50 protein-coding genes and 1 tRNA gene (1 of these 51 running past the window's edge) are annotated in these 57,671 nt (G+C 40.2%); 26 read left to right on the forward strand and 25 right to left on the reverse strand.

Annotated elements, in window-relative coordinates:
* A protein-coding gene (locus I5M19_RS00845) for an asparaginase (protein WP_200063085.1) crosses the window boundary here: on the forward strand, nucleotides 1-684 show its 3' portion. The gene continues 336 nt to the left of window position 1, outside the view; 684 of the gene's 1,020 nt are visible here — the last part of the coding sequence; the start codon falls outside the window, past its left edge; it ends in the stop codon at nucleotides 682-684.
* Here I5M19_RS00845 and I5M19_RS00850 read toward each other — a convergent pair.
* On the reverse strand, nucleotides 681-1,391 hold the full coding sequence (locus I5M19_RS00850; protein WP_200063087.1) for a LytR/AlgR family response regulator transcription factor: 711 nt from the start codon (nucleotides 1,389-1,391) through the stop codon (nucleotides 681-683). The two genes, I5M19_RS00845 and I5M19_RS00850, sit on opposite strands and share 4 nt — an antisense overlap.
* Nucleotides 1,388-2,407 (reverse strand): sensor histidine kinase, encoded by a 1,020-nt coding sequence (locus tag I5M19_RS00855; protein WP_200063089.1) that lies wholly within the window; start codon nucleotides 2,405-2,407, stop codon nucleotides 1,388-1,390. Before I5M19_RS00855 ends, I5M19_RS00850 begins: the two co-directional genes overlap by 4 nt.
* 231 nt (nucleotides 2,408-2,638) lie before the next feature.
* Between I5M19_RS00855 and I5M19_RS00860 the strand changes: the two genes are divergently transcribed.
* The 5 genes from I5M19_RS00860 (at nucleotide 2,639) to I5M19_RS00880 (ending at nucleotide 7,668) form a co-directional block, all read left to right on the forward strand.
* Nucleotides 2,639-3,454: a DUF3108 domain-containing protein gene (locus I5M19_RS00860; RefSeq protein ID WP_200063090.1), complete on the forward strand. Its 816-nt coding sequence runs from the start codon at nucleotides 2,639-2,641 to the stop codon at nucleotides 3,452-3,454.
* A 143-nt stretch (nucleotides 3,455-3,597) separates the two neighbouring features.
* Nucleotides 3,598-4,284, forward strand: a complete 687-nt coding sequence (locus I5M19_RS00865) for a DUF6134 family protein (RefSeq protein ID WP_200063091.1) — start codon at nucleotides 3,598-3,600, stop codon at nucleotides 4,282-4,284.
* Nucleotides 4,285-4,301: 17 nt separating this feature from the next.
* On the forward strand, nucleotides 4,302-4,922 hold the full coding sequence (locus tag I5M19_RS00870) for an RNA polymerase sigma-70 factor (RefSeq protein ID WP_235985734.1): 621 nt from the start codon (nucleotides 4,302-4,304) through the stop codon (nucleotides 4,920-4,922).
* A 2-nt stretch (nucleotides 4,923-4,924) separates the two neighbouring features.
* Complete coding sequence (locus tag I5M19_RS00875; protein WP_200063092.1) at nucleotides 4,925-5,911, forward strand: FecR domain-containing protein; 987 nt, start codon at nucleotides 4,925-4,927, stop codon at nucleotides 5,909-5,911.
* Between the two features lie 20 nt (nucleotides 5,912-5,931).
* Nucleotides 5,932-7,668, forward strand: coding sequence for an STN and carboxypeptidase regulatory-like domain-containing protein (locus tag I5M19_RS00880; RefSeq protein ID WP_200063094.1), 1,737 nt, complete (start codon nucleotides 5,932-5,934; stop codon nucleotides 7,666-7,668).
* A 17-nt stretch (nucleotides 7,669-7,685) separates the two neighbouring features.
* Here the strand turns inward: I5M19_RS00880 and I5M19_RS00885 are convergent, their stop codons facing one another.
* The 9 genes from I5M19_RS00885 to I5M19_RS00925 form a co-directional block, all read right to left on the reverse strand.
* Nucleotides 7,686-7,967: a hypothetical protein gene (locus tag I5M19_RS00885; protein WP_200063096.1), complete on the reverse strand. Its 282-nt coding sequence runs from the start codon at nucleotides 7,965-7,967 to the stop codon at nucleotides 7,686-7,688.
* Nucleotides 7,933-8,760 carry an SDR family NAD(P)-dependent oxidoreductase gene (locus tag I5M19_RS00890; RefSeq protein WP_200063098.1) on the reverse strand — a complete coding sequence of 276 codons (828 nt, stop codon included), beginning with the start codon at nucleotides 8,758-8,760 and terminating at the stop codon, nucleotides 7,933-7,935. The genes I5M19_RS00885 and I5M19_RS00890 overlap by 35 nt, the downstream gene beginning before the upstream one ends.
* The gene (locus I5M19_RS00895) at nucleotides 8,757-9,743 is read right to left on the reverse strand and encodes an NAD-dependent epimerase/dehydratase family protein (RefSeq protein ID WP_200063099.1); all 987 of its coding nucleotides are present in this window, start codon (nucleotides 9,741-9,743) and stop codon (nucleotides 8,757-8,759) included. Before I5M19_RS00895 ends, I5M19_RS00890 begins: the two co-directional genes overlap by 4 nt.
* A gap of 93 nt (nucleotides 9,744-9,836) precedes the next feature.
* Entirely contained in the window at nucleotides 9,837-11,864 is a 2,028-nt protein-coding gene (locus I5M19_RS00900) for a beta-L-arabinofuranosidase domain-containing protein (protein WP_200063101.1), read from the reverse strand.
* A 68-nt stretch (nucleotides 11,865-11,932) separates the two neighbouring features.
* A complete protein-coding gene (locus I5M19_RS00905) occupies nucleotides 11,933-12,496 on the reverse strand; it encodes a cysteine hydrolase family protein (RefSeq protein ID WP_200063103.1) in 564 nt (187 codons plus the stop codon).
* A gap of 110 nt (nucleotides 12,497-12,606) precedes the next feature.
* On the reverse strand, nucleotides 12,607-12,975 hold the full coding sequence (locus I5M19_RS00910) for a VOC family protein (protein WP_200063105.1): 369 nt from the start codon (nucleotides 12,973-12,975) through the stop codon (nucleotides 12,607-12,609).
* Between the two features lie 100 nt (nucleotides 12,976-13,075).
* Nucleotides 13,076-13,642 carry a dual specificity protein phosphatase family protein gene (locus I5M19_RS00915; RefSeq protein ID WP_235985735.1) on the reverse strand — a complete coding sequence of 189 codons (567 nt, stop codon included), beginning with the start codon at nucleotides 13,640-13,642 and terminating at the stop codon, nucleotides 13,076-13,078.
* Nucleotides 13,614-14,501 carry a diacylglycerol/lipid kinase family protein gene (locus I5M19_RS00920; protein ID WP_200063107.1) on the reverse strand — a complete coding sequence of 296 codons (888 nt, stop codon included), beginning with the start codon at nucleotides 14,499-14,501 and terminating at the stop codon, nucleotides 13,614-13,616. The genes I5M19_RS00915 and I5M19_RS00920 overlap by 29 nt, the downstream gene beginning before the upstream one ends.
* Nucleotides 14,502-14,653: 152 nt before the next feature.
* A complete protein-coding gene (locus I5M19_RS00925) occupies nucleotides 14,654-14,863 on the reverse strand; it encodes a hypothetical protein (protein WP_200063109.1) in 210 nt (69 codons plus the stop codon).
* Nucleotides 14,864-15,143: 280 nt separating this feature from the next.
* Between I5M19_RS00925 and I5M19_RS00930 the strand changes: the two genes are divergently transcribed.
* Entirely contained in the window at nucleotides 15,144-16,184 is a 1,041-nt protein-coding gene (locus tag I5M19_RS00930; protein WP_200063111.1) for an AI-2E family transporter, read from the forward strand.
* Nucleotides 16,185-16,268: 84 nt separating this feature from the next.
* Here I5M19_RS00930 and I5M19_RS00935 read toward each other — a convergent pair whose 3' ends face one another.
* The 3 genes from I5M19_RS00935 to I5M19_RS00945 form a co-directional block, all read right to left on the reverse strand.
* Nucleotides 16,269-16,700 (reverse strand): hypothetical protein, encoded by a 432-nt coding sequence (locus I5M19_RS00935; RefSeq protein ID WP_200063114.1) that lies wholly within the window; start codon nucleotides 16,698-16,700, stop codon nucleotides 16,269-16,271.
* A 72-nt stretch (nucleotides 16,701-16,772) separates the two neighbouring features.
* Nucleotides 16,773-17,612 (reverse strand): helix-turn-helix domain-containing protein, encoded by an 840-nt coding sequence (locus I5M19_RS00940; RefSeq protein ID WP_200063116.1) that lies wholly within the window; start codon nucleotides 17,610-17,612, stop codon nucleotides 16,773-16,775.
* A 598-nt stretch (nucleotides 17,613-18,210) separates the two neighbouring features.
* A tRNA-Ser gene (locus I5M19_RS00945) sits at nucleotides 18,211-18,298 on the reverse strand.
* 270 nt (nucleotides 18,299-18,568) lie between these two features.
* On the opposite strand from I5M19_RS00945, the gene I5M19_RS00950 reads away from it, so the two are divergent.
* Together I5M19_RS00950 and cdaA are read left to right on the forward strand one after the other, a co-directional pair.
* Nucleotides 18,569-19,540, forward strand: a complete 972-nt coding sequence (locus tag I5M19_RS00950; protein WP_200063118.1) for a polyprenyl synthetase family protein — start codon at nucleotides 18,569-18,571, stop codon at nucleotides 19,538-19,540.
* A 67-nt stretch (nucleotides 19,541-19,607) separates the two neighbouring features.
* Nucleotides 19,608-20,399, forward strand: coding sequence for a diadenylate cyclase CdaA (cdaA, locus tag I5M19_RS00955; RefSeq protein ID WP_200063120.1), 792 nt, complete (start codon nucleotides 19,608-19,610; stop codon nucleotides 20,397-20,399).
* 2 nt (nucleotides 20,400-20,401) lie between these two features.
* Here cdaA and I5M19_RS00960 read toward each other — a convergent pair whose 3' ends face one another.
* Entirely contained in the window at nucleotides 20,402-20,773 is a 372-nt protein-coding gene (locus tag I5M19_RS00960; RefSeq protein ID WP_200063122.1) for a hypothetical protein, read from the reverse strand.
* A gap of 145 nt (nucleotides 20,774-20,918) precedes the next feature.
* Complete coding sequence (locus I5M19_RS00965) at nucleotides 20,919-23,399, reverse strand: M1 family metallopeptidase (protein ID WP_200063124.1); 2,481 nt, start codon at nucleotides 23,397-23,399, stop codon at nucleotides 20,919-20,921.
* Between the two features lie 178 nt (nucleotides 23,400-23,577).
* Between I5M19_RS00965 and I5M19_RS00970 the strand changes: the two genes are divergently transcribed.
* Nucleotides 23,578-24,903 (forward strand): Gfo/Idh/MocA family protein, encoded by a 1,326-nt coding sequence (locus I5M19_RS00970; RefSeq protein ID WP_200063126.1) that lies wholly within the window; start codon nucleotides 23,578-23,580, stop codon nucleotides 24,901-24,903.
* Between the two features lie 19 nt (nucleotides 24,904-24,922).
* Nucleotides 24,923-26,302, forward strand: a complete 1,380-nt coding sequence (locus I5M19_RS00975) for a 3-keto-disaccharide hydrolase (protein WP_200063128.1) — start codon at nucleotides 24,923-24,925, stop codon at nucleotides 26,300-26,302.
* 54 nt (nucleotides 26,303-26,356) lie between these two features.
* Here the strand turns inward: I5M19_RS00975 and I5M19_RS00980 are convergent, their stop codons facing one another.
* Nucleotides 26,357-27,178, reverse strand: a complete 822-nt coding sequence (locus tag I5M19_RS00980; protein ID WP_200063130.1) for a hypothetical protein — start codon at nucleotides 27,176-27,178, stop codon at nucleotides 26,357-26,359.
* A gap of 445 nt (nucleotides 27,179-27,623) precedes the next feature.
* Between I5M19_RS00980 and I5M19_RS00985 the strand changes: the two genes are divergently transcribed.
* Entirely contained in the window at nucleotides 27,624-30,023 is a 2,400-nt protein-coding gene (locus tag I5M19_RS00985; protein WP_200063132.1) for an ABC transporter permease, read from the forward strand.
* A gap of 51 nt (nucleotides 30,024-30,074) precedes the next feature.
* Nucleotides 30,075-32,504: an ABC transporter permease gene (locus I5M19_RS00990; RefSeq protein ID WP_200063134.1), complete on the forward strand. Its 2,430-nt coding sequence runs from the start codon at nucleotides 30,075-30,077 to the stop codon at nucleotides 32,502-32,504.
* 78 nt (nucleotides 32,505-32,582) lie between these two features.
* On the opposite strand, the gene I5M19_RS00995 is transcribed toward I5M19_RS00990, so the two are convergent.
* Complete coding sequence (locus tag I5M19_RS00995; RefSeq protein ID WP_200063137.1) at nucleotides 32,583-32,993, reverse strand: BrxA/BrxB family bacilliredoxin; 411 nt, start codon at nucleotides 32,991-32,993, stop codon at nucleotides 32,583-32,585.
* Nucleotides 32,994-33,199: 206 nt separating this feature from the next.
* Between I5M19_RS00995 and I5M19_RS01000 the strand changes: the two genes are divergently transcribed.
* Nucleotides 33,200-34,048, forward strand: coding sequence for a M23 family metallopeptidase (locus I5M19_RS01000; protein WP_200063139.1), 849 nt, complete (start codon nucleotides 33,200-33,202; stop codon nucleotides 34,046-34,048).
* A 155-nt stretch (nucleotides 34,049-34,203) separates the two neighbouring features.
* Complete coding sequence (gene ahcY / locus I5M19_RS01005; RefSeq protein WP_200063141.1) at nucleotides 34,204-35,520, forward strand: adenosylhomocysteinase; 1,317 nt, start codon at nucleotides 34,204-34,206, stop codon at nucleotides 35,518-35,520.
* Between the two features lie 86 nt (nucleotides 35,521-35,606).
* On the opposite strand, the gene I5M19_RS01010 is transcribed toward ahcY, so the two are convergent.
* Nucleotides 35,607-36,008 carry a DUF5655 domain-containing protein gene (locus I5M19_RS01010; protein ID WP_200063143.1) on the reverse strand — a complete coding sequence of 134 codons (402 nt, stop codon included), beginning with the start codon at nucleotides 36,006-36,008 and terminating at the stop codon, nucleotides 35,607-35,609.
* Between the two features lie 69 nt (nucleotides 36,009-36,077).
* A complete protein-coding gene (locus I5M19_RS01015; RefSeq protein WP_200063145.1) occupies nucleotides 36,078-39,749 on the reverse strand; it encodes a gliding motility-associated C-terminal domain-containing protein in 3,672 nt (1,223 codons plus the stop codon).
* A 196-nt stretch (nucleotides 39,750-39,945) separates the two neighbouring features.
* Between I5M19_RS01015 and I5M19_RS01020 the strand changes: the two genes are divergently transcribed.
* Both I5M19_RS01020 and I5M19_RS01025 read left to right on the forward strand, forming a co-directional pair.
* Complete coding sequence (locus I5M19_RS01020) at nucleotides 39,946-40,161, forward strand: hypothetical protein (protein ID WP_200063147.1); 216 nt, start codon at nucleotides 39,946-39,948, stop codon at nucleotides 40,159-40,161.
* 110 nt (nucleotides 40,162-40,271) lie between these two features.
* The gene (locus tag I5M19_RS01025; protein ID WP_200063149.1) at nucleotides 40,272-40,994 is read left to right on the forward strand and encodes a pyridoxine 5'-phosphate synthase; all 723 of its coding nucleotides are present in this window, start codon (nucleotides 40,272-40,274) and stop codon (nucleotides 40,992-40,994) included.
* Here I5M19_RS01025 and I5M19_RS01030 read toward each other — a convergent pair.
* The gene (locus I5M19_RS01030) at nucleotides 40,984-43,146 is read right to left on the reverse strand and encodes a gliding motility-associated C-terminal domain-containing protein (protein WP_200063151.1); all 2,163 of its coding nucleotides are present in this window, start codon (nucleotides 43,144-43,146) and stop codon (nucleotides 40,984-40,986) included. The genes I5M19_RS01025 and I5M19_RS01030 overlap by 11 nt on opposite strands.
* Nucleotides 43,147-43,273: 127 nt before the next feature.
* On the opposite strand from I5M19_RS01030, the gene gcvP reads away from it, so the two are divergent.
* From gcvP to I5M19_RS01045, 3 genes are all read left to right on the forward strand, one after another.
* Nucleotides 43,274-46,183 (forward strand): aminomethyl-transferring glycine dehydrogenase, encoded by a 2,910-nt coding sequence (gcvP, locus tag I5M19_RS01035; RefSeq protein ID WP_200063153.1) that lies wholly within the window; start codon nucleotides 43,274-43,276, stop codon nucleotides 46,181-46,183.
* Between the two features lie 90 nt (nucleotides 46,184-46,273).
* The gene (locus tag I5M19_RS01040; protein WP_200063155.1) at nucleotides 46,274-46,585 is read left to right on the forward strand and encodes an antibiotic biosynthesis monooxygenase family protein; all 312 of its coding nucleotides are present in this window, start codon (nucleotides 46,274-46,276) and stop codon (nucleotides 46,583-46,585) included.
* A gap of 83 nt (nucleotides 46,586-46,668) precedes the next feature.
* Nucleotides 46,669-47,085 carry a response regulator gene (locus tag I5M19_RS01045; RefSeq protein WP_200063157.1) on the forward strand — a complete coding sequence of 139 codons (417 nt, stop codon included), beginning with the start codon at nucleotides 46,669-46,671 and terminating at the stop codon, nucleotides 47,083-47,085.
* Here the strand turns inward: I5M19_RS01045 and I5M19_RS01050 are convergent.
* Nucleotides 47,082-47,852, reverse strand: a complete 771-nt coding sequence (locus I5M19_RS01050; protein WP_200063159.1) for an MBL fold metallo-hydrolase — start codon at nucleotides 47,850-47,852, stop codon at nucleotides 47,082-47,084. The genes I5M19_RS01045 and I5M19_RS01050 overlap by 4 nt on opposite strands.
* A gap of 108 nt (nucleotides 47,853-47,960) precedes the next feature.
* Nucleotides 47,961-48,440 carry a nucleotidyltransferase family protein gene (locus I5M19_RS01055; RefSeq protein ID WP_200063161.1) on the reverse strand — a complete coding sequence of 160 codons (480 nt, stop codon included), beginning with the start codon at nucleotides 48,438-48,440 and terminating at the stop codon, nucleotides 47,961-47,963.
* A gap of 143 nt (nucleotides 48,441-48,583) precedes the next feature.
* Here I5M19_RS01055 and I5M19_RS01060 point away from each other — a divergent pair, with 143 nt between their 5' ends.
* From I5M19_RS01060 to I5M19_RS01075, 4 genes are all read left to right on the forward strand, one after another.
* Nucleotides 48,584-48,961, forward strand: coding sequence for a BlaI/MecI/CopY family transcriptional regulator (locus tag I5M19_RS01060; RefSeq protein WP_200063163.1), 378 nt, complete (start codon nucleotides 48,584-48,586; stop codon nucleotides 48,959-48,961).
* 12 nt (nucleotides 48,962-48,973) lie between these two features.
* Entirely contained in the window at nucleotides 48,974-51,007 is a 2,034-nt protein-coding gene (locus tag I5M19_RS01065; RefSeq protein ID WP_200063165.1) for a M56 family metallopeptidase, read from the forward strand.
* 73 nt (nucleotides 51,008-51,080) lie between these two features.
* Nucleotides 51,081-52,736, forward strand: coding sequence for a DNA repair protein RecN (gene recN, locus I5M19_RS01070; protein ID WP_200063167.1), 1,656 nt, complete (start codon nucleotides 51,081-51,083; stop codon nucleotides 52,734-52,736).
* A 106-nt stretch (nucleotides 52,737-52,842) separates the two neighbouring features.
* Nucleotides 52,843-53,655, forward strand: coding sequence for an enoyl-ACP reductase FabI (locus tag I5M19_RS01075; RefSeq protein WP_200063169.1), 813 nt, complete (start codon nucleotides 52,843-52,845; stop codon nucleotides 53,653-53,655).
* A gap of 61 nt (nucleotides 53,656-53,716) precedes the next feature.
* On the opposite strand, the gene I5M19_RS01080 is transcribed toward I5M19_RS01075, so the two are convergent.
* Nucleotides 53,717-54,115 (reverse strand): hypothetical protein, encoded by a 399-nt coding sequence (locus tag I5M19_RS01080; RefSeq protein ID WP_200063171.1) that lies wholly within the window; start codon nucleotides 54,113-54,115, stop codon nucleotides 53,717-53,719.
* A gap of 129 nt (nucleotides 54,116-54,244) precedes the next feature.
* On the opposite strand from I5M19_RS01080, the gene I5M19_RS01085 reads away from it, so the two are divergent.
* A complete protein-coding gene (locus I5M19_RS01085) occupies nucleotides 54,245-55,354 on the forward strand; it encodes a carboxypeptidase-like regulatory domain-containing protein (RefSeq protein ID WP_200063173.1) in 1,110 nt (369 codons plus the stop codon).
* Between the two features lie 15 nt (nucleotides 55,355-55,369).
* Entirely contained in the window at nucleotides 55,370-56,485 is a 1,116-nt protein-coding gene (locus tag I5M19_RS01090; protein ID WP_200063175.1) for a carboxypeptidase-like regulatory domain-containing protein, read from the forward strand.
* Between the two features lie 12 nt (nucleotides 56,486-56,497).
* On the opposite strand, the gene I5M19_RS01095 is transcribed toward I5M19_RS01090, so the two are convergent.
* A complete protein-coding gene (locus I5M19_RS01095; protein ID WP_200063177.1) occupies nucleotides 56,498-57,094 on the reverse strand; it encodes a hypothetical protein in 597 nt (198 codons plus the stop codon).
* Nucleotides 57,095-57,671: the final 577 nt, after the last annotated feature.

Consider the following 57,671-nt stretch of genomic DNA (forward strand, 5'->3'; position numbering starts at 1 on the left):
GGTTCCCAATTGCCAATAAGCGCTGTACGTACAGATGCAAAGGAAAATCTGATGACAGCCATTGAAATAGCCAAGGCTAAAAAGAACGGTCACTCCCGCGTACCGGAGGTTTGTATCTATTTTGATTATAAGCTATTCAGGGGCAACCGCGCGTTTAAGTATAATTCATCCAAATTTGAAGCCTTCCGTTCGCCTAACTACCCTATTTTAGCAGAATCCGGGGTACATTTGCGTTTTAGTGCTAATGATATAAGGCAACCCGGCGAAGGGCCGCTTAAAGTGCATAATAATTTAGTGAGCGATGTAGCTGTGTTAAAATTATATCCGGGCATAAGCGCTAAGGTGGTAGAAACCATACTTTCGGCAGATGTACGTGGCATTGTAATGGAAACATTTGGGGCCGGAAACACCACTACCGATAGTTGGTTTATTGACTTGCTTAAGAACGCTATTGATAACGGAAAGGTTATACTGGATATATCACAATGTAAAGTGGGCACAGTGGAACTTGGCCGTTACGATACCAGCAAACAGTTAAAGGATATAGGCGTAGCCAACGGATATGATATGACCTATGAAGCTGCTGTAACCAAAATGATGTACCTGTTGGGCGAGATAGCCGACCCTAAAGAGGTTAAGGAATGCCTGGAGCAGGACCTGCGCGGCGAGCTTTCGGAATCTTAAAATATTCGCTGTCGTATCAATTGCATAAAGCCTTCCCGGAATTTTTCGCTGACGGGTATTTGCTTATTGCCGATATAGATATGGTTATCCTGAAATTTCCGGAGCAATTTGGTGTTAACAATGTACGAGTTATGTACCCGCACAAACGGGGGAGATAGCTGTTCATCAATATCTTTTAACCGGCGATATAGCAATATTTCTTCGTTAGCAGTTACCAGTCTTACATATTCCTTTTCACCCTCGAAATATAAAACTTCCTCCAATAGTACCTTTCGTAGTGTTTTACCCGATTTTACAAAAAAGTAGTTCGATTCATCCGGTTCTCCAGTTTTTTGAACAAGCGGAATTTTTTCAAAAGCGGCTTCTATTTTTTTTACCGATGCTAAAAAACGTTTGAGTGTAATTGGTTTAAGCAGGTAATCAATAGTTTGGTAGGTATAACTTTCAGCCGCATATTCGGCATATGCTGTTGTAAAAACTATGCGCGTTTCAGTGGGGAGCAAGCCTGCCAGTTCCATACCACTTAGCTGAGGCATGTTAATATCCAGGAATATAAGATCGGCCTGTTGCTTTTTAAAAAATGCAATCGCCTCAAGCGCATTATAACATTTTCCCACAAGCTGCCATCCTGTGGTTTGCCCAATAAGCACTTCCAATAAGTTTACCGCGTTTGGCTCATCATCAACTATTATGCACTTTAAATTCATATCATCGGAATATTTAAATATGCGGAAAAAATGCTGCGGGTGCTTTCTGTAATCAGTTCAAAATCTTTTTGGTATAATAATTCGAGCCGTCGGCGTAGATTCTCAATCCCAAACCCATTGAATGAATTATCCTTCTGCTTTTGAGGCAGGGTGTTCGTAGTGCTAAATATTAAACGATCATCTTTAATAAGTAAACTTATTTCAACCTTATTGGTACTGCTGGTTTTATCAATGCCATGTTTAAAAATATTTTCAACAAAAGTCATTAACAGCATAGGCGGAATACTTAAGGCTGCGTCGCAGTTTTTTGTAAAGCTGATTTCTATATCATACTTTATACGGATCTTCTCCAGTGCAATATAATTTTCAATAAATTGAATTTCGGTTGACAGGGATGTTTTTTGTTTCGGACTTTCATCAACAAAGTACCGCATAATGTCGGCTAAACGCTCAATAAGTCCGGCAGTTCGTGGCGCCTCCACGTAGGCTTCGTAATAAATATTATTAAGTGTATTAAACAAAAAATGAGGTTGCACCTGCGATTTTAGCAGATTAAGCTCGGCTTGAGTTTTTTGTGCGGCCATATCTTCCGCCTGTTGTTTTAAACTGAAATAAGCTATGGCAATACGAAAGATAAAACTCAGCAAAAATACCATTACCCCGCCTATTACAAAGCTGCTTACAGCTTTCCAATTCATTGGCTCGGGGTTTTTAGCAAATAAGGCGTTATAAATATTAAGCGTAATAACGGTTCTTATTAAGCCTACCGCAAACAGGAACAGAATAATCGCCAATACATATAGCGTTATTTTGCCTTTTTGATACAGCCGGGGGAACAGCCACGAAATATTACCATAAATAATTGCCGCGTAAAACGATGTGCTTAATATGGCGTAAACTATAGCTTGCGCAAAACCATCCATTGGCACCAGTGAAAGCATCACTACTAAAAACACGAATACCCAAACCAGCCATTGTAACTGTGTTATGGTTGGCTTGTCCTTAAACAATTGCATAGTTAAAATTACAAAGGATTTTTATAGTTAGCCTATTATTTAAACAGCACCCCGCAAATTTTCAATCGATACCGTTTTTTTCAATGGATGGGTTAAACATCTGTTAAAAGTGTACGCGTTTAAAAATTACCAGTGTTTATTAAATACTAATTACCAAGGATTGAAATGAATTTGAGCAGGACACTACACATTGCAGTTTTACGATAATTAATAACGTAATCTATTTAAATCATGAAAGCATCTTCACTCTTCATTAAAATTTTATATGTCACATTAACCGTGCTGTTCTTTTCCGGAAAGCCGCAAGTTGCCGCTGCGCAAACTGATACCATACGGATGGGCGATAAACGTTTTAATACTTCATCTTTAAAGCCGGGCTTAAGGCAATATCTGGTTTATTTCCAAAGTTCAAAAAAACCAAAGAGTTTGGTTTTTTGGTTATGGCTGCGTAATACGCAGATACAAACCAAAAACGGACAAAAAGTATTTGTAACTACCCAAAACTGGTATGGAAGCGATACTACAAGTTACCGTACGGTATATTCTATAAACAGATTAAAAGATTTTGCTCCTGTTTATCATTCAGAAACGGTGGCGGGTAAAAAGCGCTCATATAATTGGTCTGCCAGTAAAATTACCGGTGCCGACAGCGTGGTGCAAAATACCGTAAAAGATTTTTCGCTTGACTTTGCTGCACCAAACTTTAACTGGAACCTTGATATAGAAACTTTCGAGATGTTGCCGCTGGCCGCTGGGAAAATATTCGCCATTAATTTTTATGATGCCGGTTATGGTAAGCCTCAATATACTATTTATAAGGTAATTGGCAGCGAGGTGATAAGTACACTGGATAACCAACAGGTAGATTGCTGGAAACTATTTACCGAAAGCGAACATAATGGCGCACACTATACCGAAACTTTTTGGATAAGTAAAAAGGGCCATGAATTTTTAAAAGAAGAAGATAGCTTTGGTGGCGGCTATCGTTATAAAGTTAAACTACCCGGAGCAGCAGTAAATATTGTGAACCGTTTTGCTGAAAAATAAAGCAGGCTATATTTGATACTGAAAGCGATGACGTAAGCCATCGCTTTTTTTATATTTAGGGATAAAATTAAATTTTTTGAAATGGCATAGGGGTAAAACTGGCTGATGTTGTATTAAGGGGGTAAAACAAACATATACCTACCATGATACCAGCATTAATAATTTGGCTCTTTAAAAAATATGCAACACCGCTGCTCAACCGCCGCAGGCAAAATAAAAAATACACCAGCTTAAGATCAGTAAAAACAGTAACTGCTGTAATGTTAATGATGTTAACTTTAAGTTTACCGTTGTTCGCACAGGAGCAGACGGTGAAATATAATGTATTGAAAGGTAATAAAGTGGTGGGCTGTCTGGACCTTTATAAAAAGAGGAACGGCAACAACCTTTATCTTAAAATGATATCGGAAGTAAAAGTTAAATTTATATTCAGCATAAATGTTTTTTGTAATGAGGAATCATTGTTTCAGGACGGAAAACTGATGAGTTCGCATGTTTTACGCAAAGTGAACGGTAAAGAAAAAGCCAACCGCCAAACACTGGCTGCCGATGAAGGGTATAAAACTATAGCCGAAGGCAAAAGCGGCATTTTAAACGCAACTACCATTAACAATAATCTGATGTTATTGTATTGTTGTGAGCCTAAGGATAATGCTCAGGTATATTCTGATAACTTTCAGCAATTTTTAAGAGTGAAGCAAACCGGGGATCACGTTTACCGTATTGATCTGCCAGATGGTAATTACAATTATTATTCGTACACTAACGGAATTTGTAGTAAAGTTGACATTCATCATTCATTATATACTATCCAAATAAAACTGGTATAAAGCAGGTAAATATGGATATGACCATGAAAGCGGCTATATTTAACGCATATTTTCACCCTTTTAAAGTGGAATACAGCGATAGCACGGTCATCAATTTACTGAGGCAGGGAAGTGAGAAGGCGTTTGAAAAGGTATTTAAAGATCACTTTAAAAATCTGCATGCCTATGCCTTTACCTTTTTAAAAAATGATGAGTTGGCGGAAGAGGTAGTTCAGAATATTTTTTGCCGCGTATGGGAAAAACGCGAGCAGCTTAAACCCGATGGTTCATTAAAGGCATACTTGTACCGTGCTGTGCATAATGAATGTTTAAACTATCTTAAACAACAAAAAGTAAAGGCAACGTTCCAGGTGTATTATGCCGATCAAATGGAGCAAATGGAAGACCATTCTTCAAAAAATGTACTGGCAGGAGAATTAGAGCAGCATATTCAAAAGGCATTAAATGAGTTGCCGCAGCAGTGCCGTATAATTTTTCAGCTAAGCAGATTTGAACAGCTAAAATATCAACAAATTGCCGACCAGATGGGGCTTTCAGTGAAAACAATTGAAAACCAAATGGGAAAGGCCTTAAAACTGATGCGTATAAAATTGGCCGAATTTTTAATCATTCTGTTATTTATATTGATTAACCGGTAAACATGAGTAACAATAATATCCATATAACTGATGATGTGCTGGTAAAATACCTCGTGGGCGAAGCTACGCCCGAAGAGACCCGTGCAATTTTGGAATGGATAAGTACCGGCGATGCCAATAACAAGCATTACGAACAACTAAAGGCGATATGGGATCAAAGTTTGCTGGTAGCCGGCAACAGTACCGTTAACGAGGATGCTGCTTTTTTAAGGTTAAAAAGTCGCATTAACAAAGAGCAGTCGGTTGATGCCGGTAATAATAAAAAAATAAGGCCGATAAGATGGCTTGCAGTAGCAGCTTCTGTCTTGTTAATTTGTACTATTGGTTACTTCGCTGTTAATTACATTATTGGCAGCCGCGTAATGGCCTTAGTGAAGTTGCAAAGCAATAACCGGGTGCTTATTGATACGCTCCCTGATGGCTCTGTTATCACACTGAATGCTTTATCGAAACTCACCTATCCCGAAAAATTCAGTGGGGATATACGCTCAGTAAGTTTAGAGGGAGAGGCATTTTTTAAAGTAGCTCCCGATAAAGCTAAACCCTTTATTATTAAGGTTAATGATGTAACGGTTAAAGTGGTGGGTACGTCTTTTAACATAAAAAGCAGAAATGGGAAAACCGAAGTAGTTGTGGAGACGGGCATTGTAAATGTGAGGAAGGCAGATAACAGCTTAACCTTAAAGCCCGGTGAAAAAACGGAGGTCGCGAATAATAAGGACGCTTTAGTAAAGGAAACTGTGAACGGTAAATTATACAGCTATTATATTAACCATGAACTAATTTGCGATAATACGCCTTTGTATGAACTGGTGCAGGCGCTTAACCAGATATATCATGTTAACATAGTGATAGAAAATAAAGCCTTGATCAATTTGCCCATTACTACAGTTTTTAAAGATCAATCGCCAGATGAAATATTTAAAGTGATATCGGCCACATTTAATATTACTGTTCAGCACAGGGATGGCACCATTATTTTAAAGTAATAAAGCTTAATATCTAATTAATGTATCGTATTATACGCCTATGTGTTATTGGGATTGTTTTGTTATTCTCTGTGGAGATACAAACCGCCTTTGCTCAATCTATATTAACCCGTAACATCTCCATCCACGTTAAAAACATGCCCTTGGGGGTGGTGCTGAAAACGATGGAAGAAAAGGGGAAGTTCTATTTTTCATACAATAGCAACATCTTGAAAACGGATAGCCTAATTAGTGTTGATGCCGATAATCTTACCATACGGGATGTATTGAACCAGATGCTGCGTAGTCGTTTTGAATATAAAGAGACAAAAGATTATGTTATTTTACGATACGCACCGTTAAAACTATCATTAATTACAGAAAAGGCCATAACCGAAAATAACGAATATGTGATCACCGGATTTATAACGGATGAGCAAAACGGAAGAAAACTGCCTAATGCCAGTGTTTACGAAAAGAATTTACTGCAATCCACATTAACTAACGCTGATGGCTATTTTGAATTACGGCTCAAAAACGAAGGTGTGCAGGTGCATCTCACTATTAGTAAAGAGTTTTATAAGGATACCACCATTATTTTTTTGAACGATGTTAAAATAAATCGTCAGGTTAACCGCAGTGCTTTTTATTATGCGGTGAACAATGATTTTGAAGGGATAGAGACGACGTCGTTAGGTAAACTGTTTATCAGCACCCGGCAGCGGATACAATCGATGAATTTAAGTGGAATGATCGCCAATGCGCCGTTCCAGGCATCGGCAATTCCTAATGTAAGCACTCATGGTGAACTAAGCGGACAAATAGTGAACAAGGTATCGTTAAACGCCGTTGGCGGTTATAATGCCGGAGTTGACGGGGCCGAGCTTGGCATTATTTTTAACCTGGATAAAGGTAATGTACAGCATTTTCAACTTGCTGGCGCGTTTAACATTGTTGGAGGTACGGTTAACGGTGTGCAGATCGGAGGTTTATATAACAATGTTTTAGGTAATTTTAATGGGGTGCAATTTGCATTGCTGCATAACAGCATAAAGCACGATCTTAATGGTGTTCAATTCAGTTTATATAATCATGTGCGTGGCAGTCTATCTGGTATGCAGATCGGGCCGGTTGGTAATATCGCTAACGGTAATGTGAATGGAATACAACTTGCCGCTTTAGGGAATGTTGCCGGAGCTAAATTTTCCGGGATACAAATTGGAGGCGTTTTTAATTACGCCAGAAATTTGCGGGGCTTACAGATAGGACTGGTGAATATTGCAGATACCTCTTCGGGCTTTAGTATCGGGTTGATAAATATAGTACGGCACGGATATCATAAACTCACCTTATCCGCCAATGAAACGCTGAATGCAAATATTGCCGTAAAATCAGGCAGCGAAAACTTATATACCATTTATACCGCCGGAGCGCGGTTAAACAATAATAGTAAAATATATGGATTTGGCCTGGGTTTTGGAAACCTGATGCATTTGAGTAAGAGCTTTGCATTTAATCCGGAATTGAGCAGCAGGTATTTATATGAAGGAAGTTGGGACTATGCCAATTTTTTGAATCGTTTGGATGCTAATATCAACATTAAACTGAGCAGGTGGATTTCAATAACCGGTGGACCAGCATTAAATGTTTTTTATTCAAACCAGCAAACCTCTGTAAACGGATATGCCCTTGCACAGAACCTTCATCATAATTTACCATCCGATAACCGGAAACTTAACTGGTGGATAGGGTGGAACCTTGGTATCAATTTCTTTTGAAATCGTAATACAGATAATTAATCATACAACTCCAGGTCGCTGTATCGGATAATGTTGTGGCTAAGTAAAACTTTTAGTAAAGTGTCGGTACTGTAATCGTCCGCAAGGTCAAGGCAGGTGTAGCGATTGTTGGTTTTTACACGGCAAGCTTCAAAATCAAACTCAAATACCAAACCGCTTAATCTTCCGGATATCACTGTGATTGTTTCGCTGTTAATTATCTTGAAAGTGTTGCTGGTGCTTTCAAAAAAACGGCACAGGTTTTTAATATGCCGGTACGCTATCAATGATCTTATCATTACTTTTTAGTATTTCTTTTAGTCTGTTCTTTATAATTAAGTTTTTCACAAAGCCCGGTAAGATACTGTTTAGTACAACCATTAGCCTGTTAATAACGCCGGGTATAATTTCTTTTTTGCCTTTCAGCATACCGTCAATGGCAATTTTTGCCACATCTTCCGCTTCAAATATGGTAGCTTTTGATATTCCCCTTAACCTATTGTTGAGTACCAGCAATTCGGGTTTCGTATTAATTCCTCCGGGGCTCAATAAGCTTATTTTTATATTCGAATCCGAAAGTTCCAGTTGAAGGCACTGTGTAAAATAGCGGATAAATGATTTGGTAGCACCGTAAACCTGTTTTTTAGGTACTACGAACAACCCGCCAAGACTGCCTACATTTAACAAATATGATGTAATGGCAGGGTTTGCCTGATCTAAAAACAACCTGGTTAATAAAACAGGAGTAATTACATTTAGTTCTATTTGTTTTTTATAAAAGCTCACGCTTTTATCCTCAAACCACGACCAGTTGCCTAATCCTGCATTATTGATCAATATATGTGCGGTAATATGCTGCTTCTTAAGAAAGGTAAATATATCTGTATACGTTTCACTATAAGTGAGATCTTTTTCCAGGGAACTTACTTTAACATCAAAGTTTTTTCGGATATAGGTTGCCAATGCTTCCAAACTGGAACCGGGCAGTGCAATCAGTACCAGGTCAATATCCCTACGTGCCAGTTCTACGGCGAATGATTTACCCAAACCTTCACTGGCACCAGTAACAATTGCGGTTAGTTTAGGTATCATGCAATGGCTTTTAAATAATTAACGGTTCGTTTCATTCCCTCGGTAAACGGTGTTATTTGATAACCCAATTGCTTAATAGCTTTTTGACTGCTGTAACGCTGGTCAAACTTCAAACGGTCGGCAAATTCGGGTAAAAAAAATGGGGGTAATCCGGTTATTTTGGTTTTTACCCGTTCTAACTGGCTGTAAAATTTTATCAACTTTTGCGGTATCCGTATCATCCTGTGCTGTGTTCCTGATGTTACATACAGTGTAGAAAAAAACTCGTTAAAGCTAATGTCTTCTCCGCCTAATATATAACGGTTTCCCGGAATGCCTTTATCCATTGCCGCAATATGTCCGTTAACAACATCATGCAGATAAGCGTAATTAGCCACCTGCACGCCCGTACCCGGAATTACGCGCCATTTGCCTTTTAAATAGCCGTACACCATTTTACCAACTGTGTTGCTGTCGGTAACGGGGCCTTCACCAAATACACGTGAGGGATTGACTATTACCACATTCATCCCCTGGTTAACGTATTGCTGTACCTGCAGTTCTGCCAGGTGTTTGGTACGCTCATAAGCTATAGGGAAACCAACAATACGGGGTTCATCTTCACTTACAGGATGTTTTGTGCTTGGTCCCCAAACACCGCAGGTTGATGTATATACGGTTTTGTTTATTCCGGCTAATCCGGCAGCTTCAAGCACGTTGCGTGTACCGGTCACATTAGTTTGCAGAAAATCGTCCGGGTTGCGGCACCACATTTTGGCCATTGCTGCTGTATGGTATACCTGTGAGCACCCCTGCAAGGCGTTGCGGATGCTTTTAATATCAAGTATATCACCTTTTACAGGCTCAATGTTTTTATGTTTTATAAGGTAAGGATGTGCCGTATTGCGGCACAGCGCTTTTACGTCATACCCCATATTGGCAAGCGAAAGCGTAAGCTGCCTGCCAATAAACCCGGTTGAGCCTGTAACTAATATCTTTGTCATGCTGGTAATACAACAAAGCCGGATTTTACCCCTACGTCATTAAAATATTTTTTTGCATATTTTTATTACGTAGGGGTAGTTTATGCAGTGCTTTTACCGGCCTACTACCGGAAACTGTGAAATGCGTAATTGAGTGCATCCATAGGGTATCAAAATTATATCCTCGTCCGGTTGTTTGGGTATCCCCTCATTATAAATAATGCTATATGGAATAGGTCCCGCCATGTCGTTATATAAAGTCCACGTGGGGATGCGCCTTGCTTTTGTTTTAATAATTAGGGGAGCGGAGTTAAGTGTCCAGGGGTAAGCAGACATTGCAGACGCTTTTTCCACCTTGTATTCTTCGTTTAACTTATCGTTTCGGATGTCTATCAATCCGTAATTCCATGGCGTTGTTGGGGTAACCTCATAATAGGTTTTGCCATATATAAGCGGATCTTTTTCATTGTCCACTTTTTTAATGTTCTCTCCTATTTTTAAAGCATAGGTAATAGGGCCACGTTCAACCGATACTGAATTCTCATACCAGGTGTTTTTAAATACATGCATAGGTAATTCCAGTTCAACCACGTCGCCCGATGTCCATTCGCGGTCTATCTTCACAATGTTGTTTCCTTCAGATTGCTCTAAAGTTTTTCCGTTTATCTTTACAGTGGCTTTGGTACACCATGCAGGTACGCGTAACTCTAACGGAAAGATAATTTTTTTAGGAGTGCTTAGTGTGAACTTTATAGTTTCGCTGAAAGGATAGTTGGTTTCTTCTTTAATAGTAACAGACTGTTTATCGGCTACAAGCGCGGTTACTGTACTGGGCGAGTATACTAATGAGGCTAATCCTTTGTCGGGTGTAGCGTACCAAAGGTTTTGAGTGAATTTTGGCCACCCCTGGTGCATGTTTGAAGTACAGCAAGCATAGCCCGTAAGCAGGCCGTAACAAACATCGGTTCCGCTATGATTAACGTCAAAATTTCGCCCGTGGCGGGTAAGCATCACCTGGTTGGCCTGTTGAAAATACTGGCGGTTGTTAAACGTTTCATCAATTTGTGAGGTTAAAGTATTAAAAGCTATTTTTTCCAGGTGATCTGCATAGCTTACGCCACCGGTAATTTCCAGCGTTTTCTCCAGCGAGTACATTAATTCTACGGCGCTGCACAATTCCGATCCCTGGGTAGGATTGTTGCCATGCAAGGCCTCATCGCCACCGTACATACCATTGGCGGTTTCATCGTATTGGCGCAGATCGGCGTATGCTTTTTCGATAGCGTCTGTATATTTCTTATCCGGATGTTGCTGATAGTATATCGCCGGCTCTTTTATCCCTTGTGCCAGATTCACACCGTGAATGCTCCCCATTTTTGCCAGCATATCTGTATTTAAAAATGCATTGGTGTAATTAAAGGTTTGCTGATGTATAAGGTCGGCAAGGTCTAATAAGAATTTATCTCCGGTAATATTATATAACCAGTACACCACCATTAAATTATCGCCGCCGCGGTATCGTGCCCAAAACGACCAATGATCCAGCGGGTGGGCGGGCAGCTCTTTAAGCTGATACTTAAAATAATTGGTGAATAGCTTTATTACCCTTTTATCGCCTGTGGCCGAGTAATATTGTTTCAAAACCTTCAGCATTACCATTTTTGGCCACCAGTCGTGGCTATTGTCCCGTTGTATGCCGGCCTCCGGCGGGTAATCTTTTGCCGGGCCAAAGTAACCGTCGGGCTGCTGGCTGTTTAACGTCCACTCTATCCAGGGTTTAACCTTTGCAATAAGTTCCTTATCGTGTAAAATATAAGCCAGGGGTACTAAACCATCCAGCCAATATGGCCCGCGTTCCCACTGATCACCGTCGCCACCTAACCAGCCATTGCGTTCACCCATAACCAGTGGATATAATTTATCCAGATTGCCCGTTGCTCCATTTTTTTGACGGATAAGCATTTCCCGCAGCCAGCCCCCGGGTTTTATGGCGCCTAAGGGTAACTCAATATAAGGGTTGGTGCGTAAAGGGGCACGATTTTGTACATAGTTGATAGTGTTAGCAGTGTTTACCTGCGCCATGCCATTATCACTAAGCACAGTAAGTATTAGTATAACCGGAAAAAGCTTAAAAAATTTCATTAGCTGCAATTTAGTAGATTCAGGCTTTAATTTACAAAAGCTTTAAAAACAGGGCGGAAGATCATCTGCTATTTTACCCAATCAGCCACGTTAATAACCTCGGCCTGGCGAGGGAAAATTTTATGCATAAGCATCTCATGTACCTCATTATCACGGTCGGCACAACAATCAGCTAACACAGTGATGCTATAATCTTTATCTGCCGCTTCACGAACGGTAGATAATACTACACCGCTTGTAATAATGCCACTTAATACAAGTTGCTGAATGCCATTGGCTCTTAAAATTACTTCGAGGTCGCTCCCGGTAAATGCGCTGAAACGGCGTTTGGTAATAGTTATTTCTCCTGAAGCGGGTGCTATAGACGGCTCTATTTTTACAAAATCTTCGGGATTTACTGATGAAAAACGCTCTTTACTTGCCGCAAAACTTTTATTATATATACTTATTTCAGGTAAACCGGAACGAAAACCTACTACAACATAAATTACAGGAATGCCTTTTTTTCGGGCATAAGCAATTGCGTGAGCAACGTTATCCAGCATAGGTTGGGCATTTGGCAGGTTTTGTAATAACGCAACCTGCATTTCCATTATTAATAAAGCAGTATTAGTATTTTCAGCGACAGCCATAATGATATATTCCGATATACCCAAATTAAGTACATTATGTACGCAATGCCAATTATGAATTAGAAAAGGGATATTTTTATGACACGTGGTAGCACAATATAATTGAAGGGCTATTTTTTAACAAACTCTCCAAAGTGCCACAATATACCAGACGGATCATGCAGGAAACACTCTCTTCCCCAATCGTAATGACAAACCGGAGTTAATTTTGCTCCTTTATATTTTGCCGGCAGATTTAAGGCAACAAGTTCGTCCCAATAACGTTCCACATCGTCCACCTCTAAAAATATCATGCTGTTATCTATCCAGTCTTTAACGTAAGCATCCTGCAGGTAAAACCCCAGATCCTCAGTTTTAAAATACGACATGTTGTGGCTCAGAATACTTTCGGTAAAGCCTAGGTCTTTGTAGAAACTGCGTGAGGTATTAAAATCTTTTGCGCCTATAAATGGCCGTATAGATGTGGCTTTATGTTTCATGACGGATGTTTTTGTAACAAATTAAAATATCTGGATGATCTAAATTTAATGCAATGGGCTAACAAAAGAGTATCGCTTTTTTTTCATAAGCTATACGGGATTAGGATTTATTCTCATTATAATATTCTTCCAGTTCTTTAAGCCGTTGAATTTGCCCGGGACGAGGGTTTATAAATGTACGCACTTTTTTTACCAGGGCAAAGGCATCTTCAAAGGTTAGTCCTGTTTTAATAAGGTAGGCAATAGCCATTGTAGGGCCACGCCCTAATCCCTGGCGGCAGTGTACATAAACCTTTCCGCCATGTTTTATTTCATCATCTATGAATTGAGCACCCCTGATGAGGTCATCCATTAACGGTGGGGTATTGTCAACAGTAGGGATATGTAAATATTTGATACCCTCGTATGCCGCTTCGTTGTATACAGAATGTATGCGCATATTAACAATGGCTGTAATGCCTATTTTCTTTAATTTTCGCAATCCTATCAGACTGTACTGGCTGCCCAGGAACAGTTCAGCAGTGAGCTGGCTTCTTTTGATATTGGGCAGGCCGTATAAATAACGGTGCAGAATATCTATCATTTTTGCTATAAAAATGACGACGATAAGCCAGATGCTTTTTGTTTTTTCAAACATATCAGGCACGTTCAGCAGGCACCAGTACATTTAATGCCAGCGGTATAATGTTAATTTCAACTTTGCTTGCTGTTTCTTTACAATCATCAAGTATGTAAGATGTAGGGCTTTTCATGATGACGGTTGCGGTTTTACATCGCCAGTGCTTTAAAACGTCAGATTCCGTTTGAAAAAGCGTAGTACCTGTGATCTTTAACATGGATAGCAAACCGGCATCCTTTAAAAGCAATACATCCAGTAAACCGTCAGTAATGCTTATCCCGGGGAACAAATCAAAATCGCCTATGCCTGTATTTCCGGCGTTAGTAATTGTAAGCGCAACACCCTCTTCTTCAAATTCTTTTCCGTCTATAATTAACCTGTAAGTTTCAAGTTTGGCATTTGCAATGGTTTTAACTACAGTTACCCCATAAGCCATTTGTCCCATCTTGTTTTTTAACTGTTCATCCGCCTCCAATATCATATCCGCCATAATGCCGAAATTAATACGTAGCAGAAACGGGGAGCCATTAGCTTCGCCAGTGTCCATCTTAATGAGTTTGGCATTTTTATCAGTAATAACTCTAAGGGCTTCTTCAGAATCCTGTGGTATACCCAATTCTTTTGACATTACGTTAGCTGTACCACCAGGGATAATGGCCATGGGAGTTTTAGTGCCTTTTAATGCCCGGGCTACTTGTGTAATGCTACCGTCGCCGCCGTAAACTACTATGAGGTCGGTTTTGTCAATTAGTTTTTCAGCAGTATCAAACGCGTCATTTTCTTCACGGGTAACAGTTACCTCCCATTTTACTGAGCTATCTTTAAAGGCCTTTTGTATAAAAGATAAGATAGGTTCTTCTTTACCGGAGGCGGGGTTAATAATAAAATGGATGTGTTTAAATGGCATGTATTGCGCGTGTTAAAGTTTGACGTGTGGGTATAGTGATGCGTAACTTATTAAAGCCGCTCATTGTATGAATGCTGTTTTAAATTAAATTGTTTTTGAGTAAATTAAAAGAAGCCGCGCTACGTCGGCTTCCTTTAACCTAAGGGATGAAATTATTCATCATCAGAATCTTCTGTGTATTCAGTTTCAGAATCATCGACACTGTCTGTATCGTAATCTTCACTGAAGTCATCATCAAGAACTCCGTCTTCACTTGGATCCTCGGTTTCTTCTGACAAGTCTTCTGACTCATCAGGATCGGGCAGATTGAATAATGTCATGGTTTTTAAATTAGAAAACCAATAGAGCAATGGCGATGCCATTTGTGGTTTTTTAATATTATGCTTTTGTGAAATTGTGATTAATTCAATGGCGCTTTCTCAGTTTTTATAAAACATAGTGCAAGAAATAATTGTTTCAAATATATAATTGACGCCAGGACAGCTATTTCCAGGGTTGATAAGAGGGCAATCATAATTCATTAACTTTAAAGGGTCGTTGGCATATCCGGGAGGAAGTACACTGCTTCTGTAGGATAATAGTGACTTGTATATAATTGCCTGTAAAACAGAAATACATTCCAAGCACAAACTTAAATTTTATATGGCAGAACCCAACGACGATAATAAAGATAATAAGTCCGCTTTTACTTCTAAGGTATGGATGGTTGGTGGGATATTGTCGCTGATCATTATCATCCTACTATTATTCAAAACGCTGTTTAGTGTAGTGCTGCTAACATTAGCCGGAATACTGATGGCTATTTATTTTCATGGTTTGGCCGGACTATTGCACCGATGGCTGCATTTGCCTTATAAAGTTTCCGTCCTCCTTTCGGTATTGCTGAATTTTATCTTGCTTGCTGGTTTTTTTTGGTTTGTAGGCGCGCGATTACAGGATCAGGTAACACAACTATCTGAAACGCTGCCGCGAACTATCAGCCACGCGAAAGACTGGCTAAAGCAATATCCGGCGGGTGATAAAGTGGCGGAATATTTGAACTCTTCGGGGGATACGGGCAAATCGGTTTCCATATTAAAAAAGTTTTTCTCATCCTCATTTGGTATCTTAAGTGATGTTTATATCATTTTATTATTGGGATTGTTTTTTACTGCCAGCCCCAAAGTTTATAAAAAAGGGGTGATACGGCTTTTACCGCCGCAGGCTAAAGAAAAAGGAGACCAAATAATGGATAAGATGCACCGGGTGCTAAAGGACTGGATAAAGGGTCAGCTTTTTGGCTTTATGTTTATTGCCGTACTTACCGCCATCGGGTTATGGATAATGGGGATGCCGCTAATCCTGACGCTTGCACTGATAGCCGGACTAATGAATTTTATCCCCAATTTTGGTCCTATTATAGCCTTGGTGCCGGCACTTCTTCTGGCACTTATGCAGGGTACCGATACTGCATTATTGGTGTTTGGTTTATATACCGGCATACAAGTAGTGCAAAGTGCAGTTACCCAACCCCTTATTCAAAAGAAAATGGTAAGCATGCCGCCCGCTCTGGTTATATTCGGCCAGGTAGCCATGGGGCTACTTAGCGGTTTTTGGGGCGTTTTGCTGGCAACACCGGTTATAGCCGTATTAATGACCCTGGTTGATCAACTATATATAAAACAGCAGCACGATGATCATTAATAATACAATCAGGCAGCATGGCAGGTCAATCGGCAGCCGTCAACAGAAAATGGAGATACTCAATAATAAACTTAAACGTCTTCATCAGTTACCAACCGGACCAGGTGTTGTTTGGTAAAGTTTGAAAGTGAAAAGGATATTTACTGCAGCCAGGATCAAAACCGTCACAGGAATAACCGGCGGTTTGATGCCCAGGGGCAACACATTAGCCGGCACGTTGGGCTGAAGATGAACATAGATAGCCGTGATCATTGTGAAAACCACCAGAACTGACCCGGCGATAATGAAAGCGAGAAATCGTCTATAAAAAATTTTGCTTTTAATAATTAATGCGCCAAGTAATATCAGGCCCGTTGTAATTTCTGTGCCTACGCCAAAAGGAAACATAAAATCTCCCAGGCCACTATTGATGAGTTGAATATGGAACCAACTGCCAAATGGATCCACCAATTTTAAAGCGCCGAACGCGAATATAAAGCTGCCTAATAGTAAGCTTCTTATTTTTAAGGATTTCATGATGATTGTTTTTTTAACAAAACTACATGCTATCATGAGCAGGGGTTTGACTGGCCGGTTCAATTGTTTGACTTACCGGTTCAATGATCTAAAATCTGAGGGAGAAGATTTATATTTTTGTTTAAAAGACCTTGAAAAATGAGCGATGTCTTTGAACCCAACCTTATAGCAAATCTCACTGACAGATAATTCAGTTTTTAAAAGCAATTTTTTGGACTCTTCGAGTCTTTTGTCCTTTAAATAGTTGGAGGGCGTATCCCGAAATTGTTTTTTAAATTCCCTTTTGAAGGTTGAAAGACTCAAACCGGACAGGCTCGCCAGTTCGCTGATAGAAAGATCTGAATGTAAATGGTTTTCCACTACTTCCGAGAGCGTCACGTGGCGGGGAGAATAGAGGCTGGAGAACAAAGTGGAGACCGTACCTGCATTACTGGTCTGCATTAATAATAAAACTATTTCTTTCATTTTTAGCAATAGTAATTCAGGGTTCATGAGTTCCCGATGATCAAAGTACAGGGCCAGGCTTTCGATGAAATGAGTGATCAAAAAAGATCCTTTTATCTCCACAGTGTCTCTTTTTTCCTGGTTTGATTTGATGGTAGCGGGGAAATCACTTTTATAAAGTTCCTTTAAGATACCCGGATAAAGATGAACCGCATAAACTTCGGAAGGTTCACCCGCCAGATTCCCGATAAAATCCGCGAAATATGTTCCGCATTTCAACAAGACTGTATTATCTGAAGTTAAGTCAAGTTTTGCTGTAGCGGACCAAATAACTGTATCGGTGTTTTTAAAGTGGAGAAAACAGGCGTTATCCTGAAAAATAGTCGAAAAACGATGAGGTGGCTGAATCAGCAATTTTTCAATGACACATTGATCTTTGTAGTTGAAAGTTTCCCGTTTTAGTAGCATTGCCAGAGTTTACTTATGCGAAGCTATTTCCTGATATGTATCAAAAGTGGATAACTGATTTTTGCCAGCGTACACGGGATTTAATTTCCATGTCTATAGATATTTCCGGTCTTCATCGTGCTTGTCAAAAGCTATTTTTATCAATTTCAGAGCTCTCCCTAACAGGAGTAAAAGTAAAAAGAATACTCCGCAAATCTGAGTTCTGCCTCTGTTTCATTTTAATAATCAAACAAATTAAATATATTGATTACGAACAATCTTATTAAAGTTCGCCAAATATTAACAGTAGAATTGTGATTACATTTCCTCATCGTTTCCGCTCAAAATGGATACTGCGGAGCTTTTCTAACATAAGGCTGATTTTAAAGTTAAACAAAATACCTTTATCCGAATCCTCACACCAGATGTCCGCGCCTTAAATAACCTGTATGTCAATTTATTAAGTGACTTCATTGTGTGATTTTTGAATTTAAAATCACACATGGAATCAAGCAATAGAGTTATGCGTTTTTATGCGATTTTTGGTAGGGTAGAAAATAGAAAAAGCCCTTTAAAATACAATTAAAGGGCTTTTTGACACTTTTGTTAACGTTATCAGCGGAGAGGGAGGGATTCGAACCCTCGATACACTTTTGGCGTATACACACTTTCCAGGCGTGCTCTTTCGACCACTCAGACACCTCTCCGTATTTTGAGCATGCAAAGGTAAAATAATAACGTTTATGCGCAACAAAAAAACGGGGTCTGTAAAAAACAGGCCCCGTCTCAAAACGAAAACTTTAACTCACAAATCAAAACTTCTGTATTCTATTAACTAACTATACATATGAGCACAAAAAGCAGTTATGGTTTAATGTAATTTAAAAAATAACCTATAGGGGCAGATTTATATTTTTACCTTATGTTTGCTGCAAATTGCCTCACCGGCTATATGTTACATAAAGCATGTTTATTTAATGCTAAACATCAACGAGATTAAAAAACCCATAGCTGCTGAAATTGATGTTTTTGAAGAGAAATTCAAAACATCAATGCAAAGTGCTGTGCCCTTGCTTGATCGTATTACCCATTATATAGTAAAGCGTAAGGGTAAGCAAATACGGCCCATGTTCGTGTTCTTTTCTGCCAGTATATGCGGGGGTATTAATGAAAGCACGCATCGCGGTGCGGCTTTGGTGGAGTTGCTGCACACGGCCACACTGGTGCATGATGATGTGGTGGATAACTCCTACCAGCGCCGGGGGTTTTTCTCCATCAACGCTTTATGGAAAAATAAAATAGCCGTACTGGTGGGCGATTACCTGTTATCAAAAGGGTTGTTGCTTTCTATAGATAACGGGGATTTTAAATTGCTTAAGATCGTATCTGAGGCGGTAAAGCAGATGAGCGAAGGCGAACTGTTGCAGATAGAAAAGGTGCGGAGAATGGATATCAGCGAGGATGTTTATTACGAAGTGATACGCCAAAAAACCGCGTCACTTATTGCATCATGCTGTGCCTGTGGAGCGGCGTCTGCCGGTGCGGACGATGCAACTATTGAAAAAATGCGGCTTTTTGGAGAAAAAATAGGCATCGCTTTCCAGATTAAGGATGATATGTTTGATTTTGGCACCGACGATGTAGGCAAACCTTTAGGCATTGATATAAAAGAGAAAAAGGTTACTCTGCCGCTTATATACGCGCTCAATAACAGTCAATCTGCTGAACGGAAAAGGATGATCAATCTGGTAAAAAATCATAATGATGATCCTAAGAAAATAGCGGAGATCATCGCTTTTGTAAAGGAAAAGGGCGGACTACAATACGCAGGTACGCAAATGAAAAAATATCAGGAGGAGGCTTTTGAAATTTTAAACACCTTCCCTGCCGGTGATGCCCGAACAGGATTAGAGCAGCTGGTCCGTTTTACTACCGAGCGTAATAAATAGATTTTAATTCTGCTAATACTTACCTCCTGTGAATATGATGTTAGCGGAAACTTATTAACTTCGTAACATGCAATTTTTTGATCTGAGCTTCCTGAAATTCAGCTTTTTTGATGTACTGGATATCATACTGGTAGCTTTTATCATATATCAGTTGTATAATCTTATACGTGGCACTATAGCAGCTAACATATTTATTGGCCTTATCACCATTTATTTATTGTACATGGTAGTAAAGGCGCTGCAAATGAGGCTGCTTACCGGTATATTGGATAAGTTTGTTGATGTGGGTATTATTGCCATTATTGTGGTTTTTCAGCAGGAGGTAAGGCGGTTTTTGTTGCTGGTAGGTAAAAACGCATCCCTGCAGCGCAATAAGGCCTGGTGGAAATACTTTTTTGGTAAAGATGAAGCGGAGAAAAACAACTATGCACGTATAAAACCTATAATTGATGCATGTAAGGTGATGAAACAAACCCGTACCGGGGCACTTATTGTATTTGCCAAATATTACGACGAACAATTTTATCAGAACAGTTGCGAGGTAATGGAGGCCAAGATATCCAAACGTTTATTGGAGAGTATTTTTCAGAAGAACAGTCCGCTGCATGACGGTGCTGTGGTTATAGCCGAAAATAAAATAAAATCGGCCAGTTGTATACTGCCCGTAACCGAAAAGGCCGACCTTCCCGCACAGTTCGGATTGCGCCATCGGGCGGGTATAGGGGTTACCGAAGCCAATGATGCCACCGCCATTATCGTATCTGAAGAGACAGGAGAGATATCCTACGCCAAGCAGGGCCGTGTAAAAATGAACATCAGTTTTGCTGAACTGGAAAAACTGCTAAATAAAGATTTTTAACCTTACGGATTAACTGTTGTAATGATCTTCTTTTTATCCAAAGGCATGCCTGCTATCGGCATTTTAGAATTGCCCTGTAATTTAATCACCGGCATACGGTCGTAACCTTCCAATACCGCTATAGGCATGGTATGCGCTTTCGCTTCAGATACTTCTGCCACTGTATGAAGTTGATTCAAATTTTTCAGATCGGTTAAACTACCCAGCTTAGGAGATTTAAGATAATCCTGTATAGATGGAGCTATCAGCATGGTATCTACCTTTAGCGAATAGGGTTTCTGCAATAAACTATTGTTAGGTGATGTAAGTTTATTTTGAGCCATTAATTCGCCCGATACAGCGAGCAATACGATCATAAAAAGATACTTTTTCATAAGCAACAGGTTTATAGGCTAAGTTAAATGTTTCATAATTAACATGCTACTTAAAAAGTGTTAAATTTTAGCATGGAATATTTATAAACAAACAAAGCCGCCCGGAATTTCAGGCGGCTTTGTTATAATATATATTACCCGAGGCTTACTTAAGCGCCTCTATCGCTTTGTCAACTTGTGCAGCCGACTCTGTATCGTTCAATTTAGCACGCTCGTTTTTAATGCCGGTAAGTATTTGTATTACTTGCGGTGCAACACCATATTGCTTGTATTTTACACCAAAGTCACCTATGAGCTTAATGCCTTGCTGAGCATATTCCGGATTTTTAACCCGGCCTGTAAAGTCAGCAAATTTTTTCATCAGGTTAAATTGCGTTTGCGGCGCTCCGTTTTTAAATTCATCGTAAACGTACGGCCATTGCGCATCGGTACCATTGGTAGCATATACATTTAGTATAGCTTGCGCCAGATCACCCTCTGCATCTTTTTCATAATTTTTAGCCAGGGTCATAGCTTGTTGAGGCTCTATCATGCCTATAGCATTTATTGCAGCACCTTCAATAGCGTATGACGGGTTCTCTAATGCCTGTTTAAACAAGTTCATATTGCCTGATGCCTTAAGTTTGCCTAAAGCAGTAATTGCAGCTGCCCTTACCAAATTGTTATCATCGGTTTGCGCCAAAGTTACCAGTACAGGTAAAGCAGCGTTATGGATATCATCATTAGTAAGGTTAAGTGCTTTAATAGCCCTTATACGCAGGCCATAGTACTTATCCTTTAAGGCGGCAATGATAACTTTTTGCCCGCCCTTATCGCCCTGGTTTTTAGCAGCGAAGTCTATAGCCTCCAAACGATCTAAATACAACGGTGCGTTAAAGTATTGGAATACATATTCGGCAAGTGTTTTAGTCTCATTTCTTTTAGCTACCAATATTTTATCGCCGTCAACATTAACCAGGTCGGGTTTTGAGGCAACCGCGAAAGTTAAAGTATCGGTTTTATCCTTCATCCAGATATTGTGGCGGGTTTTTTTACCACCTGCGTATATATCAATAGCCATTGGTAAAATAAAGGCATCCCCGTCTTGTGATTGTTCCAGATAAACGGTTTGCGTTTTAGTGGCATCATCCCATTTATAGCTGATGTTTAATACAGGATTACCTGCACCATAATACCATTGATTAAAGAACCAGTTAAGGTCACGGCCACTGGCTTCTTCCATTGCTAAACGCAATTGTTGTGCTTCGCCGTTTTTAAAGGCATTGGTGGTAAGGTAAATGTTCAGGCCTTTATAAAATGCGGCATTACCTAAAAAGTTGCGCAGCATATACAATATGCAACCACCTTTTTGGTAGGTAACCTGGTCAAACATATCTTCTTTATCCGCATAATGAAAACGCACCAGATCTTTTGTCTTAAGGTTAGGATTACTCAGGTAAGCCATTCTGTCGCCGTAGATGTGCTCATCCCCGGCATCCTTGCCATATTTATGCTCTGCCCAAAGGCTTTCGCTGAAATCAGCGAATGATTCATTTACAGTTAGGTTGCTCCAGCTTTCGGTAGTTACATAGTCGCCAAACCACTGGTGAAACAGTTCGTGTACAATGGTGCTTCTGCCGGCATCGTAATAGCGGTCGGCCAGTTCGCGTTTTGTTCCCTGTACATATTCGCCGTGCAGGGTAGCTGTGGTATTTTCCATAGCGCCGCTCACATAATCGCGTACTACAATCTGCGCGTATTTGTTCCACGGATAATCAACACCTAATGTCTTAGAGTAAAACTCCATTACCTCCGGTGTAAAGCCGAATATATCTTTAGCATATGGCGCATATTTAGGCTCCAGGTAATAGTCTACCGGCTTATCGCGCCACTTGTCATGATAAATTTTAAAATCGCCTACAGCCATCATAAACAGGTAAGGCGAATGTGGCAGTTCCATTTTCCAGGTATCGGTACGGGTGCCATCCTTATTAACTTTTTGAGATGCCAGACGACCGTTAGAAAGGGTAACATATTTAGCTGGAACCGTCATGCTGATCTCGTCAGTGGTTTTCTGATTCGGCTTATCAATTGTAGGGAACCAGCATGATGAGCTTTCGGTTTCGCCCTGTGTCCATATCTGGGTTGGTTTATCTTTTTCTGTGCCATCAGGGTTAATAAAATATAAACCTTTGGCATCATTAATAGCTGCGCTGCCTTTTACGTGTAACTCGTTAGGTTTAGCAGTGTAATCAATATAAATAGTATATTTTTCGTTGTTCTGATAAACCTTATCCAGTTGTATGGCTACGGTTAGGCTATCATCATAAGTATATTTAAGCGGGATGTTTTTGCCATTTTTAACCACGGCTATTGTCTTAAGATCCATGCCTTTGGCATCGAGCCTTAATGAATCGGTTGGGTAAAAATGTGGTTTAAGTGTAACCCATTCTTTTCCGTACATGTACCGTTTTTTGTAGTCGAAACGTACATCAAGTTTGGTATGTACCAGGTCATTGATCTTGGTTGGGGTAGCCCTGTAAATTTTTAAAGCAGGGTCCTGCGGCTTTGCTGTTTGCGCTATAGCGGTATTTAATGAACAGGCAATAATGCTGCCTGCCAGTAACACAGCGTAAATTTTTTTCATACAGTTAATTAGTTTGATTGATATGCGTGCATAATAAAAGCTAAATTATTAGTTTTTATTCGGATTTAAGACGATTTTTCTGCCTTTATGTTACACTGCTTTATTTATTAAATACTAAATTAGCATAACCAATTGTAGCTGTACTTGCAGCGCCTTTTTATTAAAACCAGTCTTTATTATGCAAAGAAGAAGATTTATCCGGGATGTGGCTTTAACAGGCAGTAGTTTTTTAGTTGGTCCGTCGCTTATGGCAGCGGGTGTCTACAAAGGCTCGCCTAATAAAAAAGTAGTAATAGGTGTAATGGGAGTTAATGGCCGCGGCTCATTCCTGGCCCAAAAGCTGGCAGCAATTCCCGATACTGAAATTGCTTATATCTGCGATGTGGACAGTATTGCCATGGCAAAATGTATAGCCGAAGTAGAAAAAATAACAGGGAAAAAGCCAAAAGGAATAACTGACATAAGACAATTGCTGGATAAAAAGGACTTTGATGCGCTGGTTATAGCAGCGCCGGATCATTGGCACGCCCCGGCAACTATTTTAGCCTGCCAGGCGGGAAAGCATGTGTATGTGGAGAAACCCTGTAGCCATAACCCCGAGGAAGGCGAAATGGCTATTGCAGCCGCAAAAAAATATGGCCGGCTGGTGCAAATGGGCAGCCAGCGACGCTCTTTTAATAACGTACAAAAGATGGTACAGGAACTGCACGACGGCGTTATTGGCAGGGCGTATTTCGCAAGGGGCTGGTACGCTAATCACCGGCCGTCAATTGGTATTGGTAAAGTAGTGCCCGTACCCGCTAATCTGAATTATGAATTATGGCAGGGTTATGCGCCAAGGATGCCCTATAAGGATAACCTGATCCATTATAACTGGCATTGGTTCTGGAACTGGGGAACAGGTGAGGCACTAAATAACGGTACGCACGAAATTGATGTAATGCGCTGGGGCTTGGGTGCTGATTTCCCGGAAAAAGTGACCTCATCCGGCGGACGTTTTGCTTTTAAGGATGATTGGCAAACTCCCGATACACAAACCATTCTGGTAAATTTCCCGAATGATACGGCTATTGCCTGGGAAGGGCGCAGTTGTAATGGTTTTAACTCCGAAGGAGTGGGCAGAGGAGTAATATTTTACGGGGATAACGGTACCATATATTATGGAGGCGGAAATGGCTATATAGTATATGATGCGGATAATAAATTGGTGAAGGAAATAAAGGATGAAACACCTATTGATGCAACCAATACCGTAAGCCCTACAGAATTGCTGGACAGGGTACATCTGCAGAACTTTATAAATGCCATACAGGGATCGGAAAAGCTTACCCAGCAGATAGAAAGCGGACATAAATCGACACTTATACCGCAATTGGGCAATATTGCACAGCGTGTAGGCAGGGTGTTGAACTGTAACCCGGCAAACGGGCATATATTAAATGATACCGAAGCCAATAAATTATGGACCAGGGAATATGAACCCGGATGGAACCTAAAAGTATAATAGCAGCTCTTAAATTATTATGAAAGTAAATTTTAAAAGTTTATTACTGCTGGTAGCAGTTGTTTTAATAACTGAAAGTACATCAGCCCAAACCAAAGCAGGTTACACCAATTTGTTTGACGGTAAAACGCTTAACGGCTGGAAAAGACTTGCCGGAAAGGCAGAATACACCACCGCCAACGGGGTAATAACCGGTACGGCAGTACTTAATTCGGGGAATACATTTTTAGTTACCGAAAAGGAATACGGCGATTTTATATTGGAACTGGATGCTAAGACCGAAAGTGACCTTACTAACTCCGGCATACAGGTACGCAGCCATTATGATCCTGCCGGACATGCGGGTAAGGGTTTGGTGTACGGCCGCCAGTGCGAAATTGACCCCAGCGACCGTAAATGGACAGGTGGTATTTATGATGAAGGCAGGCGCGATTGGTTGTATCCGTTGGAACTGAATGCTAAAGCAAAAAGCGCCTGGAAGAACGGCCGGTATAACCATATTAAAATTGAATGTATAGGCAATACAACCAAAACCTGGATAAACGGAGTAGCTGCCGCTTTTGTAGTGGATACTATTGATAATAGCGGTTTTATTGGTTTACAGGTACATGGTATTGACAAACCCGAACAAGCGGGTAAAAAGGTGTTTTTTAAAAATATACAGATAAAAACCACTAACCTTAAACCACAGCCTTTCCCCGGAAATATATATGTGGTGAATTTACAGCCTAACAGTCTTTCGGCTTATGAGAAACAGGACGGTTGGAAATTATTATTTGATGGTAAAACCTCCTCTGGCTGGCGAAGTGCTAATACCATGAGTTTTCCTGAAAAAGGATGGGAAGTAAAGGACGGAATGATAAGCGTACTGGGTGCCAATGGCGGCGAAGCTGCTAACGGGGGCGATATAATTACTACCGATGAATACAGCGCTTTTGACCTGTCGTTCGATTTTAAGATGTCGAGAGGTGCAAATAGCGGGGTGAAATATTTTGTAACCCTGTCTGAAAAAACAACAGGCTCAGCCATTGGGCTGGAGTACCAGGTGCTGGATGATGCCGTACACCCTGATGCTAAACTTGGGCGTGATGGCGACCGTACGCTGGCCTCGTTATATGACCTGATACCTGCAGATAAACAAGCCCGGTTTGTGCATCCTATAGGCGCATGGAATACCGGCCGCATAGTGGTGTATCCTAATAACCATGTAGAGCATTACCTCAATGGCATTAAGGTGCTGGAGTATGACCGAGGCTCGCCGGAGTACCGTAAACTGGTAGCCATCAGCAAATATAAAGTATGGAAAAGCTTTGGCGAAGCTAAAAAGGGACATATTCTTTTACAGGATCATGGCTTTGATGTAAGCTACCGTAATATTAAAATAAGACCGTTAAATTAAATAGGTCAGGGTTTAGCCCTGACCTATTTAATTTAAGCTGATAAATTTTGTTGGTTACCACGATATAGTAGGGCCGCTGAAATCAAAATAAGTATTTGTATCAGTATAAACTCTTATTGTAACGTTAGGTGTACCTCCGAAATGTTGTTGATATGTGCCCGAAAATACTGCCACAGGGTCTGCATTGGCATCGTAAACTTCTGTAATTATACCATCGTGTCCCGCAACATCGTATAAGGCATGAGTTACCGGATCTTCAATACGACCCAATATTGTAGGCATATCTCTAGGCGGAGTATAAGTGATATAATTAAAATCAGCATCTCTTATTACTAAAGTTGATGCAACACCATGATCACGAACAACAACTCCCTTAAAAATGCCAACGGTACCATATGAAGGATTTATATAGTCGTCTATATATGGCATAGTATAGGTGGTATTTGTTGTTGGGTCTGTATCGTCGTTTATATAATGTGCCCATGCAGTATGAAAACTACTTAGGTCATCAAAATAATTCATTGAAGAGGTTCCCTCAAGGTAACTGTAAGGTATCGAAACAAACGGACCGGAACCAATTCCGACAGAGTTAACCGCTTCTCCATCTACGTAAGATCCGGAATGGAAGAAAACGTTTCCCAGATCAACATCTCCGAAACCAAAGTGCGCAACATACCGCCCGTTCTCTAAATAAACAATAGTAGATGGTCCGGGGTCAACATCGTTAATTCTTAAGTTACTAACATGGCTTGTGTCTGTTCCGGAACTTTCAATTGTTTTTTTTGCGGATGAATCAACTCTCCTTACGCTTTCTTTTTTACAGGCTGCAAATAAGATTAGTGCTAATCCTGTAATTAATGTAAACCTTTTTTTCATATTAATTTGCTTTTTTAATTATTTAAAATGAATATAGGTTAATTTTTAACTAATAAAAAATTTTATTCGTCTTTTTGGGAAAATATTTCGATAAAATTTAGCAATTAAATGATAAGCCTGCTATCTTAAAACGGAACAGCGAAACATTTTACAAATCAATTGTTTTTGATTATTGATTATCAAAGGTTATTATGAGGCCGGATATTCGTTTCTATACCGCTACATTCGCCAGTTAGTGTTTTAAAAATTCCCATTAGATAACCCCGCTTAAAAAATGTATTGTCAACGTACACGTCACCGTTCGTTTACGGACGGTATATTTCGTTATTTATTAAGTAAAATCCTATTTATCAGTATCTTATAAAAGTGGCACGTATATTATTAAAGAATATATAGCAAGCTTGCTTGCTATATAACCGCGCGTTATAATTATTTAATGCATTATATGATAAAAAACTATTTAAAAACAGCATGGCGCAATATTGTTGCCAACAAACTTTTTACCTCGCTTAATATTGCCGGGCTCGCCATAGGCATGTGTGTTTGTATTACTTTGTTTGCCGGTATTGCTTATGAACTAAGTTTTGACCGGATGTATGCCAACTCCAAAGACATTTACCGGGTAAACATGCAAACCTCTGCCGATTATAATTACAAAGTATGGGCACAATTACCTAATTCGGTAGGCCCTGCGCTACAGCAAAATATTCCCCAGATAAAATCTGCAACCCGGCTGATAAAACATGATTTTGGTGCCAAAGTATCTTTAAAAACTGATGATAAGAACTTCACCGAAAAGGGATTGTATTTAGCAGATTCAACCGTATTTGCGATGTTCGATTTTCGTTTTACAGAAGGAAATGCACGCACCGCATTTGCACAGCCTAAGTCAATTGTAATTTCCCAATCTGCAAAAGAAAGATTGTATGGCAAAGCACCCGCTTTTGGAAAGCTGATCTATGTAAATAACCGTGACACGTTGCATGTATCAGGCGTATATGCTGATCTGCCGGTTAACAGTACCATTGATTGCGACATGATCTACAATATTATGGATACCTGGTATGGTCAGGATGTTTACTGGAGCAATGCGAGTTATGAAACGTATTGCCAGTTACAGCCTGACGCTAATGTTCAGCAAGTACAGCAACAGGCAACTGCACTTATTGACAAGTATGTAGACAAAGAGAATAAATTCTTTACCAAATTTATTTTTCAACCGCTGGATGCGATACACCTTTATTCCGCCGATATCAGGGAGGGTTATTCTTCCAGGATCGGAAATATCAGCACGGTGAACGCTTTAGCGTTTTTATCAGTTTTAGTGCTGATTATAGCCTGTATCAACTATATGAATTTGGCTACTGCACGTTCCCAAAAGCGTGCAAAAAGTGTTGGTGTAAATAAAGTATTAGGTGCTAACAGTCGTCATCTGCTTTTGCTCTTTTATACCGAAACGGCGTTATTATCGCTCATTGCCATTGTGGTGGGCTGCATACTTGCTTTTGCTGCAGGGCCGCTTTTTCAAACCGTTACCGGAATTGAACTCAGTCCTTCCGCATTTTTTACCACACCCATCTTAATGGGTTTGTTGGCAACATGGCTTTTTGTGACCATTATAGCCGGGAGCTACCCTGCGTTTTCCATGTCAAGTATTTCACCACTTGTTTTAATGAACAAACTGAAATTGAAACATTCCGTTGCGGATCTCATCCGGCGATCGTTAGTGGTGTTTCAATTTTCTGCGTCAGTTATCCTTATTGTTGCCGTTATTGTCGTTTTACAACAGCTCAACTATATCAGCAATAAAGATTTAGGATATAATCCCAACGGCGTGGTGTCTGTTAATATTAAATCGGCACAAAACAAACAACAGGTCGCCGCATTTAAGAACGATCTGCGAAATATGCCCGATGTGGAAAGCTTTTCGGGCGTACAGTCTATCCCCGGTGATGGCGAGAGTGGCAAGAGTGTGAGAAAATCGCCGGCAGCTAAAGACAGAATGCCTGTAAAAACCTGTAATACCGATGGCTCCATTGTAAAGACCATGCAGCTTAAACTGCTGGCAGGACGCACATTACCCGCTGCAATTGCCGAAGGCGATACTACTTGTTATGTATTGTTAAACGAGGCGGTGGTAAAATACTTAGGCTTTCAATCGCCGCGAGATGCTGTGGGACAATTTATCTCCACGGAGATGTCCGACAGAACTGTTATCAGCGGAGTGGTAAGGGATTTTAATTACCAATCATTAAAAAATGAAATAGGTGGTTATGTGTATTATGAAATGAATAAAAGGTCGGAACCGATAAGGACCTTGTTGGTGAGATACCATACCCAAAACACCTCCGGTTTTATGCGTAAGATGCAGAACGTATTTAAGGCCGATATGCCTAATTCGAGTTTTGATTATGAGTTTCTGGATAGCCATATCCAAAACCTGTACACTGCCGAACAGCATACCGCAAGCACGGTAACAGTATTTTCGCTTTTAGCCATATTTGTGGCTTGCCTTGGCTTGTTTGGCCTGGCCGCTTTTATAGCAGAACAGCGTACCAAGGAGATAGGTATAAGAAAGGTATTGGGAGCCAGTGTAACCGGGATTACCAGTTTATTAACCGGTGATTTTTTGAAACTGGTAATTATCTCTATCCTGATCGCCTCACCTATTGCCTGGTATATGCTGAATAAGTGGCTCATGGCATTTACCTACCGTATTCAGATCAGTGCATGGGCTTTTGTAATTGCAGGTTTTACTGCCATTGCGTTTGCATTGCTTACCGTTAGCTCGCATGCCATAAAAGCAGCGGTGGCTAACCCGGTAAAGAGTTTAAGAAGCGAATAGATTTTGGCAGATACTAATTAGCACAGAGTATAAAAATAAAATTCAGATAAAATGATAAAGAGTTATTTAAAAACAGCGTGGCGTTTTTTGCTGAAGAACAAAACCTTCAGTTTTATAAACATAGTGGGGCTGGCAACAGGCACTTTGTGCTGCCTGTATATGCTTTTGTATGTGCAGGATCAGTACAGTTATGATAAGCAGCATAAGGATGCCGCAGATATTTATCGGGTAAACACCGCCCTTGTACTTACGGGCGATGTTCACAAAATGTCTACCGCCTCACCACCGATAGCGCCTGCAATAAAGGCGGAGTTCCCTGAGGTTTTGCAGTATACCCGCGTCATCTCTACTGAACTGCTCGGCGCAAAAAGGCACCTGTTGCGCTACAAGGAAAAATCGTTCTATGAGAAAGACGCCATGTACGTGGATTCCACATTCTTTGATATCCTTACCTATCATTTCGTAAAGGGTAACCCCGCAAGTGTGCTGGCCGAGCCTTACAGTATAGTGCTGTTAAAACCGGTAGCTGAGAAGCTGTTTGGCAACGAGGATCCCATTAATAAATTAATTGAGATCAATGACTCCTGGGGTAAATATGATTTCAAAGTAACAGGAGTAGTAGACGAAAGCCTGGGCAAATCATATATCAAGGCCAATATGTTTATTACCATGAATAGTGGGGGCATGGGTAGTTACGTTCGCCAGGATAATACCTGGTCGGGTGATAATTTTACCACATCGTTTATAAAAGTTCGCCCCGGTACTGATGCGGCCGCTTTAGAGAAAAAGTTTCCAGCATTTTTAAATTCACATGGAGGCGATCAGTTCAAAAACATAGGTATGCAGAAAACGCTGTTATTACAGCATGTAACCAGTTTGCATACCACACCGGGTTATGATGTAGAGTTCACTAAATCAGTTAATCCATCCTTCCTTTATATACTGATCATTATAGCTGTGCTGATACAGGTTATCGCCTGCATTAATTTCATGAATTTATCTACCGCGCGTGCATCTAAACGTGCCAAGGAGGTTGGCGTGCGCAAGGTGATAGGTGCAGGCAAAGGCGATCTGATAAAGCAGTTTTTGGGCGAGTCCTTTTTGTTATCGTTCATCGGGGTAAGTGTGGCCCTGCCATTACTTCTATTGGCAATGCCTTATCTTAACCAACTTACCAATACGCAGATACAACTGGCCTTTTTTAGTGATTACCGGCTATGGGTAATGCTTTTTAGCCTTATGATAGTTACAGGTGTGGTTGCGGGCAGCTATCCGGCATTTTATTTGTCGGCATTCCAGGCTATAAAGGTTATTAAAGGTAATTTTACCAGCCAGGTATCTGCAGCTGGCATACGTCGCTCCCTGGTAGTTTTTCAGTTTGTTTTATCCGTAGTACTTATCTCGGGTATTATTGTCATCTACAGTCAACTCAATTACATTAAAAATAAGGACCTCGGGTTTAGTACTGATCAAAAGCTGGTATTTAACTTTTATACCGGGGACGCGCAAAGCAAGATGGATCCGTTTGCCAATGATCTGCGTCAGTTGGCCGAAGTGAAAAATGTTACTAAAGCGGATAATTACCTGAGTCAGTTTATCCTGCACGATCATGGTGTATATCCGGAAGGGGGCAATATGAGTGCCGCTATTGACGCGCAAAACATAGCCTGCGATAAATACTTCGTTAAGGCAAATGGTATAAAAATTATCAGCGGCCGCGATTTTAATGACAGCGACTCCGGTAAGGTGCTGATAAACCAAACCCTGCTCAAAAGGCTGGGGTTAAATATGAACAATGCCATAGGTGCCAGGCTTTACAGTCAATATGGCACCGATCCGGCGAGTTATGTAACCGTAGCCGGAGTAATGAAGGATTTTAACTATAACTCATTACATAATGATGTAAGGCCATTTATGCTGGTGTATGGCCCTAACCATGATGATCTTACAGCAATGACAGTAGCTGTTAACAGTAAAAATTATAAGCAACTGTTAAGCAAAATGCAGGCGATATGGCAGAAGGACCTGCCCGGCGAGCCATTTGAATACACATTTATGGATGATGAGGTGCAGAAGCAATACCAAACAGAGATCACTTTATCGCAGATCATTAATTCATTTACGCTTATCGCTATAATAATTTCATGCCTTGGCTTGTTTGGTTTGGCTGCCTTTAGCGCCGAGCAGCGAAATAAGGAAATAGGTATTCGTAAGGTTTTAGGAGCCAGTACAGGGGGTATTGTGCAGCTGTTGTCAAAAGATTTTTTGAAGCTGGTATTAATAGCCATTTTAATTGCTACACCAATTGCCTGGTGGGGCATGAGTAAATGGTTGCAGGATTTTGCCTATAAAATTACCATAAGCTGGTGGATGTTTGCGCTGGCCGGGGTATTAGCTATAATGATTGCACTGGTTACAGTGAGTAGCCAGGCTATAAAGGCCGCATTAACCAATCCTGTTAAGAGTTTAAAAGCGGAATAGTCATAGCAGGAATTAAATATAAAAAAAGCTGAAAGGGTCATCCTTTCAGCTTTTTTTGCTTTTTAAGCCTCCGGCTAATTAGCAATATTGTTCAAATGCGCCAATAAGGTTGTCGGCGATCATCTGTGCCGGGCGGCCTTCTATCTGGTGACGCTCTATAATGTGAACCAGTTTGCCATCTTTAAACAATGCCATTGATGGTGATGACGGCGGATAAGGCAGCATTAAATTACGTGCAGCATCAACCGCTTCTTTTTCCATACCGGCAAAAACTGTAACCAGTTTATCCGGATGTTTTTCATTTTGTGAAGCGATCTTCGCTGCCGGGCGCGCATTTGCTGCCGCGCAACCGCAAACGGAATTAACCATTACAAATACGGTGCCTTCGCTTTTTATAGCCTTCTGTACCGACTCCGCATCTTTCAATTCTTCAAAACCAACTTTGGTAAGGTCTTCCCTCATCGGGGCTACTAAATATTCAGGATACATATCTTCTTTACTTTAATTATTTACAAAAATATTAAATCATTCAATAAAATGTAAGATAAGGCAGAATATTACCAATATATTGACGTTAGGGTTATATTCAGATTAAAAAGTGATATAAAATATAAATTTTTTATATTGCATCGTTGGTAACAACAACCCCCTTAATTAATTAAACTATAGAGAAATTTTAAGCCCAAAATCAGGTCATGAACCTTTTTACACGTAATAATGATGCCCGGCAACGGGTTGTACAGGTAAAAGCAAAACATTTTAATAATTTAAGATTAGGCATAGCCGCGGTACTGGTAATAGTAATGATACTGATGTCAGTAATTATTCGTCTTAACAGCGAAGCTGTAAAAACGAGCCAGGAAAACAGCAGGCTGCAATCACAACTGGCACTTCTGCAAAGCCAGGTGAATAAAGAGTCAGAACAGTCTGACCTGCTAACCGCTCAAAAAATGGGCGAAAAGGAAAAAGCGGTTGGGTATATTGAAAGTATAGAATCAAAGCTAAAAAGAATAAATACTTACCTGAGCAAGCGTGGCCTGCGCAGTATCACTTTTCAGAAAATAAGCTTAACTACTCCTAAAAGCGAATCGACCCTTTACGGAGAATTTGATAAATATCTGGACAGGCTGGTTAACAATATCGCTTACATGCCAATGGGCTATCCTCGGTTAAGTTCATTTACTTCATTTTTTGGTTATCGTGGCAATCCGTTTGATTTTGGCGGCAAGGAGTTTCATCCGGGTATTGATTTTAAAGGCCACCGGGGCGATCCGGTAAAATGCACCGCAAGTGGCAGGGTGGTATTTGCAGGCCGCGCCGGGGGATATGGCAACTGTATACGTATTAAACATGCCAACAACCTGGAAACCGTGTACGGGCATCTTTCAAAAATTGGTGTAAAAGTAGGGCAGCGTGTTACCGTGGGTGATGTTATTGGTAAGGTAGGCTCAACCGGCCGCTCAACCGGTCCGCATCTGCATTACGAGATACGTAAGAACGGACGCCCGGTTAACCCTAAACATTATCTGAGTTTGAATATGTAAGTTTTTCTATCAGGCTAAAATATTAAAGAGCGATGGACTAATATCTATCGCTCTTTCTGTTTGAAGAAAAAATCAATCATCACAACTGCGTAATCAAATAACTCGTATTTCATTAAAATATTTATATTCACTATTTTTGTAAAAAAATCAATAATATGTCAACAGTAGAAACTGCATACGTTAAGAACAAAGTGAAAGACATTTCACTGGCCGCCTGGGGCCGCAAGGAAATTGAACTGGCCGAGGCCGAGATGCCCGGTTTAATGGCGCTGCGTAAAGAGTACGGCCCTTCAAAAATATTAAAGGGTGCCCGTATTGCAGGTTGCTTACACATGACTATCCAAACAGCGGTTTTAATAGAAACTTTGATAGAACTGGGTGCTGAAGTTACCTGGTCATCATGTAATATATTCTCTACACAGGATCACGCCGCAGCAGCAATTGCAGATGCAGGCATATCGGTGTACGCCTGGAAAGGCATGAACGAAAAGGAATTTGACTGGTGTATTGAACAAACCTTATTTTTTGGCGAAGACCGCAAACCATTGAACATGATTTTAGACGATGGCGGCGATTTGACCAATATGGTTTTTGATAAATACCCTGAACTGATTGCCGGCATTAATGGTTTATCAGAAGAAACCACCACCGGTGTACATCGCTTATATGAGCGTATGAAAGCCGGAACATTACCAATGCCTGCCATTAACGTTAACGACTCAGTTACCAAATCGAAATTTGATAATAAATATGGCTGCCGCGAATCGTTAGTGGATGCTATCCGTCGTGCTACTGATGTAATGATGGCCGGTAAGGTAGCCGTTGTTTGCGGTTATGGTGATGTGGGTAAAGGTTCTGCCGATAGCTTACGTAACGCGGGTGTTCGTGTTATTGTAACCGAGATCGATCCGATTTGTGCTTTACAGGCCGCTATGGAAGGTTTCGAAGTTAAAAAGTTAACTACCGCTATTAAAGAAGCTGATATTGTGGTTACCGCAACTGGTAATAAAAATATAGTGCGTGAGCAACACTTCCGTGCGTTAAAGGATAAGGCCATAGTTTGTAACATCGGCCACTTTGATAACGAGATTGACATGGCCTGGTTAAACGGTGCCTACGGTAGCACTAAAAATGAGATTAAACCACAGGTTGATAAATACACCGTTGACGGTAAGGATATTATCATTTTAGCCGAGGGCCGTTTGGTTAACTTAGGTTGCGCTACAGGCCACCCAAGCTTTGTAATGAGTAACTCATTCACCAACCAAACCTTAGCTCAAATTGAGCTTTGGACCAATGACGATGCTTACGAAAATAAAGTGTATACACTACCTAAACACCTGGATGAAAAAGTTGCCCGTTTACATTTGGAAAAAATTGGTGTTGAACTGGAAGTTTTAGATCAGGATCAGGCGGAGTATATCGGCGTAACTGTTGAAGGGCCGTTTAAGCCTGAATACTACCGTTATTAAGGGATTAAAGACTTTTTAGAGTCAGGAATCAGGATGAATAAAGGGATGTGGTTTGAGCCATGTCCCTTTGTTGTATAATCACTATCTTACAGCAACTCATACGATTCCCTTATCCAGCTAAATAATTGGGGACGCAGTTCGCTTACATCACTTAAACGGATATTGTGCTGAAAACGTCCTGCCGTAGCTATGCTTTTATGTATAACAGGGTTTTCTATTTTTTGCGCGGAGTAAAACTTCAGGTCGAGCACTTTTTGCATCGGGCGGATAACAAAAAACGTTTGCCGGTGTACAAACGTGATACAATTAGGGGTAGTGCCCACCAGCACCTCGGGCCAGTCGGCAACCTCGGCCAGTAATTTATCAAACAATAAAATTAGTTCAGCAGATTTGCCTTTAAACAGATCATCCAAACTTATTTTGGCACAGTAATGCCTTTGACTCTCGCTGATCAGTTCCCGTTCGCATTTAGGGCATGTCCAGGACATAGTTGTTTATTGTACTATAAAAATAAATGATCTGACATTACTGTGCAATTATTATACCTGCCATTATATTTAGCGTAATAAGGTTAAATGCCCCGAAATAATGCTGCATTTTTTAATATTGATAATATAATAATACACCCCTGCGGGTAATGGTTTGCCGTATAGCGTTCCGTCGAAAGGGGTGGCATATCCTTTAGATTGAAATACCAATTGCCCGTTATGATTGTATATGCTTACTGTTCCGGTGCTGTAGTTTTCAAATCCTTTTATCATCCAGTAATCGTTTACACCATCGCCGTTAGGAGTAAAGGTGTTGGTGATATTGTTAACAAAAGCACCTACTGATACCTTCACTTCGGTTCTTGCACTTTCGCAGCTCCCGTAAGTTAGCGTTACATAATAACGGCGGCTATCTGTCACGTTAATATTAAAGGTGCCGCCGCGAACTTCAGCAATTGGTTGTGTGCTGGTTTCGGTATCATACAAACGGTATAACGCTGTTGGGTACGGATCGTTCACCTTAATCATTGCTTCACCTTTATTGCACAGGTCGATGTCATTAACTGAAGGAGTTGGCGGGACAAGATGAATATCTTCGATAATGTATTTTAGCTCCGCCAGATCGCAGCCGCCGTCAGTAATGCGCAATAGATACTTACCGGGAGATAAATTGTCGATATAGGGTTGCGAACCGATAGTGTTTCCGGCCTCATCTAACCACTGGTAAGTATAGGTTAACGAACCTCCCGTAACGGTAGTTGCCGATACGCTTCCGGTGCCTATGCCACATTCTATATTGGCAGCAATACCCGGTTGTACCACTTTAAATTCCGGGTACGCTTCTATGGTGTAATCCTGATAGAAATTTTCGCAGCCATATTGGTCGGTCAGGAATAATTTATAGGTACCGGCAGGTAAAAATTGCACGGTTTTATCAAAGCCTACGGTTATACCCGAAGTATTAACCCAACGGTAGGCAGCAGGCTGCGAAGGCGCATTATCGGTATTAAGGGTAATGGTACCGGTACCGAATGCCGCGCATGAAGGCGTTTTGGTGTAAGCAAATACAGGAAAACTAATGGGTGGCAGTAATTCTATGGTAAAAGTATAAGTCCGGCTGCAGGAAGCACTGCTGATGGTAAGTTGGTAATTCCCTGCCGATACCTCTTTGAGATCGAGGGAGGTACTTATGATGGTGTTACTTCCGTCATCCCTCCTCCACGCAAAACTGGTGGCCCCTGTAGCCTTTAATCCGGTAATAGATCCGTTATCACCACCGCAGGTAGCCGACTGTACATTAATAGTTGAATTATCTAATGATAATACCCCATTAACGCTATTTATAGTGATGGTAGTAGTTGATATGGGTACGCACAGCCCGCCACTCACCGTCAATATGTACTTACCCGGCGGTGCACCTGTAAGATCGACATTAGTGCCAACCTGTATGTTTTGCTCGTTTGTCCAGCTATAAGTTAAATTACTGCCATTAACCTGTATGTTTTTTATAGATCCGTCGAAATTGTAGCAAGTAGCATCTTGTACAATCATGTTATCGGTATTGATGGCTACATCATTTACAGCGGGAATTTCTATCGCAGTTGAAAATACCGGACTGCACTGGCTGTCATCAATAACCTTTAGGGTGTAAATGCCTGGCGGCTGATCGGTAAGATCGGCAGTAGTGGCCACCTCTTGCTGCTGCTGATTTTGCCAGCTGTATTTTACATTGGTACCTGATACGATGATGCCGGTAATAGCTCCCTTGCTTTCGTAACATTTGGAAGAGGTAATTATTTGATTGGACTGATCAAGAGAAGGGCCGGTGTTGTTGTTAATAATTACCGGGCCATATTTGCTTTCGCAACCGTCTGCTGTTATTGCATAAAAGGTATATTCTCCCGCAGCGAGGTTTTCAATATCAAGTGTATGGCTAACCAGTTTATTGTCTTTATCATACCAGTTGTATGTAAGGGTTTTATGATCTGTTGTGTAAGCATACAACCCTTTAATTGCACCGTCTTGTTTGTCACATGAGGTGTTGTAGGTTGTCATGAAAGCATCAATTATTTGGGGTTTTAGGTCTTCTATGGTAATATAGTCCGATTCTACAGTACAATACTTTCCTGCAATTAACTTATACCTTCCGGGCGGGGCATTTACCAATTGCAACTCCGTTGACATAACTTTCCCTTTATCATCAACCCATTTAAAAGTGTCTGTATTTTTGACAGTAACGCCGGTTATCATTCCGCTTTGTCCGCAATCAGCGTTGGTTACCTGTAATTTTGAAATATTAATTTCAGGCTTTGTAAAATTTGATGATATATTGCCTGCATGTGCATTTGCCAGAATGCTACCTGTAGGAGCTGTGCTAAAAGTATATTTCCAATTGCCCGCTGCATCGGCAGTAGTTGATCCTATATAAGTTTGAGGGGAACAATTTACACAATCATCACTTGTAAAAACATCAACTAATGCATTTGCACTGGTAGTGCCAGATATGTATTCGCCTGTATTTGCTGTTATTGAAATTTGCGGTAATGTAAGATTGTTTATATATTCTTTATAGTTGATGCACTTAAAGGAGTTTCTTATGAGCTTTATATTGGGGGTGTTATTTGCAACTACGCCAACGTCTGAATAAGCAAAAATATTACCTGATGCCGGGTTAACGTCGCCAATTGTTACTGTTGCTGCAACCTGATCAAGTCTTATCCCTGTTCCTTCGCCCGGATGTGCTTTTTTTAAATTTAACGGTAATGTGGCAGACCGGTCTGTGCCAAACCAATTATGGTTAATGGTAAGGTTACCGCCAAAGCTTGCAAAAGCCATACCTCCTAATCCTTCGCCATAGTGTGAAATTAAATTGTCAGAAACGGTTATATCTACATTTTGCGGCTGTGGTTTAAAGCTATCAGCAAAAATCGATAAATATGTGCCGCTGCCGGAGTGCCAGGTAGAAACCCCATCAACACCTACCGCAAAGTTATTATACTTAATGTTAACGATGCTGGCTGTGCTTGCGGATGACAGCGTAATATATAAACCCGAAAAAGAAGTATTGCCCGCATTTTCGTCGCCAATGGTAACATTTATTACATCATCTAATGTTATGAAACCACTGCAAACAGGATCTAACGTAGAACTTACAGGGTTTAATCCGAAAATATTATTGGCTATATAAATATCCTGATCTGAAGTTAGTAAAATGGCATTATATTTATACCCATTTATCACATTTCCTTTGTTTTGGCTGCCAAATACAATGTTTTGGGAGTTTTTAATGTTTATAGCAGTTTTTTCCGCGCCATCCGGATCAGAAATGCAGGGATTAGAAGTGTCCCACAAAAATAAACCGTAAAATTCTATCTGGTCAATATTATCACCTGCAAACACAGTAAGCGCATTTGTGCTTCTGAAAGTTTTTATAGTTATTTTAGCATTGCTTATCCCTATTTTATTGCCGGGTTGTGTGCTGCCATCAATAACCAGGTTAGAAGAAAGTTTTGGAAGATCAGTTAATATAACAATAGTCCTGCCCGTTTCACTCACATCGGGCAGGTTAAATTTTATAAAATCTTTCTCAGCAGTGCCGTTAGCAGCTGCTAAAGTTAAAGCCTCGCGTAAAGTGCCCGGGCCGCTGTCGGCATTGCTGGTTACCACAAAATCTTCAGCACATATACGAAAAGACAGCAAAGAAAGAAGAAAAAAAAAGAATAAGGTTAATCTGCCGGTCATCGTAAAAATTGCAGTAGCCAAAATACAAAACCATTGCTGCAATTAGCAAAAGGATGTGGTAATTAATTTAAAATAAGTTTAAAATACACAATGCTTGGCATGGTAGATGTGGTTATATAGCTAAACAAATTCTTTAATAAATAAGGATAGGCGGAAAGCCTTAAACAGAGTAGAAATTAAACTTAAAACAGAGAAGATGAGATCCGAAAAAATCAGTGCAGGAGATTTTAAAGAAGACAACAACGAAACATCAGTAGCAAACTCTGCTCATGCCAGCGGTTTAGGTGGCGCTTTGGCAGTTGAAAATTTATTTAGTCAGGCTAAATTTAATAATCTTTACAAAAAGTCAAATATTACAGGTAAAAGTATGCCCAACAAACTTGCGCAAATAAGTAGCAGTATATTTAACTGATACTTTAAAAAGCAAAAAAGCGGTCTGTAAAAAACAGTCTTTCTTTATAAAAGTTCCGCTTGTTAAAATGGAATAATGATATTTACACTTTTAATATTCCTTTGTAGCTTATGACACGCTTATCCGTAAACATTAATAAAATAGCCACACTGCGTAACTCACGAGGTGGCAATAATCCCGATCTGATTCAGGTAGCGAAGGATTGTGAACGTTTTGGGGCGCAGGGTATAACCGTACACCCACGGCCGGACGAGAGGCATATCAGGTATGATGATGTATTCGAATTAAAAAAAGTTGTTACTACAGAATTTAATATAGAGGGGAATTGCCAGGAGCAAAAATTTATTGATCTGGTATTGGCCAATAAACCCGAACAGGTTACTTTGGTTCCGGATGCTTTAGGACAAATAACATCAAATCATGGCTGGGATACCATAACCAACCAGCGTTACCTGCACGATATGATAAAGGTTTTTAAAGATGCAGGTATACGGGTATCTATATTTGTTGACCCGGTTATTGAAATGGTAGAGGCCGCTGCCACCACCGGAACCGACCGTATTGAGTTATATACCGAAGCTTATGCCACGCATTTTCATCAAGGGAATGAACTGGCAATTGCACCTTACATTAAAGCAGCAGAAACTGCCGCCAAACTTGGATTGGGCATTAACGCAGGTCACGATCTTGACTTGCAAAACCTGCAATATTTTGCTCAAAAAATTCCCGCGCTTGCAGAGGTAAGCATTGGCCATGCCTTAATAAGCGATGCGTTGTATTACGGGCTGGAGAACACTATACAAATGTACCTGCAGCAACTGACTAACGTATAATAGTGAGATTTCCCGAAATATTACAGGTATCGCTTAGGCTGATAATGTAAAAATAGGAGCCGGCCTCCAGTTTCTCTCCGTTATATGTTCCGTTAAACGGATTAGCATATCCCCTGGATTGAAATACCTGCTGTCCGGCTCTGTTAAAAATTTTTATCACTGCTTTAGGATATTCCTCTATATGCTGTATTTGCCAGTAATCGTTTATACCATCCCCATTTGGGGTGAAGGTATTTGGTATATCTGTAGCAAGTAAGCTTACACTAATCCTTACAGGCGTGCGTGTGCTCTCACATTCTCCGGAAAGCTGGCTTACGTAATAAGTATGAGTTTTATCTATCTGAATATTAAAAATGCCACCCTTTTGTTCAATCAGCGGTATTACACTATCTTTTGAATAATATAACCGGCATGTGGCATCCTGTACCAAGCCGGTAACTACTATTCTTCCCAAACCGGTACTGCATACCTGCACGTCAGGAACAACCGGAGCTGAAGGGGCAGGAACTTCATCAACTACATAAGTTCCATATAATATCTCGCAATAATCATTACTTAAATATAAACGATAAGTGCCCGGACTCAGATTAGTAACATAATCTTCAGTTCCTACAGTTTCATCGTTACTGTTTACCCACCGGCGGGCTATAACAGTATAATCGCTCATGAGTTTTATAGAGCCACTGTTTTGTCCGGTGCAAGAATTATTCACCGTTACGTCAAATGTTTTAAAGTCGGGTGCACGAGGGCCCAGATCATAACTAAATTGCGTATCCGGCCAGTCATATTGGCCATGGCAATAGGTTCCTACGGTTAACGTATAAACACCGCCGGGCACGTTGGTGAAATCCGGCGTGTTATTAACTACTTCGCCAAGCTCGTTGCGCCATGTATATATTAGAAAGGGGATATTTTTTATACCTGTTACCGAACCTTTAGTTGTACAGGTAGCTGGCACAACTATCTGATCTTTTGTATTAAAATCATCCGGATAACCTTTTTTCAAGTTGTCTATAAAAAAACTGGAACTATAAGTTTCGCCACATCCGCTTTCGTCTGTTACCATTAACCTGTAGGTATTTGCTCCAACGTCCATAAGATCCTTTTCGTGGCTTACTACTTTGTTAAAGTTATCATACCAGGTATAGGATATCTTACCCACTCCCGCCACGCTAATACCGGTAATGTTAGCGTGTGCATTGCCGCAGAACGGATGTACAATGTCTACCTTCGATTCATCTATCACTGGCCCGCCAATATTTTTCAGATGAATAGGTCCGTAAGTATATGGGCATGCTTCGCCATCGTATTCAATTTTTAAGGTATAGTCTCCGTTGGGAACGTTCGTAAGATCTAATGAGGTTCCCCATTGTTTGTAATTTTTGTCAGTCCAGGTGAATTTCTGTTTAGGGTTGGGGTTTTTTATTACAAAACCTTTTATTGACCCATTTTTTTGTCCGCAGGTTTCATCTGTGGTTTTAATATTTGAGGCATCAACCATTATTTGCCCCGTACCGGAAACCGTATATATAGAAGAGAAAAAAAAGTCGCAGATGTTATCGTCATAAACCTGTAAACGGTATCTGCCGGGGGGGATGTTTAAAAGATCAGCATTGTCATATTGATAGCGGTTATTCCTGGTGTCAACATTGGCCCAAATATAAGTTATTGGGGCATCCGAGGTGACTTTTATTCCCGTAATTGAGCCGTTACTATCTTCGCATGTTCCTGGAGTTACTTTAACAGCGGTTTCGTCAATAAATGGCCCGGTAGTGTTTTTGATAATAACCGGCCCGAATGTTTTTACTTCGGAATTTCCGGATTGCGTATAAGTTAGCGTATAATAACCATACGGAATGTTAATAAGATCAATGGAATTTCCAACTACTGTATTGCTTTTATCTCTCCATTCATAAATAAAAGAGGGATCGCCTTTTAATCCCGTAATGCTACCGTCAGCATTTTTGCAGGTAGACATTTTTATAACCATGTTTGATGCGTCAATATCGGGCAACGCGGCGTATTGTCTGACGGGAATAATTTTAGAAAAACCGGATTTGCAGGATGTTTTTAAAATATTTGTAGTTATGATTGATGCATATCCTTTAGCGGATATCAAAACTAATAAACCATATATTATAGTTCTTCGCAAAATCAACTTAATTTTTAGCAAATTACAAAATATCCTCTGTAAAACCATTGTCACTATAACATTACTCAATTGTTATTCGACGGTAATATTGTACCTTTGCCGTAAAATTTTAGGGCCACTTATTTAAATGAAGCTGAACATAAATTACCAGGAAAAATTCCAGCAAAGGCACATTGCGCCTAACCAAGCCGATACCGATAAAATGTTAAAAACTATCGGTGTAGGAACAATTGATGAGCTGATAACTCAAACCATTCCTCAACAAATAAGATTAAAAGCGTCGCTTAATTTACCGGCCGCTAAAAGTGAGTTTGATTACCTTAATGATCTCAAACGGACAGCTTCAAAAAACCGGGTGTTTAAATCGTATATAGGTCAGGGATATTATGATGTGATTGTGCCTGGCGTTATACAACGCAACATTCTGGAAAATCCCGGATGGTACACGCAATATACCCCTTACCAGGCCGAGATTGCACAGGGCCGTTTGCAGGCGTTATTGAATTTCCAGACCATGGTTATTGACCTTACCGGGATGGAAATTGCTAATGCATCGTTACTTGACGAGGGTACTGCTGCTGCCGAGGCTATGTTTATGCAATATAGTTTACGTAAAAATCAAAAATCCAACGTGTTTTTTGTTTCGGAAGAACTTTTCCCGCAAACTATTGATATTTTAAAAACCCGAAGCGAACCTTATGGTATAAAACTACAAATCGGCAATCATCAAAACGTTGAACTAACCGATGAAATGTTTGGCGCTATTGTGCAATATCCGGCAGGTAACGGCGCTGTTTACAACTATACCGGTTTTGCTGCCGCGTTGCATGAAAAAGGCATAAAGCTTACGGTTGTTGCTGATATAATGAGCCTTGTGCTTTTAACGCCTCCGGGTGAGTGGGGTGCCGATATTGTGGTGGGCAGTACACAACGTTTTGGCGTTCCAATGGGTTTTGGCGGTCCGCATGCAGCTTTTTTTGCTACTAAAGAAGAATACAAACGAGCTATCCCCGGGCGAATCATAGGGGTTACTATTGATGCAGCCGGTAATTATGCGTTACGTATGGCTTTGCAAACCCGTGAGCAGCACATCCGCAGGGATAAAGCAACCTCAAATATTTGTACCGCCCAGGCTTTACTGGCTATTATGGCTGGTATGTATGCGGTATATCACGGCCCGCAAGGGGTAAAGCTGATTGCTGAAAGAATACATGGCTTAACGGTATTGCTGGCTTCTTGCTTAAATGAATTAGGCTACGAGCAGTTAAATGATGTGTATTTCGATACTTTAAAATATGACGTTGGTGAATTGGCCGGTTCCATACATTCCGAAGCATTAAATAACGAAGTTAACCTGAACTACAAAGGCTCGGTAATTACCATCTCAGTTAATGAAACCACCGCTCCTGAGGATATAAAAACGCTTGTTCGTTTATTTGCGAAAGTTAAAGGTAAAACCCTTGCCGATGCTAACTTTGACGGCCTTAAAGAAAATATAGAATCAGTAATACCTGCTGATTTGCAACGCACTTCGGCATACTTAACGCACGCTTTATTTAACTCGCACCATTCCGAACACGAAATGCTGCGTTATATTAAATCTTTAGAAGCAAAGGATCTTTCGCTTTGTCACTCCATGATTGCCTTAGGTTCATGTACCATGAAACTTAACGCTACTACCGAGATGGTACCGGTTACCTGGGCGGAGTTCAGCAAGATGCACCCATTTGCACCAACCGATCAGGTTGGAGGATATATGCAGCTTTTTGATGAACTGAACCGATGGCTAAGCGAGATCACCGGGTTTGCAGCTATGAGCCTGCAGCCAAATGCAGGCGCGCAGGGCGAATATGCCGGGTTGATGGTTATACGTGCCTATCATAATGACAGGGGTGATGGCCACCGTAATATCGCTTTAATTCCTTCATCAGCTCACGGTACCAACCCAGCATCCGCAGCAATGGCCGGGATGAAGATAGTGGTGGTGAAATGTGATGAATATGGTAATATTGATGTTGCCGACCTTAAAGCTAAAGCCGAACAATATAAAAATGAATTGAGCTGCCTGATGGTAACTTATCCTTCAACACATGGTGTGTTTGAGGAATCCATTATTGAGATATGTGAGATCATACACGCTAACGGCGGACAAGTGTATATGGATGGTGCCAATATGAACGCGCAGGTTGGGCTAACAAGTCCGGCTAATATTGGTGCGGATGTTTGCCACCTTAATTTGCACAAAACGTTTTGCATACCGCACGGCGGTGGCGGCCCTGGCATGGGGCCTATTGGTGTAGCCAAACATTTGGTTCCATACCTGCCCGGGCATGCCGTAGTTGATATTGATAACGGAAAAGCCATTCACGCTGTTTCCGCGGCGCCATGGGGCTCGGCATCTATATTGATCATATCACATGCTTATATCGCCATGATGGGTAGCCAGGGCTTAACTGATGCCACACGTTATGCCATACTTAATGCTAACTATATAAAAACGCGTTTAAAAGATCACTACAAAGTATTGTACACCGGTAAAAATGGCCGTTGCGCACATGAGATGATCTTAGATTGCCGGTCATTTAAAGCATTTGGCGTCGAGGTTACTGATATAGCCAAGCGTTTAATGGATTATGGTTTCCATGCGCCAACGGTGTCGTTCCCGGTTGCGGGTACGGTGATGGTAGAGCCTACGGAGTCGGAGCCAAAGCATGAGCTTGACCGTTTCTGCGATGCCATGATATCTATTCGTCATGAGATCGAAGACGTAGAAAAGGGATTATCGGATAAAACAGATAACCCGCTTAAAAATGCGCCGCACACTGCCGCTGTAATAACCGGTAATGAATGGGAGCATCCGTATACCCGTCAAAAAGCGGCGTTCCCGTTGCCTTATGTGGCTGCTTATAAATTCTGGCCGTCGGTTGGCAGGGTGAATGATACTTATGGCGATAGAACGCTTATTTGTTCATGCCCGCCGCTTACCGATTATGAATTTGAGGAAAGCGAAGTTACCACACCCGAATACGGAACGTAATGCTATTTTGTCTATAATATATATTAGCGAATGTAAATAATTGTAAATTAAGGCTCTTTTTTAGGAGCCTTTTTTAATGACATATAAATAATGGTAGCGAAAACACCTGAACCGCCTTATTACGTGGTGATATTTACATCGGTACGTACCGGGGTAGATGATGGTTATAATGATATGGCAGCCGAAATGATGCAACTTGCTGCTCAGCAGGAGGGCTTTTTGGGAGTGGAATCGGCAAGAAATGAATTGGGAATAACCATTTCTTATTGGGAAAATGCAGAAGCCATTAAAAATTGGAAAACCAACAGCCAACATTTAGTGGCACAAAAATATGGTCGGGAAACATGGTATGCATCCTATAAAGTGCGTATAGCGAAGGTAGAGCGCGATTATGCATATTAATACGTGAAAAAAATATCAAAAATATTAAATTACAACCAAATAGAGTATAACCTTTTAATTGCCATTCCGTATAAATTATATATATGAGCCCTAATACCAGCAAATCTGTAAGTGTTTTGTTAGTCGACGATGACGAGATCAACAATTTTATTTCTATTAAGTTGATTAAGAAGGCTTTATTAAACACAGAAATAATGGCTTGTCTGAATGGTAAGTTTGCTATTGATCAATTATCCGAGATACAGCGTAAGGATCCTGATAAGTTACCCGATTATATTTTGCTGGATATTAATATGCCTATCATGAATGGCTGGGAGTTTTTGGACGAATACAAGCGTTTAAACCTCGACCCGTTAGGTAAAAGTAAAATTTATATCATTTCGTCATCGGTTTTCAGCAATGATATCAACAAGGCCCGTTCTTACCCGCTGGTTAAAGATTTTGTATCAAAACCACTTAACGTAGAAAAAATAAAAGAACTTTTTGGCGTTAATACTTAAACCGGTATAACGGTAAACTGATCATCCTGATATTTGACAGTTCCTATAGCTGATGATCGTGCATGATAAAACAAGCAGATGTAATTTTCAGCCGCCGCTTTTTTACCATATTCCTGTCGTAATTCCATTGCTTTATGGCCATCATAATCATATTTGGCAATAAATTTTCTCAACAATTGTTCAGGTTCCGGTAATTCATCACCTCCAAAAAATACCTTTTTACCTTCCAGCTCCATCCAAAATACCTGATGAAATTTACTGTGCCCGCCTGATAATTCATATTTTATTCCGGGCATCAATTGGCCGTTGCCATCTACAAAAGTTAATTTGGCTGTAGCCTGCAAGGCTTCAAAAATTTCCTTGTGGTAGGATGACGAGCTTCCGGTTAATGCAAACTCCCATTCTTTACTTTGTATAACATGCTGTGCGTTCGGAAAACTTGGTTCCAGCTTGCCGTACCGGTCTACAACCAAACCGCCGGAGTGGTCATAATGCAGGTGCGACATCAGCACCAGAGTAACGTCCTCCGGCTCGAAACCGGTGTTACGGATGTGCTGATGTATCAGTAACTCATCACGGGTATCCTTATAGCCTAAACCGGCATCCAATATAATCAGATCGGTTTCGGTTTTTATTAAAAAGGGGTTTACATGTATAAATAAAGATGCGGGCCTGTCTTTCTTTTGATCAGTTTCCGGATTAAACGGAATGAACTTTTTTGTAGCGTCAACAGAATATGAGCCTTCGCCCAATGCGTAAATTTCCATAATTTTTAAACTGTACAAAGATAACCAGTAACGCCAATAACTGTTTAAGTAGTTTAATAAATGACGTTATAACCAACTTTAAACCCTACGTTGTTTTTATACGAAGGGCTAACCTTTAATAAGTTTGTTTAAAGTATTTATCCGCTTGTTATCTTTTGGTCTGTCAAAAAGATGCAGTATTCTTATTTGTTCGTTTATGGTAGGTACATTTAACGAAATTTTATCCAGGTGTATCCGGTGGTAATCATTAATAATAAGCGGTATCCATTCATTGTCCTTTTTTATTTCCAGGTCACCCATCACTTCTACATCCATTAATGGGAATTTAAAACGTGCAAAGTTTGAACGAAACAAATTCACTTCTTTTAATATGGGATTGATTTCTTGTTTATCATGCCAGGCAAGTTGGAGCTTATCGGAATTATCTCTGGTGGTTAAAATATCTATATCGGAAGTGTCGCCAATATCGAAACCTGATAATACTATACCTGCTGCGCCTATAACAAAGAAATCTGCCGATATAGTTTCTAATACAGGTGCCGCCTCGTTAAGGGTATTTATTATTTTTTGTTTTGGTTGTATTATCATAATCTATATCAGCAAAATTAGCTGATAAGTTTGTAACTTTTAGGAATATATGGCGTCATTATTTATATAAAAATAAAAAATATTTGGATATACGAATTTTATCGTACATCTTTGTACGAAGATATTCGTATATAATATAGAGTATGGAACTGAAACCAACGGAAAGCGAATTAGAGATACTCCAGATCATCTGGAAAAAAGGGGAATGCACAGTGCGCGATGTGCATGAGGAACTGGCAAAAAATAAAGAGTCGGGGTATACCACTACGTTAAAACTGATGCAGATAATGCATGAAAAAGGTTTGGTACAACGTAATACCGATGCTAAAACACATTTATATAAGGCAGTAATAAGCCGCGAACAGGCACAGCAAGGCGCGCTGGAAAAAATCATTTCCACTGTGTTTAAAGGTTCAACGTCTGACCTGATAATACAGGCCTTAGGGCAGCATAAGGCATCAAAAGATGAGATAGATGCCATCAAAAAGTATCTGAACCAATTTGATCAACCGGATAAATAAAATATCATGACCATGAATCATCTTTTGTATAACATTAGTCAGGTTTTGGGGATAGCTATTATTCACAGCATGTGGCAGGGTTTGCTGATATGGTTTGTACTGCGGTTTATTTTAATAGGCTCGCCCGCCATGTCGGCAACTAAAAAGTACAATCTGGCGGCTTTAGCAATGTTAGGGATAGCGGTATGGTTTATAATTACCTTATTTAACGAGGCGCTTAATTTTAACTGGATGCCCCACTCGGGTAACCATGCAGCAGAATTTTTACCTCAGCCCGATGTTACCAATGCTTTATATCCTTTAAAAATTAATGCTGACAGGTATTACTATGCCATTGAAGCTTATCTGCCTTATGTGTCTGTTATATATATAATTGGCTTATTGGTAAATGTGCTTAAACTTAGTTACTGCCGTATAAAATTAAGCCGAATAAAAAGGCAGCTCTTTCCGGCCGGCGAAGTACAATGGCTCGTAAATGAATTTCGCGATAAACTGAATATCCGTAAAAGTGTAAAGGTTAATTTTAGTAATCTGGTAGATGTACCTTGTATGATGGGATATGTTAAGCCGATAATATTATTACCTGTATCACTGGCGAACAATCTTTCCATAGCCGAAACTGAGGCTATTTTATTACATGAACTTGCACATATCAAACGGAACGATTATCTGGTTAACCTGCTGCAGCAGATTGTTAACTCGTTACTGTTCTTTAACCCGTTTGCCCGTTTAATAAATGCCTTGATAAGCAGCGAACGCGAAAACTGCTGCGACGACCTGGTGGTGCGCACTACCGGTAACCCGCGGGTTTACGCCAACGCGCTGTTAAAGTTGGAAGAGAGCAGGCAAACAGATATGCAACTGGCCCTGGCGGCCGCAACCAACAAACATTTTTTATTAAACCGAATTGAACGTATCATGAAAACAAAACAAACAATTGGCAATATGCGCCACTTGGTACTGGCTATAATATTACTGGCGGGGAGTTTAAGCAGCATTGCATGGCTTAACCCTGAGATTAAGAACGGACAGGTAACCATTAAAGCAATAAAACCCGCGGTAACAAATTTATTTACCGACACTATACCTAAAAAGGCAGCAAAAACCAAAGTTTCGAAAGCAAAGCCAACTATAAAATCAAAACAGAAATTAGAGAAGAAGTTAAATGCTGATGTGTATTATAACGATGGTTTTAAAGACGCCAAACTGGAACAATTAAGCGCTGAAGTAGAGAAACGTGCACAGGCTATAGGTGATTTTTATAATAGTGAAGCATTCAAAGACCAGCAACAGGCAATAGAAGAATACGGAAAACAAATAGGCGATTTTTATAACAACGATAAAATGAAGGCCCTTGTTGACGAACAAGCAAAGTTGGGAGCAGATTTTGGCAAACGCTGGGGCGAAAGCGAAGATATGAAAAAGCTGAGTGCCCAGATGGGTGAAATGGGTTCAAAAATAGGATCGTATTATAGCTCCGATGAGTTTAAACAACTGAATGAAAAACTCAAAAAGAAATATGGTATAAGCGACGTTAATTATCATGATGATAAGGATGAGAATTATAAAAAGTATGAGGCTGAGCTGAAAAAAAATATATCACCTGAAATTGCCAGGCAAACCGAGCGCCTTAAAACTTTGGGAAAACAAATGCGTGAGCACTATAACTCTCCTGAATTTAAGGTACAGCAACAAAGACTGCGTGCCATGAGCGATAGCATAAGGCAGGCATATGATAACCCGGCTATTAAGGAAAAGCAGGAAGAGATGCGCAAAATGGCTAAAGAATTTCGTGAAAAATATACCAATAACCCGCAAATATTAGAGCAAAAAAAACAACTGAAAGAGGCTACCGATAAATTGCACGCCTACATGAATACCCCGGAGTTTAAAAAGAAGATGAAAGCGTATCGGGATAGTGCTATGAATTACAATTATAACTTTAATTATAATGAAAAGCCGGAAAAACCCGAGAAACCGGAAAAGCCAGAGAAGCCCGAAAAAGTAGAAAAACCGGAAAAGCCAGAAGCACCTGAGAACCGCTAATAAATATTTTATGGTGCTCGCAAGCATCAAAATAAGTAATTTAGTATCCTCATAACAAGGGGATACTTTTTTTATGCTTCAAAAGCTAACCATACGTAATTATGCGCTTATTGATAACCTCGAAATTAATTTTGACAAGGGGCTAAATATACTTACCGGTGAAACCGGGGCGGGTAAATCTATTATACTGGGTGCTTTATCATTAATACTGGGCCAACGTGCCGAGAGTCGATATTTTTTTAACCAGCAAAAAAAATGTGTAATTGAAGGAGCTTTCCGGATCGGTGATTTTCACCTGAACGCATTTTTTGAAGATAACGATCTGGATTATGACGGCGAAACGGTGTTGCGTCGCGAAATATCAGCTGACGGGAAATCACGGGCATTTATTAATGATACCCCGGTTAACCTTACGCTGATGAAACAGTTTGGCGAAAAGTTGATAGATATACATTCGCAGCATGCCACACAGGAAATAAACGATCCGCAGTTTCAGTTACTTGTAGTTGATGGCGTGGCCGGGCATCCCCAACTTTTAGCCGATTATCAAACCAGATACAGGGCGTATAAAAAATCGCTGGCTCAATTACAGCAGTTGATTGAGCAGAGCGAAAAAGCAAAGGCCGACCTGGACTATTACCAGTTTCAGTTTGATGAGTTGGAGAAGGCCGCTATCAGCGAGGACGAACAGGTGCTTCTGGAAAAGGAACTGGATGCCTTAAATAACGCTGAAGAAATAAAACGTAATTTATTAGGTGCACATTATTTAATGCACGAGGGCGAAACATCGGCCATAATTCAGTTGCGTGAGGCCGCACAGCAGTTGCTGGCGATAGAGCAGTTTAACCCCGAAGTGGAGGAGTTGCATTCTCGCCTTAAAAGCACACTTATCGAATTAAAAGATATAGCCGGCGAACTGGAAATAATAGAACAGCAAACCCAGGTCAACGAATTGCGTACCGAAGAAGTTAACAGCCGTTTAAGCATTTTGTACAGCCTGCAAAAAAAACACCGGGTAAGCAGCAATGCGGAGTTGCTGGCTATACAGGACGATCTGTCGGAAAAGATACAACAAGTCGTGTTTGGGGATGAGGCGGTTGAAAAACTGCAAAAACAAATAAACGATGATAAAAAGGAACTGGAAAAATTAGCGGAGCAGTTGTCTGCCGATCGTGTAAAAGCCCTGCCTGTTATTGAACAAAAAGTATTAACAAGCTTAACAGAAATGGGCATGGCTAATTCCGTGCTTAAAATAGAGCAGAGCACGGATGTGCAGCAGCTTACCAAAAACGGAATTGATGTTATCCGCTTTATGTTTTCGGCTAATAAGGGGCATGCCTTGGCTGATATGAGCAAGGTAGCATCGGGCGGGGAGTTGAGCCGGTTAATGCTGAGCATTAAATCTATAGTTGCAGAATATACCGCGCTGCCTACTATTATTTTTGATGAGATAGATACAGGCGTAAGCGGCGAGGTAGCCAATAAAGTTGGGCAGGTAATGGAGAAATTAGCGCAGAACCTGCAGGTAATAACCATTACCCATTTACCCCAAATAGCCGGCAAAGGCCAAAGTCATTACTTTGTTTACAAGGACGACAGTGAGGCAACTACTTATACCCGTATTAAAAAACTGGATGAACAGGAACGCATACTGGAGATAGCCAAAATGCTGAGCGGCGATAACCCCGGGGAAAGCGCTTTGCAAAATGCACGGGAATTGCTGATGTAAAGAATACTGTATAGCCAAACTTTGCGTTAAGCAAACCTTAAAAACATCAACCATACTTTACAATAAAATAAATTTTAACTTTACCCAATTATTAATAACACTAACAATGGCTTACAATTTATTAAAAGGTAAAAAAGGTATCATATTTGGCGCATTGAACGAGCAGTCGATAGCGTGGAAAGTAGCTCAGCGTTGCGTTGCCGAGGGTGCCGAAATAGTATTAACCAACTCGCCGCTGGCATTGCGCATGGGCGAACTGAATAAACTTGCTGAAGAATGCAATGCGCCCGTTATCCCGGCGGATGTTACCAGCAATGAGGATGTTACTAACCTGTTTACCAAAAGCATGGAGCATTTTGGCGGCGGTGTTGATTTTGTTTTACACTCTATAGGTATGAGCGTTAACGTGCGCAAAGGCATACCTTATACAGATAATAATTACGATTTTACTCATAAGGGGTTAGATATATCTGCATTAAGTTTTCACCGGGTGTTGCAAACAGCCATGAAAATGGATGCCATTAACGAATGGGGATCGGTACTGGCGCTTACTTATATAGCGGCTCAGCGTGTTTTCCCTGATTATAATGATATGGCCGATAATAAGGCTTACCTGGAAAGCATTGCCCGCAATTTTGGCTATCAATATGGTGTTAAAAAGCATGTTAGGGTAAATACCATATCACAATCACCAACACGCACTACTGCCGGAAGCGGCGTAAAAGGATTTGACGGCTTTATAAACTACGCAGAAAAAATGAGTCCGTTAGGTAATGCAGATGCCGACCAATGCGCGGATTACTGCGTGAGTATGTTTTCAGATCTTACCAAAATGGTAACTATGCAAAACCTGTTTCATGATGGTGGTTTCTCTTTTACAGGAGTTACCCAGGCCGTTATTGAACAAATGGAAAAATAGGACTTGTAGAATAAGCATAAAAAGGCGCCCGTTTGGAGCGCCTTTTTTATGCTTTGTATTTTTAGTTCGAATCAACTAATACAATTTTAGCAATGGCGTTAGGTGGTACAGGTGTGGTTTGTGCACCGTCGTAAGATTGCGCATATAAAACTACAGTTCCCTGGCTGTAAGTATAGCTGTAACTTACCCCCTGGTAAACTTCGGGTACCTGTTCGTACACCCCGTCGTTAATTGTGAGATAAACTAATACACCCGCATGGTCGGTAAGATAACTGTCCAGCTCGGGCACATCAATTATCTGGGTGTAATTTTTACCATTATCAGTGGTGACCCAGTCCTGTGATCGCAGGTTTACTAAAATTGTTTGATTGTTATTGGGCGCTACAATCGTTTCTTTTTTACAGGATGATGCAGTAAATGCGATAACTGCAATACATAAGATGGATAAGAGTTTTTTCATTTGGTAATGGTGTTTATTAGTAAAGACGATAAAAACCGGCAATACGTGTCAATAAATTGTCTTTACTTATAAGAACAAATAATTCGGAAAAGGTTTAATAAACTATTAAAATAGTTTTAAATTAGTTGAATGAAGTATCTTCTGTGGATAGTGTTTTTATTGCCGGTTACCTGTTTTGCACAAAAGCGCATATCTGGTAAGGTGATCAATACTGACAATGGCTCACCTATACCAAATGCAAGCGTATTTTTAAGCAATGCCACTATTGGCACAAATACCAGCGAGGATGGTTCCTTTACGCTTAAAAGCGTACCACCCGGACAATACGAGTTGATAGTTAGTGTGGTGGGGTTTGAAACTTATCGCCAAACATTGTTAATGGAAGGTACAGATATTAACCTGGCTACCATACATCTAAAACCCAGAACTATAGCGCTTAGTGAGGTTGAAATTAAACCAGACGTTGACTTTGAGAAAAATTACACGGTTTTTAAAGAGGAATTTTTGGGTAGTACTGAATGGGCCAAACAGTGTACCATCCTTAATCCTGAAATGCTTAATCTGGATTATGATTCGGGGAAGAAGCAACTTCATGGCAGCTCTTACGATTTTTTGGTTATTGAGAATAAAGCGCTTGGTTATCGTTTAAAATATCTGCTTACTGATTTTTTAAAGGATTATAATACCTCAATCGTTTATTTCGTGGGCTCCACCTTATTTGAGGAGATGGATGGTACACCTTCCCAAAAACGCAGATGGAAAAAACGCCGTAAAGACACTTTCGAAGGATCATCAATGCATTTCTTTCGTTCAATTGTCAGCAACAATTTGGATGAAAGTGGTTTCAGAGTTTTGCGCCTTATCAGACAGCCTAATCCGAATTATACAGCGGGTATGGATGTTAGTAAAAAAATCGAACAAAAACTAATTAACAAGCCTTTAAAAATAGCTGATTTTGTGACGCTTACTAATTTAAAAGGACTGTTCGGTATTCAATTTAAGGACTGCCTGTATATAATGTACACTAAGAAGAAGGAAAGCGAGCAAATATTTTCAGGAGTGAATAAGGTAAGTTACCGGTCCAATTATTTAACATCTATTTTAACCATCAATGGCAAGTATGGCCTGTTTGATAATAACGGTATAATAACCAATCCCGAAGCAGTAATTATTGAAGGCAGCTGGGGCCGAAGCCGTGTAGCTGAACTATTACCGGTTGATTATATGCCCGAACCATAAATGCCCTATGTTAGTATGAAATACATTATCATTTTATTATTGATGCCTTTAGCGGGTTTTTCACAGCTTAAATTATCCGGAAGAGTGATAAACACGAATAATGGCAAACCTGTTGCGAATGCCAGTGTGTTCTTCAACAATGCCACTATTGGTACCAAATCCGGTGAGGATGGCACCTTTGCGCTAAGAAACTTAAGACCAGGGCAGTATGATCTGATAGTGAGTGTGGTGGGTTTCGAAAAATACACCCAAACTGTTATGATCAACAAAAGCATAGTAATGCCGGATATTAAGATGCAACCTAAAGTTACCATGATGAAGGTTGTACGTATAGGTAACGATCCTAAAAGGGCCAGAAAACTGAGGTTGTTCAAAGAATACTTTTTGGGTACATCTGATTTTTCAAGAAAGTGCGAAATTGTTAATCCGGATGTTATTGACTTACACTTCAGTAAAAATGAAAATGTACTTACCGGAAGTACAGAAGATTTTTTGGAGATAGATAATGATGCACTTGGCTATAAGCTAAGATATATTGTAAATAGCTTTGTGTTGGATAAAACGGCAGCAAAAGTAGGGTATGATGGCCCCGTGTTTTTTGAGGAGAAAGATGGCACGGCTGAGCAAAAGGAAAGATGGAAAAAAAACCGACGGGATATTTATTATGGATCAGTGACGCATTTTTTACGCGAAATATTGGCTAACCGGGCAGATACTGATTATTTGGTCAGAAACTTTTGCTTTAAAGATTTCGATAAGTTAAATATTGATAAAAAATTCACCTGGGATACACTGCACGTTGCAGATTATGTGCACGCAACCGACAGGCCAGGTGTTTTTGCCATAACTAATAATGGTAAGTTGGATATTTTTTATTACCCCTACCGGCATATGAAATTTAAGGAGTCTAATTTGCGTACACATCAGGGTATACTTGTGGCAACAATCAGCTTTATAGATCAATATCTTTATTTCGATAGTAATGGCACCATATTAAACCCATTGGGGGTGTTTTTTGAAAATGGCTGGTCAGTAACACGTGTAGCTGATCTGTTACCTATGGATTATTGGCCGCAAGATGGGGGAGAGGCGGATTACTTAGGTCCGAAGGTGGATTATAAACTTCAATAAAGAATATACCATTTACTGACTGCCAATGTTATATTTATTTTCACCATTAAATCCTACGTAATCTATCTGCCATTTGTTTGATTGCCTGGTTAGCGAAAATACCAGTTCGGTAGTATAGTTTAGTTTTATTGAAAGGAGTGCCTTGTCATAGATGCGCAGGTAGCTCACTACTTTGGCGTCTTTTGTTTGGGCCAGAATATCATCCACATCAAAGCCGAAAAGCAAGTCGGCCTCCAGATAGGGCACGGGGCCAAAATAATCTTTAAGCGGATGGAGGCTAAGGGTATCAGACACGTTCTGATAAACAGTCCGTAAATGATTTATAAAGGCATCAGTAACATAACCACCTTGTTTAAAATTATTAAGATAGGCATCAACAGCATGCATATCTATCCGCACGATACTATCCTTTTTTACATTATAATCCGTGTTAAAGCCTTTTGTTATAGGGTCACTTTGTAATTTATCAGCGTTTAGCTTGTACCAATTTAAAAAGTTTATGCACGTCCCGGTTATCAAAACTTTCTGATCGTCCGCTTTTATTTTTTGGGAAAAAGTGTCCAAATTAATGGCAGATAGCATAAAAATAAGTATTAATTTTTTTTTCATCGAGATAATTTTACATCTCATCACTATATGTATGCAACTAATTTTGTGAAAATACTGCTATGGGCTTCTTTAATCGGTCAAAAGCGAAAGCATTTTAGTGTTAAAGATTAATTTAACACAAACAGAGCTGTAACTATTAATTTTTTGATGGTGTTTCATCAGCCTTTATAAAAAATGTTTACTGTAATTGTTTCTCCTGGCTCTACTTTTATTTTAGGTATTAACAATGTTTCATATATGATAGCCACACATTTAATATCGTATATTTTATTAGGCGCAACCTCTACTTGTATCGTTATGTTCTCAAAATGAGTAGCATGTGGGGTTTGAGGCATTAAGCTAATACATAACTAATGGTGTCTCCCCGGGTTAATTTTTTTACGTTACCCATATCCAATGCAAAGTCTGATAATTCTGAATTGTTAATAGGTGCGATTTGCTGTTTTGGGGTGTTGTTTGCAGGCGCAGTATGAGAATTTCATATTTGAGAGATAGATTTAGGTTATATAAAGCTAATTTAATTTAATTGATAAACAAAGTATATAACATATTAAGTAATGTGTATTATAAAATACCA

This window comes from Mucilaginibacter segetis (assembly GCF_016522075.1).
Taxonomy (GTDB): domain Bacteria; phylum Bacteroidota; class Bacteroidia; order Sphingobacteriales; family Sphingobacteriaceae; genus Mucilaginibacter; species Mucilaginibacter segetis.

Excerpts from the sequence above, each read along its gene's own strand:
- I5M19_RS00850 (WP_200063087.1), bottom strand. The coding sequence starts at position 1,391 with ATGAATTTAAAGTGCATAATAGTTGATGATGAGCCAAACGCGGTAAAC.
- I5M19_RS00855 (WP_200063089.1), bottom strand. The coding sequence starts at position 2,407 with ATGCAATTGTTTAAGGACAAGCCAACCATAACACAGTTACAATGGCTG.
- I5M19_RS00860 (WP_200063090.1), top strand. The coding sequence starts at position 2,639 with ATGAAAGCATCTTCACTCTTCATTAAAATTTTATATGTCACATTAACC.
- I5M19_RS00865 (WP_200063091.1), top strand. The coding sequence starts at position 3,598 with ATGATACCAGCATTAATAATTTGGCTCTTTAAAAAATATGCAACACCG.
- I5M19_RS00870 (WP_235985734.1), top strand. The coding sequence starts at position 4,302 with ATGACCATGAAAGCGGCTATATTTAACGCATATTTTCACCCTTTTAAA.
- I5M19_RS00875 (WP_200063092.1), top strand. The coding sequence starts at position 4,925 with ATGAGTAACAATAATATCCATATAACTGATGATGTGCTGGTAAAATAC.
- I5M19_RS00880 (WP_200063094.1), top strand. The coding sequence starts at position 5,932 with ATGTATCGTATTATACGCCTATGTGTTATTGGGATTGTTTTGTTATTC.
- I5M19_RS00885 (WP_200063096.1), bottom strand. The coding sequence starts at position 7,967 with ATGATAAGATCATTGATAGCGTACCGGCATATTAAAAACCTGTGCCGT.
- I5M19_RS00890 (WP_200063098.1), bottom strand. The coding sequence starts at position 8,760 with ATGATACCTAAACTAACCGCAATTGTTACTGGTGCCAGTGAAGGTTTG.
- I5M19_RS00895 (WP_200063099.1), bottom strand. The coding sequence starts at position 9,743 with ATGACAAAGATATTAGTTACAGGCTCAACCGGGTTTATTGGCAGGCAG.
- I5M19_RS00900 (WP_200063101.1), bottom strand. The coding sequence starts at position 11,864 with ATGAAATTTTTTAAGCTTTTTCCGGTTATACTAATACTTACTGTGCTT.
- I5M19_RS00905 (WP_200063103.1), bottom strand. The coding sequence starts at position 12,496 with ATGGCTGTCGCTGAAAATACTAATACTGCTTTATTAATAATGGAAATG.
- I5M19_RS00910 (WP_200063105.1), bottom strand. The coding sequence starts at position 12,975 with ATGAAACATAAAGCCACATCTATACGGCCATTTATAGGCGCAAAAGAT.
- I5M19_RS00915 (WP_235985735.1), bottom strand. The coding sequence starts at position 13,642 with ATGTACTGGTGCCTGCTGAACGTGCCTGATATGTTTGAAAAAACAAAA.
- I5M19_RS00920 (WP_200063107.1), bottom strand. The coding sequence starts at position 14,501 with ATGCCATTTAAACACATCCATTTTATTATTAACCCCGCCTCCGGTAAA.
- I5M19_RS00925 (WP_200063109.1), bottom strand. The coding sequence starts at position 14,863 with ATGGCATCGCCATTGCTCTATTGGTTTTCTAATTTAAAAACCATGACA.
- I5M19_RS00930 (WP_200063111.1), top strand. The coding sequence starts at position 15,144 with ATGGCAGAACCCAACGACGATAATAAAGATAATAAGTCCGCTTTTACT.
- I5M19_RS00935 (WP_200063114.1), bottom strand. The coding sequence starts at position 16,700 with ATGAAATCCTTAAAAATAAGAAGCTTACTATTAGGCAGCTTTATATTC.
- I5M19_RS00940 (WP_200063116.1), bottom strand. The coding sequence starts at position 17,612 with ATGCTACTAAAACGGGAAACTTTCAACTACAAAGATCAATGTGTCATT.
- I5M19_RS00950 (WP_200063118.1), top strand. The coding sequence starts at position 18,569 with ATGCTAAACATCAACGAGATTAAAAAACCCATAGCTGCTGAAATTGAT.
- cdaA (WP_200063120.1), top strand. The coding sequence starts at position 19,608 with ATGCAATTTTTTGATCTGAGCTTCCTGAAATTCAGCTTTTTTGATGTA.
- I5M19_RS00960 (WP_200063122.1), bottom strand. The coding sequence starts at position 20,773 with ATGAAAAAGTATCTTTTTATGATCGTATTGCTCGCTGTATCGGGCGAA.
- I5M19_RS00965 (WP_200063124.1), bottom strand. The coding sequence starts at position 23,399 with ATGAAAAAAATTTACGCTGTGTTACTGGCAGGCAGCATTATTGCCTGT.
- I5M19_RS00970 (WP_200063126.1), top strand. The coding sequence starts at position 23,578 with ATGCAAAGAAGAAGATTTATCCGGGATGTGGCTTTAACAGGCAGTAGT.
- I5M19_RS00975 (WP_200063128.1), top strand. The coding sequence starts at position 24,923 with ATGAAAGTAAATTTTAAAAGTTTATTACTGCTGGTAGCAGTTGTTTTA.
- I5M19_RS00980 (WP_200063130.1), bottom strand. The coding sequence starts at position 27,178 with ATGAAAAAAAGGTTTACATTAATTACAGGATTAGCACTAATCTTATTT.
- I5M19_RS00985 (WP_200063132.1), top strand. The coding sequence starts at position 27,624 with ATGATAAAAAACTATTTAAAAACAGCATGGCGCAATATTGTTGCCAAC.
- I5M19_RS00990 (WP_200063134.1), top strand. The coding sequence starts at position 30,075 with ATGATAAAGAGTTATTTAAAAACAGCGTGGCGTTTTTTGCTGAAGAAC.
- I5M19_RS00995 (WP_200063137.1), bottom strand. The coding sequence starts at position 32,993 with ATGTATCCTGAATATTTAGTAGCCCCGATGAGGGAAGACCTTACCAAA.
- I5M19_RS01000 (WP_200063139.1), top strand. The coding sequence starts at position 33,200 with ATGAACCTTTTTACACGTAATAATGATGCCCGGCAACGGGTTGTACAG.
- ahcY (WP_200063141.1), top strand. The coding sequence starts at position 34,204 with ATGTCAACAGTAGAAACTGCATACGTTAAGAACAAAGTGAAAGACATT.
- I5M19_RS01010 (WP_200063143.1), bottom strand. The coding sequence starts at position 36,008 with ATGTCCTGGACATGCCCTAAATGCGAACGGGAACTGATCAGCGAGAGT.
- I5M19_RS01015 (WP_200063145.1), bottom strand. The coding sequence starts at position 39,749 with ATGACCGGCAGATTAACCTTATTCTTTTTTTTTCTTCTTTCTTTGCTG.
- I5M19_RS01020 (WP_200063147.1), top strand. The coding sequence starts at position 39,946 with ATGAGATCCGAAAAAATCAGTGCAGGAGATTTTAAAGAAGACAACAAC.
- I5M19_RS01025 (WP_200063149.1), top strand. The coding sequence starts at position 40,272 with ATGACACGCTTATCCGTAAACATTAATAAAATAGCCACACTGCGTAAC.
- gcvP (WP_200063153.1), top strand. The coding sequence starts at position 43,274 with ATGAAGCTGAACATAAATTACCAGGAAAAATTCCAGCAAAGGCACATT.
- I5M19_RS01040 (WP_200063155.1), top strand. The coding sequence starts at position 46,274 with ATGGTAGCGAAAACACCTGAACCGCCTTATTACGTGGTGATATTTACA.
- I5M19_RS01045 (WP_200063157.1), top strand. The coding sequence starts at position 46,669 with ATGAGCCCTAATACCAGCAAATCTGTAAGTGTTTTGTTAGTCGACGAT.
- I5M19_RS01050 (WP_200063159.1), bottom strand. The coding sequence starts at position 47,852 with ATGGAAATTTACGCATTGGGCGAAGGCTCATATTCTGTTGACGCTACA.
- I5M19_RS01055 (WP_200063161.1), bottom strand. The coding sequence starts at position 48,440 with ATGATAATACAACCAAAACAAAAAATAATAAATACCCTTAACGAGGCG.
- I5M19_RS01060 (WP_200063163.1), top strand. The coding sequence starts at position 48,584 with ATGGAACTGAAACCAACGGAAAGCGAATTAGAGATACTCCAGATCATC.
- I5M19_RS01065 (WP_200063165.1), top strand. The coding sequence starts at position 48,974 with ATGAATCATCTTTTGTATAACATTAGTCAGGTTTTGGGGATAGCTATT.
- recN (WP_200063167.1), top strand. The coding sequence starts at position 51,081 with ATGCTTCAAAAGCTAACCATACGTAATTATGCGCTTATTGATAACCTC.
- I5M19_RS01075 (WP_200063169.1), top strand. The coding sequence starts at position 52,843 with ATGGCTTACAATTTATTAAAAGGTAAAAAAGGTATCATATTTGGCGCA.
- I5M19_RS01080 (WP_200063171.1), bottom strand. The coding sequence starts at position 54,115 with ATGAAAAAACTCTTATCCATCTTATGTATTGCAGTTATCGCATTTACT.
- I5M19_RS01085 (WP_200063173.1), top strand. The coding sequence starts at position 54,245 with ATGAAGTATCTTCTGTGGATAGTGTTTTTATTGCCGGTTACCTGTTTT.
- I5M19_RS01090 (WP_200063175.1), top strand. The coding sequence starts at position 55,370 with ATGAAATACATTATCATTTTATTATTGATGCCTTTAGCGGGTTTTTCA.
- I5M19_RS01095 (WP_200063177.1), bottom strand. The coding sequence starts at position 57,094 with ATGAAAAAAAAATTAATACTTATTTTTATGCTATCTGCCATTAATTTG.